Annotated in this window: 43 protein-coding genes and 1 other annotated feature; of the genes, 9 read left to right on the top strand and 34 right to left on the bottom strand. The window is 37.8% G+C overall.

Features of this window, described 5'->3' with window-relative positions; all coding sequences use genetic code 11:
• Nucleotides 1-1226: PucR family transcriptional regulator (locus ACZYT3_RS09790; protein ID WP_464088515.1), on the top strand; the 1226-nt coding region annotated here is incomplete at its 5' end.
• Nucleotides 1227-1421: 195 nt separating this feature from the next.
• Here ACZYT3_RS09790 and leuS read toward each other — a convergent pair.
• The 13 genes from leuS to ACZYT3_RS09725 all read right to left on the bottom strand — a co-directional run bounded on the left by leuS (nt 1422) and on the right by ACZYT3_RS09725 (nt 17766).
• The gene (leuS, locus tag ACZYT3_RS09785) at nt 1422-3818 is read right to left on the bottom strand and encodes a leucine--tRNA ligase (RefSeq protein ID WP_294562306.1); all 2397 of its coding nucleotides are present in this window, start codon (nt 3816-3818) and stop codon (nt 1422-1424) included.
• Between the two features lie 32 nt (nt 3819-3850).
• Nucleotides 3851-4022, bottom strand: a binding site (T-box leader).
• A gap of 107 nt (nt 4023-4129) precedes the next feature.
• Nucleotides 4130-4903 (bottom strand): DUF6612 family protein, encoded by a 774-nt coding sequence (locus ACZYT3_RS09780; protein ID WP_464088514.1) that lies wholly within the window; start codon nt 4901-4903, stop codon nt 4130-4132.
• 145 nt (nt 4904-5048) lie between these two features.
• Entirely contained in the window at nt 5049-6368 is a 1320-nt protein-coding gene (locus ACZYT3_RS09775; RefSeq protein ID WP_294562301.1) for an ArsB/NhaD family transporter, read from the bottom strand.
• A 139-nt stretch (nt 6369-6507) separates the two neighbouring features.
• Nucleotides 6508-8778 carry an InlB B-repeat-containing protein gene (locus ACZYT3_RS09770; protein WP_464088513.1) on the bottom strand — a complete coding sequence of 757 codons (2271 nt, stop codon included), beginning with the start codon at nt 8776-8778 and terminating at the stop codon, nt 6508-6510.
• A 487-nt stretch (nt 8779-9265) separates the two neighbouring features.
• Complete coding sequence (locus ACZYT3_RS09765; protein WP_464088512.1) at nt 9266-9799, bottom strand: flavodoxin family protein; 534 nt, start codon at nt 9797-9799, stop codon at nt 9266-9268.
• Between the two features lie 69 nt (nt 9800-9868).
• Nucleotides 9869-10405: a flavodoxin family protein gene (locus ACZYT3_RS09760; RefSeq protein WP_464088511.1), complete on the bottom strand. Its 537-nt coding sequence runs from the start codon at nt 10403-10405 to the stop codon at nt 9869-9871.
• 13 nt (nt 10406-10418) lie between these two features.
• Entirely contained in the window at nt 10419-11357 is a 939-nt protein-coding gene (locus ACZYT3_RS09755; RefSeq protein ID WP_464088510.1) for an aldo/keto reductase, read from the bottom strand.
• A 361-nt stretch (nt 11358-11718) separates the two neighbouring features.
• Complete coding sequence (locus tag ACZYT3_RS09750) at nt 11719-12612, bottom strand: LysR family transcriptional regulator (protein ID WP_464088509.1); 894 nt, start codon at nt 12610-12612, stop codon at nt 11719-11721.
• Between the two features lie 135 nt (nt 12613-12747).
• Complete coding sequence (dnaJ, locus tag ACZYT3_RS09745) at nt 12748-13851, bottom strand: molecular chaperone DnaJ (RefSeq protein ID WP_294562290.1); 1104 nt, start codon at nt 13849-13851, stop codon at nt 12748-12750.
• A 55-nt stretch (nt 13852-13906) separates the two neighbouring features.
• Complete coding sequence (gene dnaK, locus ACZYT3_RS09740) at nt 13907-15718, bottom strand: molecular chaperone DnaK (protein ID WP_294562289.1); 1812 nt, start codon at nt 15716-15718, stop codon at nt 13907-13909.
• A gap of 14 nt (nt 15719-15732) precedes the next feature.
• A complete protein-coding gene (gene grpE / locus ACZYT3_RS09735) occupies nt 15733-16293 on the bottom strand; it encodes a nucleotide exchange factor GrpE (protein WP_294562287.1) in 561 nt (186 codons plus the stop codon).
• Nucleotides 16286-17302 carry a heat-inducible transcriptional repressor HrcA gene (hrcA, locus tag ACZYT3_RS09730; protein WP_294562286.1) on the bottom strand — a complete coding sequence of 339 codons (1017 nt, stop codon included), beginning with the start codon at nt 17300-17302 and terminating at the stop codon, nt 16286-16288. The genes grpE and hrcA overlap by 8 nt, the downstream gene beginning before the upstream one ends.
• A gap of 131 nt (nt 17303-17433) precedes the next feature.
• Entirely contained in the window at nt 17434-17766 is a 333-nt protein-coding gene (locus tag ACZYT3_RS09725; RefSeq protein ID WP_464088508.1) for a winged helix-turn-helix transcriptional regulator, read from the bottom strand.
• Between the two features lie 111 nt (nt 17767-17877).
• On the opposite strand from ACZYT3_RS09725, the gene ACZYT3_RS09720 reads away from it, so the two are divergent.
• Complete coding sequence (locus tag ACZYT3_RS09720) at nt 17878-18450, top strand: flavin reductase family protein (RefSeq protein WP_464088507.1); 573 nt, start codon at nt 17878-17880, stop codon at nt 18448-18450.
• Nucleotides 18451-18495: 45 nt separating this feature from the next.
• On the opposite strand, the gene ACZYT3_RS09715 is transcribed toward ACZYT3_RS09720, so the two are convergent.
• From ACZYT3_RS09715 to ACZYT3_RS09695, 5 genes are all read right to left on the bottom strand, one after another.
• Nucleotides 18496-19614, bottom strand: coding sequence for a GNAT family N-acetyltransferase (locus ACZYT3_RS09715; protein ID WP_464088506.1), 1119 nt, complete (start codon nt 19612-19614; stop codon nt 18496-18498).
• A gap of 8 nt (nt 19615-19622) precedes the next feature.
• Nucleotides 19623-20576, bottom strand: coding sequence for a GNAT family N-acetyltransferase (locus ACZYT3_RS09710; protein WP_464088505.1), 954 nt, complete (start codon nt 20574-20576; stop codon nt 19623-19625).
• Between the two features lie 267 nt (nt 20577-20843).
• On the bottom strand, nt 20844-21833 hold the full coding sequence (locus ACZYT3_RS09705; RefSeq protein WP_464088504.1) for an alpha/beta hydrolase: 990 nt from the start codon (nt 21831-21833) through the stop codon (nt 20844-20846).
• Between the two features lies 1 nt (nt 21834).
• Nucleotides 21835-22284 (bottom strand): MerR family transcriptional regulator, encoded by a 450-nt coding sequence (locus tag ACZYT3_RS09700; protein WP_294560514.1) that lies wholly within the window; start codon nt 22282-22284, stop codon nt 21835-21837.
• Between the two features lie 85 nt (nt 22285-22369).
• Nucleotides 22370-22903 carry a GNAT family N-acetyltransferase gene (locus ACZYT3_RS09695; protein ID WP_294560516.1) on the bottom strand — a complete coding sequence of 178 codons (534 nt, stop codon included), beginning with the start codon at nt 22901-22903 and terminating at the stop codon, nt 22370-22372.
• A gap of 173 nt (nt 22904-23076) precedes the next feature.
• Here ACZYT3_RS09695 and pgeF point away from each other — a divergent pair, with 173 nt between their 5' ends.
• Nucleotides 23077-23847, top strand: a complete 771-nt coding sequence (pgeF, locus tag ACZYT3_RS09690) for a peptidoglycan editing factor PgeF (RefSeq protein ID WP_464088503.1) — start codon at nt 23077-23079, stop codon at nt 23845-23847.
• Nucleotides 23848-23851: 4 nt separating this feature from the next.
• A complete protein-coding gene (locus ACZYT3_RS09685; RefSeq protein WP_294560521.1) occupies nt 23852-24349 on the top strand; it encodes a flavin reductase family protein in 498 nt (165 codons plus the stop codon).
• A 243-nt stretch (nt 24350-24592) separates the two neighbouring features.
• Here the strand turns inward: ACZYT3_RS09685 and ACZYT3_RS09680 are convergent, their stop codons facing one another.
• The 5 genes from ACZYT3_RS09680 to ACZYT3_RS09660 form a co-directional block, all read right to left on the bottom strand.
• Complete coding sequence (locus ACZYT3_RS09680; protein ID WP_464088502.1) at nt 24593-26005, bottom strand: glycoside hydrolase family 1 protein; 1413 nt, start codon at nt 26003-26005, stop codon at nt 24593-24595.
• Nucleotides 25998-27434, bottom strand: a complete 1437-nt coding sequence (locus tag ACZYT3_RS09675; RefSeq protein ID WP_464088501.1) for a glycoside hydrolase family 1 protein — start codon at nt 27432-27434, stop codon at nt 25998-26000. The genes ACZYT3_RS09680 and ACZYT3_RS09675 overlap by 8 nt, the downstream gene beginning before the upstream one ends.
• Complete coding sequence (locus tag ACZYT3_RS09670; protein ID WP_464088500.1) at nt 27435-27926, bottom strand: PTS sugar transporter subunit IIA; 492 nt, start codon at nt 27924-27926, stop codon at nt 27435-27437.
• 72 nt (nt 27927-27998) lie between these two features.
• On the bottom strand, nt 27999-29387 hold the full coding sequence (locus tag ACZYT3_RS09665) for a PTS transporter subunit EIIC (protein WP_464088499.1): 1389 nt from the start codon (nt 29385-29387) through the stop codon (nt 27999-28001).
• Between the two features lie 14 nt (nt 29388-29401).
• Nucleotides 29402-30226 carry a PRD domain-containing protein gene (locus ACZYT3_RS09660; RefSeq protein ID WP_464088498.1) on the bottom strand — a complete coding sequence of 275 codons (825 nt, stop codon included), beginning with the start codon at nt 30224-30226 and terminating at the stop codon, nt 29402-29404.
• Nucleotides 30227-30631: 405 nt separating this feature from the next.
• Between ACZYT3_RS09660 and ACZYT3_RS09655 the strand changes: the two genes are divergently transcribed.
• Nucleotides 30632-31588, top strand: a complete 957-nt coding sequence (locus ACZYT3_RS09655) for a nuclease/transposase family protein (RefSeq protein WP_464088497.1) — start codon at nt 30632-30634, stop codon at nt 31586-31588.
• Nucleotides 31589-31871: 283 nt separating this feature from the next.
• On the opposite strand, the gene ACZYT3_RS09650 is transcribed toward ACZYT3_RS09655, so the two are convergent.
• Nucleotides 31872-32531 carry a DNA alkylation repair protein gene (locus tag ACZYT3_RS09650; protein ID WP_464088496.1) on the bottom strand — a complete coding sequence of 220 codons (660 nt, stop codon included), beginning with the start codon at nt 32529-32531 and terminating at the stop codon, nt 31872-31874.
• A gap of 104 nt (nt 32532-32635) precedes the next feature.
• Nucleotides 32636-33316, bottom strand: coding sequence for an ATP-binding protein (locus ACZYT3_RS09645; RefSeq protein ID WP_464088495.1), 681 nt, complete (start codon nt 33314-33316; stop codon nt 32636-32638).
• A gap of 74 nt (nt 33317-33390) precedes the next feature.
• Between ACZYT3_RS09645 and ACZYT3_RS09640 the strand changes: the two genes are divergently transcribed.
• Nucleotides 33391-34017, top strand: a complete 627-nt coding sequence (locus ACZYT3_RS09640) for a Crp/Fnr family transcriptional regulator (RefSeq protein WP_464088494.1) — start codon at nt 33391-33393, stop codon at nt 34015-34017.
• Here ACZYT3_RS09640 and deoD read toward each other — a convergent pair.
• Nucleotides 34014-34721 (bottom strand): purine-nucleoside phosphorylase, encoded by a 708-nt coding sequence (gene deoD, locus ACZYT3_RS09635; RefSeq protein ID WP_464088493.1) that lies wholly within the window; start codon nt 34719-34721, stop codon nt 34014-34016. The two genes, ACZYT3_RS09640 and deoD, sit on opposite strands and share 4 nt — an antisense overlap.
• A gap of 69 nt (nt 34722-34790) precedes the next feature.
• Between deoD and ACZYT3_RS09630 the strand changes: the two genes are divergently transcribed.
• Entirely contained in the window at nt 34791-35174 is a 384-nt protein-coding gene (locus tag ACZYT3_RS09630; RefSeq protein ID WP_464088492.1) for an HD domain-containing protein, read from the top strand.
• A 21-nt stretch (nt 35175-35195) separates the two neighbouring features.
• Here ACZYT3_RS09630 and ACZYT3_RS09625 read toward each other — a convergent pair whose 3' ends face one another.
• From ACZYT3_RS09625 to ACZYT3_RS09590, 8 genes are all read right to left on the bottom strand, one after another.
• The gene (locus tag ACZYT3_RS09625) at nt 35196-36308 is read right to left on the bottom strand and encodes an ATP-binding protein (RefSeq protein WP_464088491.1); all 1113 of its coding nucleotides are present in this window, start codon (nt 36306-36308) and stop codon (nt 35196-35198) included.
• A 19-nt stretch (nt 36309-36327) separates the two neighbouring features.
• Nucleotides 36328-37854: a Mur ligase family protein gene (locus ACZYT3_RS09620; protein WP_464088490.1), complete on the bottom strand. Its 1527-nt coding sequence runs from the start codon at nt 37852-37854 to the stop codon at nt 36328-36330.
• A complete protein-coding gene (locus ACZYT3_RS09615) occupies nt 37851-38534 on the bottom strand; it encodes an alpha/beta fold hydrolase (RefSeq protein WP_464088489.1) in 684 nt (227 codons plus the stop codon). The genes ACZYT3_RS09620 and ACZYT3_RS09615 overlap by 4 nt, the downstream gene beginning before the upstream one ends.
• Nucleotides 38535-38619: 85 nt before the next feature.
• A complete protein-coding gene (locus tag ACZYT3_RS09610; protein ID WP_464088488.1) occupies nt 38620-41259 on the bottom strand; it encodes a hypothetical protein in 2640 nt (879 codons plus the stop codon).
• A gap of 212 nt (nt 41260-41471) precedes the next feature.
• Complete coding sequence (locus tag ACZYT3_RS09605) at nt 41472-41834, bottom strand: heavy-metal-associated domain-containing protein (protein ID WP_071442214.1); 363 nt, start codon at nt 41832-41834, stop codon at nt 41472-41474.
• A gap of 294 nt (nt 41835-42128) precedes the next feature.
• A complete protein-coding gene (locus tag ACZYT3_RS09600; protein WP_464088487.1) occupies nt 42129-42608 on the bottom strand; it encodes a GNAT family N-acetyltransferase in 480 nt (159 codons plus the stop codon).
• A 57-nt stretch (nt 42609-42665) separates the two neighbouring features.
• Nucleotides 42666-43481 carry an aminoglycoside 6-adenylyltransferase gene (locus ACZYT3_RS09595; protein ID WP_464088486.1) on the bottom strand — a complete coding sequence of 272 codons (816 nt, stop codon included), beginning with the start codon at nt 43479-43481 and terminating at the stop codon, nt 42666-42668.
• Nucleotides 43478-44446 (bottom strand): P1 family peptidase, encoded by a 969-nt coding sequence (locus ACZYT3_RS09590; protein ID WP_464088485.1) that lies wholly within the window; start codon nt 44444-44446, stop codon nt 43478-43480. The genes ACZYT3_RS09595 and ACZYT3_RS09590 overlap by 4 nt, the downstream gene beginning before the upstream one ends.
• A gap of 170 nt (nt 44447-44616) precedes the next feature.
• Between ACZYT3_RS09590 and ACZYT3_RS09585 the strand changes: the two genes are divergently transcribed.
• Nucleotides 44617-45048 (top strand): MarR family winged helix-turn-helix transcriptional regulator, encoded by a 432-nt coding sequence (locus tag ACZYT3_RS09585; RefSeq protein ID WP_294561875.1) that lies wholly within the window; start codon nt 44617-44619, stop codon nt 45046-45048.
• A partial coding sequence (locus ACZYT3_RS09580; protein ID WP_464088484.1) for a DegV family protein occupies nt 45041-45876 on the top strand: 836 nt, incomplete at its 3' end. The genes ACZYT3_RS09585 and ACZYT3_RS09580, both read left to right, overlap by 8 nt.

The following is a 45876-nucleotide window of genomic DNA, read 5'->3' as shown; positions in this document are numbered from 1 at the left end:
AGTTTATGGAAAATAAATATTATTTTGAACTAATAAAAGCTTCGCTTACCGGAACTTCTTTCACTCACCTGGTCGAACTGGCAGCTGTTTATCTCAACAATCCCCTGCTAGTGATTGATAACAGTTTCAACATCATCGCTTATTCTGAAAATCTTAAATCAACAGATAACATTTGGTTAGATGCCGTTACACGCGGTTATATCACCATCGAATTTGGTGCCACCCTTAACAACTGGGATGTACTGGTTGGCCCGTCCAGACAATATTTCGATACCGATAAGATCAGCAGTAAAAACAGACGCTTTATTCGATTGAAGTATCAACATCAGATAATAGGTTACTTGGATATTTTAGAGGAAAAAACTCCTCTTGATACGCTTCAGGAAGAACAATATCTGTTTATAGCGGCCCTGCTGGCAAAAGAGCTTCTCTTTAATTTCCATCAGCTTGATCTGGGTGATTTTCCGGTTCGTGAAGAAGAGATCATGCTTGAGTTATTACAACATCGTTTTACAGATCGTGCCCAATTTAATTCACGCATTCAAGGGTGTCATCTGGAAAGCAATTCTTTTTATCATATCGGATGTATCGATTTCAGACATTACATTTCTTATAATGCACATCACAGTCAGATTCAAGAAAATCTGCGAGCTTATATTCCCGATAGTACCTCTGTTTTTTATGAAAAACAGCTTATTATCCTGATCAAAACCGACAGTAACTGCAACTATCAAATGCTCGATCAGTTTCTTCATTCCAGCTCATTAAGCATGGGAATCAGCGATCCTTTTAAAGATCTCTATCAATTTACCACTTATCTCAGCCAAGCACAGACCGCCTTGCGTCTACGGCAATTCGTATCACCCGATACATATGTTAGTTTCTATGAAAAATGCAAGCCTTACCATATGTTTGAATACTTCAAAACAGAAGAACTCCTTCAATTTTGCCACCAACGTGTCCTTAACCTTAACTATTACGATGAACAAAATAAAACAAATTATATCAATACGTTACGGACTTATCTCTACTTTCAAAAAAGCATCCAGCAAACTGCAAATCATCTCTATGTACATCGCAATACCATCAATTATCGGATCCAGAAAATCAAAGAAATCATGGAAATTGACTTTAACCATTATGAATTAGACACTTTAGACGCTCACATGCTATGGTCCTGCGAAATCATTCAGTTTATCAACTATCGAAATCAAATTTCTAATTAAATGAGCATCAATTTACATTTCACATTTCTTTCTCAATATCAAATATTTACACCAATCTCATTTTTCTAAAACTTTTTTCATGCTTACTCTGGCAAATACCCCTCAAATATACAGATCTATACAAAAAAAAAACGCTGTTTCCTTTTATATAGGTTTCAGCGTTTTTCATTTGACTGGTCAATACAGTCCTATTGTTTATGCAACGATATTTACGATCTTTCCTTTAATGATGATAAACTTACGAATCTCTTTGCCTTCGATCTGTGCCTGTACGGTTTTCAGTGCCAATGCATTTTCTTTGATCTCATCTTCATTGGCATCCTTTTTCACTGTGATCGTACCCCTCAATTTACCATTTACTTGAACCGCAATTTCTACACTTTCTTCAACAAGGAAAGATTCATCATAAGTTGGCCAGCTCTCATAGGCAAGACTTTCGTCATGTCCTAATTTCTCCCAGATTTCTTCTCCGAGATGAGGAGCAAAGCAAGAGAGGATCTTGACAAAGCCTTGTGCATATTCACGATACAGCGTATCTGCTTTATAAGCATCATTGATGAAGATCATCATTTGTGAAATCGCAGTATTCAGATTCAAACTTTCAATATCCTTCGTAACTTTCTTAACCATGAAGTGATAGCTCTTATCAAGAGCATGATCATTGGTATCTGTAACACGATCCATTTCTACGATCAGACGATATACACGATCCAGCCATCTTCTTGAACCTTCAACACCCTGTTCGCTCCAAGGTTTGCTGGCTTCCAAAGGTCCCATGAACATCTCATAGATTCTTAGAGTATCTGCACCGTATTTTTCTACGACATCATTTGGATTTACGACAAATTCAGGATAACGTTTTCCCATCTTGATACCATTGGCACCTAAGATATATCCTTGGTGTACCAATTTCTTGAAAGGCTCTTTGGTCGGTACCAACCCTTTATCATAAAGATAATTGTTCCACATTCTTGAATAAAGCAAATGTCCGACAGCATGCTCCGGACCTCCGATATACAGATCGACCGGCATCCAGTGCTTTAATAATTCATAGTTTGCAAATTCTGAATCATTATGCGGATCGATATAGCGCAAGTAGTACCAGCTGCTTCCGGCACTTCCCGGCATCGTACTCGTTTCACGTTTTCCCTTTACCCCATCAATTTCTACATTGACCCAGTCAGTTGCCTTTTCCAGCGGGCTTGCACCGCTTTTTCCTGGGGAATAATCTTCCAGCTCAGGAAGGATCAATGGCAATTCATCATCTCTTAACGCCACCATATTGCCATTTTCAAGATGGACGATAGGAATCGGCTCACCCCAGTAACGCTGACGGGCAAAGATCCACTCACGCAGACGATAATTGACATGCTTGCTTCCACAATGATGTTCTTCCAGCCAGGCAAGCATCTTATCAATGGCTTCCTGTTTATTCAAGCCATCCAAAAATTCTGAATTGATATGTAATCCGTCTTCTTCATAAGCGTGTTCACTGATATCTCCGCCATCCAGTACCTGAATGATTTCCAAGCCAAACTTTTTCGCAAAATCATAATCACGCTGATCATGAGCCGGAACTGCCATGATCGCACCTGTACCATAAGTTGCCAATACATAATCACTGATCCAGATCGGAATCTTCTTTCCGTTTACCGGATTCACTGCATAAGCACCTGTAAAGACACCTGTTTTTTCCTTATTCAATTCGGTTCTTTCCAGATCGGATTTACCGGCACATACCTTCTTATAAGCCTCTACATCCGCTTTGCAGTCATCCGTAGTAATCACGTCAATCAAGCGATGCTCCGGAGCCAAAACACAATAAGTAGCACCGAAAAGCGTATCACAGCGAGTCGTGAAAACCGTAAAGCTTTCATCATGACCATCTACCTTAAAATCTACATGAGCTCCGATTGATTTACCGATCCAGTTACGCTGCATCTCTTTGGTTGATTCAGGCCAGTCAATTTCATCCAAACCTTCCAGCAAGCGTTCTGCATACTGTACGATGTCAATGACCCATTGACGCATATTCTTACGAACAACCGGATAACCGCCTCTTTCACTCTTGCCATCTACGATTTCATCATTGGCTAATACAGTTCCCAATTCTTCACACCAGTTTACCGGCATCTCAACACACTTTGCCAATCCATCATTAAATAACTGTTTAAAGATCCACTGCGTCCACTTATAAAATGATGGATCACAAGTCGAAACCTCTTTTGTCCAGTCATAGCTGAAGCCAAGCATCTTTAACTGCTTCGTAAAAGTTGCGATATTTTTCTTTGTAAAGCCATCCGGATGATTTCCCGTCTGGATCGCATACTGTTCAGCAGGCAATCCAAAGCTGTCAAAACCCATTGGATGCAACACATTATATCCCTGCATACGCTTCATACGACTGACGATATCCGTCGCTGTATATCCTTCCGGATGTCCGGCATGCAAACCTACTCCTGATGGATAAGGAAACATATCCAAGGCATAAAATTTAGGCTTTGAAAAATCATGAACATCCGTATAAAATGTCTGATGATCTTCCCAGTATTTCTGCCATTTTGCTTCCATCTTCTTATGATCAAATCCCATAATCTTTCCTCCTAAAAATAAAAAAAGCACCCTCTAAGGACGCTTAGCGTGGTACCACCTTAGTTCACCAAAAGTGCACTCAATGTCCATAACGCTGGACTAGCCGGCTCCTTAGCGAGTTCACCCTTTATCATGACTGATTTCCACCACCCATCAGCTCTCTATCCATAACGCCGGACTACTACTCTAATTCATCGCCATTTACTTATTAAGAATAGCAATTTTCATGTTTCCTGTCAAGAACAACAAAAAGATTTGTCACAAAATTGACAAATCCTTTCTACATATAATCTTTATTAATACTATTATTTCTAATAATTCAACGCTTCATATTCACCAGGATCAACCATTTCTACCGTTGTAGAATCATATCCGCTCACCTTGATCTCAGCAGTAAATACAACCTTGATCCCTTCCTCTTCAGCCGAAAAACCAAATTTCTCATTTTCGATATAACCATCTTTATTGATCGTAATGACAAATGCATCAAATGTCAGCGAAGATAAAGCTGCCAGCGTTTCTTCATCCATCGTAGAACCCTCCAGGCTTCCCAATGTATCCATCAATTGAGTCAGCTCTTCTTTCGTCGGTTCGATCGTAACAATTGTCTTATCACCATCTTTAGAAGCTTTCATATTCTTAAACTCAGTACTCACTTCACCCACATTGGCCATCTGCCGGGCCTCTGAAACATCCATGGTCATCATTGTTTTCTGGCCATCAGTATTTGTATAAACGACACCATCATAATATGTCTGCTCAGTGGATATATTGGTACCAAACAACGATGCATCCACGATCGTATGATACATCAAATCACTTTGGATCCCTGCCATTTCCACCGTCATCTCTATAGGCATATCCAATGATAAATTTTCTGTCGCAGAATCAGAACTGCTCATTTCCATATTAACTGAAATATTCGCATTCATACTTAATGAGTCAAGCTCTTTCATTTTTTCACTGGCATTTTCCAACAATACTTTTGGATCCTCAGCAGGTTCAGAATTGTTGCAGGCTGCCAATGAGAACGACAGCATGATCGCTGCCGCAGCACATAACACTCTTTTCATTGTCTTTTTCATAGGTCCCTTTCCGCTCCTTACAATAGAGCTTTTTAGTGATTTCATTATATCATCGAATATTTACATCGACAAGATTTAAAGGACCAACTAACGATTCTGTAATAAAAGGCCGTTTAATCCTAAACGACCTTTATTTCAAACCTTTTTACATTCCCCATACCAGCCAGATATAAATATAACCGGCAAGTACGGCCGCAAGTGTAAACGGAACACCGATCCGCAAGAAATCACGTGTGCTGACAGATTCCCCATTCTTACGCAGGATACCAATGGCTGCGATATTTGCGGAAGCTCCGATAGGTGTTAAGTTACCACCTAATGTGGCTCCTGTAAGCAAGCCAAAATAGAATACATACGGTGCCATCCCTGCCCCGCCATTCATCAAAGCAGCAATCGATGAAACAACCGGCAGCATGGTCGCAACATATGGAATATTATCAATGAACGCCGATAAAATAACCGACGCAAAAACGATCAAAGTATAAAGAAGGAAAGCATTATCCCCGGAAACCTGATAGAAAAGATTGGCAACGGCATCAATCACGCCGGCTTTCGTAATACCTTCGATCACGATAAAGATACCAAACAATAATAAAAGCGTATCCTTATCCAAATCTCTGATGACCATCTTGACAGGTTCAATATCTCTCTTTTTGATACAGGCACGAATGACACCGATAATACATAATGCAAAACAGATCAATCCGCTTCTTAAGTTATAAAGGGTCACGAAGCCTGCATTTGCAGGTTCCTGCAAAAAAGAAGCACATATCAGCAACACAACGGTCGCAATCATCAAAAACGATGGAAAGTAATCAGTCACTTCAGTTTCTACCTTGGCACTGACCTTCTGATTTTCATCACGAAACAAATACAACAGAACAACGATGGATGCTAAAGCGCCTAACTCTACGCCCCAGAAAATTCCCGGTTTACCTAACATCCAAAAGAAATCAAGAAATGTCATACCGGCATATCCACCCAGAAGAATGCTCGTTGTATCTCCGACAAGCGTTGCAGCTCCTTGAAGATTACTAGATACCGCAATCGCAATCAATACCGGTACCGGTGATATTTTTAATTTTTTAGAAATTGCCAGACCGATCGGTGCTACCATCAAAACAGTTGCGACATTATCGACAAAAGCACTGATGACCCCTGCAAATAAAGCCAATGATGTTACTGCCCATTTCACATCCGGAACCTTTGAAATCAAAATCTCTGCCAGACGTGCAGGCATCTTGCTCTCGACAAATAATGTCACGGTACCCATCGTACCGCCAATCATTAAAAGCACATTATAGTCAACAGCCCCCAAAGCATCCAAAAGGCTCATATCATACATGCCTGCAATGCCAAGAATCACAAATACGGCCGCCGAAGTCAGTGCGATCCACGGGCGATATTTCTGAAAAGCCAGCATCAAGACATATGTAATAAGAAAAATAACTAATGCGAAAACCATATATCCTCCTCTTATATTAAACAAGTACCCCTATTATAACATTACCCTTTCCGGCTATTAATGTAATCTTTTAGAGTTTATTCACAATTATTTGCAAACAAAAACATGGGCCTTCATCAGAAAGCCCATGTCTTATCGTTTATTTTACTGATTCTTTTTTTCTCATAAAGAGAATGCCCATACCAGCCACAAGCATCATACCATAATAGAAATACATATTTATATCGCTTGTATTAGGAGTCTGAGGTGTTACAGGAGTTTCCGGATCTGTTGGCTTTTCAGGTTCAACAGGAACTTCATTCTTTTCGAATTTAGCCGTTAATTCCAGATCACTTGTTACCGGCGTATTGAAATCATATGCCTTATCGCCATCATACCAGCCGACAAAAGTATGACCTTCTTTCTTTGGATCCACTGGCTTCACTGCAGTTTTACCATGCTCGATCACCTGGCTTTCAACACCATCACTAAATGATACAGTATATTTCATAACTTCAAATTTAGCCGTCAATGTTACATCATCTGTCACCGGTGTATTGAAATCATACTCAGTATCTCCATGATACCAGCCTGCAAATGCATAACCTTCTTTTTTAGGATCAGCCGGTCTTACTGCCGTCTTTCCATAATCTACTTCTTGTGCCGGCGCATCATCACCAAAGGAAACAATAAAGGTAATCGGTTTCCACTGTGCATATAGATCAATGCGTACGCCACCATTTCCATTATCATTTAAAGCAATTGTTTCACCGGCTTTATAACCTTTACCACTTCCGTCAGCCTTTGTATTCCAGCCTTCAAAAGTATAACCTGTGCGCGTTGGCATTGAAGATGAAACTACGATTTCATTCGCATTTGTGAAATTATTCGTCGGTCCTCCTTCTCCGCCATTTGCATCATAATAAAGAGAATTCGCTGTCTTCATGATCTTAACTTTCTGACTGACACTTGCAGAAGCTGATTTTTCAGAAACAAGAACATCGCTTCCTTCTTTCTGAGTAGCTGTCACAGTAACGCTGTATTCACCGCTGTCACTTACATTACCCGCAAGCCGAAGTGTCTTGCCATTTTCACCTTCGATCTTTACACCGTCTTTAAACCATTCATACGTATAATCAAAATCACTGTATTCAGTTACCTCAGCTGTAAGGATACGTGTTGAATTTTTTGGATAATAGAACTGATAATTATCACCAATTTCCGCAGCTTCAGTTGTCACCTTCAGTTTCACAGAAGGAGCCAGCACCTTACGTGCCATGATCAAAGATAAAGAATCTTCTGCTTCAACAACCTTGCTCTTACCACCTTTTACATATAAATCACCCAGCTGACCATTATCATAAATATACCAGCCATCCTGACTATATCCACTTAATGGAGAAGATGGGAAGCTATAACGTTCACCATACTGAACAGTTACCGGATCAATCGTATCACCGCCATTGGAATTAAAAGTAATAGTGACATCATTCATTTTAAGCCACTGAGCAGTTAATACATCATCACCACTTAAAGCAGTACCATCTGTGCTTAGCTTATTATTCTGACTTGCCCAGCCATTAAACTTATATCCGATACGTATTGGATCATTTCCAAAAGCACTTACAGGGGCATGATCTTTTGCAGTTTCAACAATACTCAAATTTTTATCTGCAAAGACACTGCCATCAACACCATCTTTAAAAGTTACATCATAAGCACGATTAAAAATAAGCTGTGAACGCACACCACCTGGATAATATGTACTGTCTAAGATCCAGCCTCCAAAATCTGCTTGTAAATTACCTGAAGAAGAGCTTCCTTTATAATTTAATTTATTTACAAAATGAATCGTCAAATTTCCTTCAGGAGTTTTTTCACTATTGAAAACGTATGTATAACCGTATTTATCAGATACCTTTTTCTCATATGGCTTAATATCTGTAACAGTAACGGATGCCATCATACATCCTCTCTCTTCATTCCAAACAGTTTCGTTAACCGTAAAGGTATTTTCAATCAGTGTAAAATCACGTAAATCAAAACCACCATATTGACGGAATTCATCCGTTGCACGGATCTGGGCATGAATGGCTGTCGCTGCATCCAATGCACTTGACATCTTCGTCCAACGTGCACTAAATGTACGATTCTTTGTAACAGTTTCAGCTGTCTGATCACCGTTTTTATATGTAGCATTCCAAGTTGTGAAAATCCAGCCATCACGTGTTGGTGTCCCATCAAAAGCGGGAACAGGATCACCAGCATTTACCGTATAGACCTGATCCGGGAAATATTTCTCAGATGAGCTTCCATCCGTGTACGTCACCGTATATGTTTCTGCGGCACGTACTGTCGGTGCAAAACCGACAAACATAAAGCATGTAATGATTAAGACAAGTACTCTCTTTAAAAATTTACTGCAATCCATAAAATAACCTCCTTTTCTTTTACAGTTTCAGCATTTTAATACCTTGTCCTGCCTACCCCCATAGTAACATCTAACCGCTTACATTACAACCATAATTTCCCATGAATTTTTAAGTAACTTTTAAGTTCACTTTAATAATCTCCTTTATCTTTACATGTGTATCATAAATGATCCATGTAAAAGGATAAAAGCATATGGGTAAATTCAAGGTAATAATAAAACAAAAGGGTATTCTAAGGATAATATAAATAAATTAATCAATATGAATAAAAATAGGAGCAGCGAAAGATTTCCGTATGCTCCTATTTATTAATTCTGTAAGGCTTTTTGAAAATATTCCTTGATCGTGAATGACTTCTGATCAAGAATTTGTATTGATATAAAATTATTCCCGCAAAAAATATGCATCATATGGCACTAACTGCATCATTATATGCAACACATCATTATTTTACTCTAAACGCTGCGAAATAAGAATTTCATCCATTTAGACGGCAGTTATTTTTTTCCCGGTTAGATAGGCTTCTTCCATTGCTTTGGTTTTCAATACTTCACCTTTTTGCCAAACATGTTCTCCCCAGATGATTTGTTTTACCCTGTCACCTAAATTTTCCAGTATGACAGTCATATCTTCAGCACATCTCTTCAATCCCTGCTTTCCATCGTGACCTGTCACAATGACATAGGCATCTTTACCGCCTAATTCTTGCCACTTGGGCAGCAAACGATCAATAAATGTCTTCATCTGGCCGCTCATCGTGAGAAAATAGGTAGGTGAAGCCAGAACAAGTACATCTGCCTTTTCCATTTTATTTAAAATATCAGCCATATCATCTTTTTGGACACAAAAACCGGTCTTAAAACATGCATAGCATGCCCTGCAAGGATACACTTCTTTTTCTCGCAAAGAGATTTTCTCTACCTGATTTCCAGACTCTTTTGCACCGCGAATAAATTCATCGCATAGAAGATCTGAATTGCCCTTTGTACGGGGGCTGCCGTTAATAACTAAGACTTGCATAGCTTTTTGCCTCTCCACTTTCTGCATGAAATATCGTTCACTTAACTGTCAATGCTAATGACTATTTTCTTATTTTAGTTGGTTTCCAAGATTATATGCCTGCTGCAGAAAGCTGGAATGTCGGGTCATAGACGGTGTACCGCATCCATAGCCCAGAACCATCCCCATATCTGTAAGATTCAGATACCGCACCAGCGTCTTGTAGTGAGCCGCCAGTGCATCAAAGGTCCACTCATCACTGTTCCAAGCAACAGTGAGCAGGACGGACTTCATGTGCTTTTGCTGGATAGAACTGTTAAAGGCACAGAAACGATCGATCATGGTTTTTAGCTGAGCGGACATGCTATAGTAATACAAAGGTGTCGAGAAAACGATCATATCAGCAGCCAGGATCTTCTTACGGATATCCTCCACATCATCTTTCTGCACACAAGGGCCTTCATATCCGCAGTGGATACAGCCCGTGCAAGGATGAATATCCGCGTGAGCCACATCAATCATTTCTACGGAATGCCCTGCTTTCTCAGCCCCCTCTCGGAAATAATCAGCGAGAATATGGGTAGAACCATTTTTATTAGGGCTGCCCTCTAATACAACGATCTTCATCGATCATACCTCCTTACTTCATTTCTTTTTCCCAATAGCGGATGAGATTCAGGGACATGTCATTTGCAAGCTGTTCCATCGTTTTGATTTCTTCATCCGTCAAGTTTAAGGCAGCAGCCTTGAGTGCGTCCTCGACCTGATACACCTTGGTCACACCAATAATAGGCAATGTTCCTTTGGCAATGGCCCATGCGATCGGTACCTGGGCGACAGACACACCATGTTTATCTGCAATCTCTTTCAGTCCGGCTGTCAGCTTTTCTAACTGAGGCAGCATGGGATTGTACACCTTACCACGATCAGAGGTTGCAGGGAAAGGATGCTTCGTATCATACTTACCGGATAATGCCCCCTGCTCCAGTACCATATAAGAGAAGAAGGTGATGCCATTTTCCTTGCAGTAATCGAGAATTCCTGAAGTTTCAGAAGAGCGGTTCAGCAAACTGTAATGATTTTGAATAGCGGCAACTTTCAACCCATCAGCTTCCAAAATTGCAGCAGCTTCTTTGATTTCCGCCAAGTTATGATTGGAAAGACCGATACGTCCGATTTTATTAGCCTTGGCCAAAGGAATTAGCTTACGAATCCATTGAGGGGCCCCTATTGGATTGTGAATCCAATAAATATCCATGGTATCTACACCAAGAAGTTTGGCACTATTCTCAAACATGTCAATGACAGCATTTGCTGCGTTGGGATCAGCACACTGAGGCGTAAACTTATCTGAGATGAGATAACTGTCACGAGGATAGTTTTTTAAAAATCCACCCAGCACCTTTTCAGAAGCTCCCATGCCATAAGCAAAAGCAGTATCCCATAGGTTCAAAGAAGCATTCATTGCTGCATCAAATACAGGTTTCAGATCAGCAGCAGACAGGTCAGAGCCAAAAGTCCCATCATTGCCCCATGCCCATGCACCCAGTGCAATCTTAGGTAATTGTTTCAATTCCATATTTTTCCTCCTATTTCTTTTTAAACATTCATGTAATTCACTTTCTACAATTCTTATCAGATGCTTACCTGATTGGAAATATCCTTGCAGCGATATCTAAACAATCCCAGCTAAAGCAAAATAGCAGTCCGCTGCAAGAAAAGAATCAGAGCGATTGCTAAAAATTTTTTTACATTTTACATCCGCATACCATTCACATTTATTACGATTTATCGCTCATGATTACTTTTTTTCCGTTTTTTATTATAAAATGCTCCTGTTTTAATGTCTAATACCTATTGTTTATTATTTTCAATGCTTTTTTTGTATGGATATAAAAAAGACCTCCAAGCCATCAGGCCTTGAAAGTCCTTTATAATGATCATGCTTCTTCCATTTTAGCTCTAAGCATATTAATTTCTTGAATAAACAAGGAAGTTGCAGGAGAGAACAAACGATTTTTCTTCCAAACCAAAACACTGCGAGTAGTATGTTGTGGATAAATCGGAATAAAATGCAGGTGGGAACTGTTATGGATCGCCAGTGCTCCGTCCAGACAAAAGGCACATCCCAATCCCTCTTCCACAAGTAGCACCGCATTGGAAAGAAGCGTATAACTTAACGGTATATTCAAATCCTTTTCTTCATGTTTGAGCCAATTCAGAATCTCTGTGCGCACCCTTTCACGCAAAGGAAGGATCAACGGATATTCTGCTATTTCACTCGGTGTAATAGATGTTCTCTCAGCTAAAGGGTGATCGTCACGCATAAGCACGCCCCATGTTTCTTTTTGAGAAAGGCGGACAAAGTCATACTTCGAAGTATCAATCGGCTCCAACAACAGTCCGACATCGATCAGGCCTTTATCTATATGATCTTTTATGTAATCTGCCATCTCATTATACAAATGAAATTGCACAAGTGGATATTTCTCTGAAAACTGCTTAATAAGTTTTGCGAAAAGCCGACTTCCGATAGACTCGGTAGCACCAAGAGAAATGACTCCGCTGACCTCTGTATTCCGTTCCACAAATACCTGTTCCAAACGATCAGCCAGCTCAACAATTTCTTCAGCACGTTGTCGAAAATAAATACCATCATCCGTCAAGGTCAGCCCGTTTCTTCCCCGAAACATCAAGGTAGTACCTAATTCTTTTTCCAAATCCATCATCTGACGACTCAACGTTGGCTGGGTCACATGCAGAATAGCTGCTGCCTTCGTTATATTCTCTTCCTGTGCCACAGCTAAAAAATAGCGTAATGTGCGAAGCTCCATTCTGATCATCTCCTTTACTAATAGTATAATATATTCATACATGATCAGCAAATTCTTCTAAACATAAGCACTCAGATAAAAATTATTTTCTTAATTATTTCAAAATTAAAGAAAAAAACGCCTGAAACTCAGACGTTAATTCTTGAATGATTTTTTGAACTTATCGAAAGCAGACTCTCTTCCCTTGATATCACGCAGCTTTTCATATAACTTATGCTCTTCTCTTGAAAGCTTTGTCGGAATCTCAATACGTACTTCCACATACTGATCTCCTTGAGCACGAGGGCCTTTTACACCCTTGCCACGCAATCTGAATTGAGTACCATGCTGTGTACCTGCAGGAATCGTCAATTCCACATCTCCATAGACCGTCGGTACATCGACCTTGCAGCCCAATGTCGCATCAACCGCGCTGACCGGCACACTGATACGAATATCATTACCGTCACGGACAAAATTCGGATGACGGTTTACTAATATTTCGATATACAAATCGCCATTAGGTCCGCCATTGATACCTCTTTCACCCTTACCGGCAACTCGGATCTGCTGACCCGACTGAATACCGGCAGGAATCTTGATTTCCAGCTTTACACGTTTATGCTCATAGCCGCGTCCATGACATTTCGGACATTTATGCAGAATCTTCTTTCCACTGCCATTACATTCAGGACAAACACTCGTTGACATAAATACACCAAATGGCGTACGATTCTGTGACTGTACCTGTCCTGTTCCATTACATCTGGAACAGCTTTGGATATCGCTCTTGCTTCTTGCACCGCTTCCTAAGCATTCACTGCATTGCTCATCAACTTCAATCGTAATTTCCTCTGTTTTTCCAAAAATGGCTTCCATGAAGTCAATACGCATCTGCATAAAGCGGTCATTCCCTTTTCTAGGTCCATTAGATGAACGACGGTGCGTTGTTCCTCCAAAGAATGAACCGAAAATATCGTTGATATCACCAAAATCACTGAATCCTCCGGTGAAGCCTCCTCCTTGTCCGAAGGCTCCATCCATGCCGGCATGACCAAACTGATCATAATTGGCTTTCTTCTGAGGATCGCTCAATACTTCATAAGCTTCATTGATTTCCTTGAACTTTTCTTCTGCATCTGCTGCTTTATTCACATCGGGATGATATTTTTTCGCCATTTGACGATAAGCTTTCTTTATTTCTGCGTCTGTTGCTCCTTTTTGAAGCCCCAGAACCTCATAATAATCTCTTTTTGCCATACTTTCCCACCTTTCAGCAGTGAAATTCTAGCATAGCTAGAATTTCTTTTCAATATTAATTCTTTTCAGTGAAATCTGCATCTACGACATTGTCGTCATTGTTATTTGAAGACTGCTGGGCATTATTGCCGGCATCCTGCTGCTGATACATCTGTTCAGCGGCCATCTGCGCTGCTTTTTCCAAAGCATCCAACTTCGTCTTAACAGCTTCCATATCGTTTTCATCCAAAGCCTTCTGCAATTCATCACGAAGTCTTTGAGTTTCTTCCTTCTGTTTAGCATCGATCTTATCACCGGCATCTGCCAATGTAGAATCAATCTGATTGATGAACGATTCAGCCTTATTTCTCAATTCAGCTTCTTCACGACGTTTTTCATCTTCATTCTTGTGTTCTTCAGCTTCTTTTACCATTCGGTCGATCTCTTCTTCACTCAATCCTGAAGAGTTTGAAATCGTAATTGACTGTTTCTTGTTCGTACCCTTATCCAAAGCAGATACGTGTACGATACCGTTGACATCAATATCGAAAGTAACTTCGATCTGTGGGATACCTCTTCTTGCAGGAGCGATTCCATCCAGTTTGAATAAACCTAATGTCTTGTTATCAGCAGCCATTGGTCTTTCACCCTGTAATACATGGATATCTACTGCAGGCTGGTTATCAGCAGCCGTTGAGAAGATCTGTGATTTACTTGTAGGAATAGTCGTATTACGTGGAATCAAGACAGTCATGACACCACCCATTGTTTCAATACCTAATGACAATGGCGTAACATCCAGCAATAAGACATCTTTTACATCACCGGAGATGACACCACCCTGAATAGCAGCACCTACGGCAACAGCTTCATCCGGGTTCACAGACTTATTAGGTTCTTTGCCTAATTCGTTCTTAACAGCTTCCTGTACAGCCGGAATACGTGTTGATCCACCAACTAACAATACCTGATGAATATCGTTCTTTGTTAATCCGGCATCCTTCAAGGCATTACGTACCGGAGTGATCGTACGTTCAACTAATGACTTCGTCATTTCATCAAATTTAGCACGTGTCAATGTAGCTTCAAAGTGCAATGGTCCATTAGCACCGGCAGAGATGAATGGCAGTGAAATCTGAGTCTGAACAGTACCGCTCAAATCCTTCTTAGCTTTTTCAGCAGCTTCCTTCAAACGCTGCATAGCCATCTTATCGCTTGACAAATCAATGCCGTTTTCCTTCTTGAAGGTATCAATCATCCAGTTAACGATGATGTTATCGAAGTCATCGCCACCTAAGTGTGTATCACCTGAAGTTGACAATACTTCAAATGTACCATCGGCTAATTCAAGGATAGAAACATCGAATGTTCCTCCACCTAAGTCATAAACCAAAACCTTCTGCTCACGATCACTGCTCTTATCCAGACCATAAGCCAAAGCAGCTGCTGTCGGTTCGTTGATGATACGTTCTACTTCCAAACCGGCAATCTTACCGGCATCCTTTGTTGCCTGACGCTGAGCATCGTTGAAGTAAGCAGGAACGGTAATAACAGCCTTTGTTACCGGCTCACCCAAATAACTTTCAGCATATGACTTCAGATACTGAAGGATCATCGCACTGATTTCCTGTGGTGTATATTCTTTTCCTTCCAATGTTACTTTCTGATTTGTTCCCATCAAACGTTTGATAGATGAAACTGTATTTTTATTCGTTACGACCTGACGCTTAGCTGCATCACCAACGATTCTTTCACCATTCTTAAACGCTACGACTGATGGTGTCGTACGGTTTCCTTCAGGGTTTGTGATAACCTTGCAGTCACTGCCATCCATGACAGCAACACATGAGTTTGTTGTACCTAAATCAATTCCAATAATCTTTGACATATCTTTTCTCCTCCTTATTCACTAACCTTAACAAGCGCAGGACGTAAAATACGATCCTTTAACATATATCCTTTTTGAAGGACTTCGATGACGATACCGCTCTTTACGCCTTCCTTGGCTTCCTGCATGATCGCATGCTGGTAATTCGCATCAAATTCCTTATTCAAGCAGTCAATTTCAACAATTCCTTCTTTCCGCAAAATTTCTACAAGCTGTGCATAGATCATCTCAAATCCCTTTGCATAGTTTTTCAGCTCCTCAGAATCACTGTTGACCTGAAGGGCTCTTTCAAGATTATCAATGATCGGAAGCACTTCTTTTCCAAAATCCTGAAGCTTATATTTATTGCTCTTTTCAAACTCGCTCTGAAGTCGTTTCTTGGTATTCTCCGTATCGGCATAAGCCTTATAGAAAGCATTTTTGCTTTCAGCCAATTCCGCTTTCAGCCTTTCGATTTCTTCCTTCAGCTTATCTGTTTCACTTTCCTTCTTTTCATTTTCCTCAACAGCTTCAGCTACGATTTCTTCCTTTTCATTTTTTTCTTTTTCTTCTTTTTTCTTTTTCTTATCAGTCATCATTAAACATCTCCTCGATTCGTCTGCTGATATATTCCATCAGCGCCACCACCTCATTGTACGGCATACGAGTTGGTCCTACGATCATCAGCTGACCTTCCTCATCACCATGAATTTTGAATTTGCTGGCAACTACACTTACATCATCCGTATCCAAAAGCTTGACATTGTCCTTTCCGATACGAACAACAGTACCCGTATTTTCCTCAGCTATCTGACGCCATAGGGAACTGTCCTCAAGCATACTCATCATTTTCTTTAACTTTTCAATGTCCGCAAATTCCGGCTGATACAGCATATTGCTTTGTCCACTGAAATAAACCTGATCACTGGCAAACTTCACAAATGCATTGACAAAAGCTTCAAACAGCATTTCATGCCGCTGTACCTTTGCCGCCAGCAGAGGCTGAAGTTCAACCATCCGATCAACCACCTCATTCAACGGTACACCCACCAAATTCTCATTCAACAGATTACAGCAGGTCGTCAGATCATTCATGCTGACACTCTCTGAGAATTGAAAAGTCTTATTCTCAGTATGTCCGTGATTGGTAACGAAAATCGCCACCGCACTTTTTTCATTCAATGGTATCAATGTGATATGCTGCAGCGACTGATATCTTGCATCCGGCCCTAAGGCAACAGATGTCAGGTTGGTCATCTGCGAAAGAATATCACAGCTTTGACGAACTACTTCCTCCATGCTTGAATTACGGGCATCAAAAATCGTCTGTAAAGCATTCATCATCTTTGGTTCAATATGTTTCACCATCAGATGATCGACATAATAACGATAACCCTTCGATGACGGTATACGTCCACTGGAAGTATGTGTTTTCTCAAGCAAGCCCATTTCCTCTAGAGCAGCCATTTCATTTCTAAGAGTTGCCGAAGAAACATGAAAGTCCAGTAAATTCATCAGCGTGTGACTTCCCACTGGTTCAGCTGTTCGAGTGAACTCTTCTACAATGGTCTTAAACACTTTAGTTTGACGTTCAGTAAGTTCCATAAGCCACTCCTTTCTAGCACTCTAAATCTCTTGCTGCTAATAGAATAGCACAATGGATTAGCACTGTCAACCCTTTAGTGCTAAAAAATAAAAATTTTTCATCTTTTCTTCACAAAAAAACCGCGTTCTTATTATACACGGTTATTTTCACCCCATACACACATCTCATCCAATACGCTCATCAACGATCTTCCCCTCTCACTCAAAAAATATTCTACCTTTGGAGGAATCTGTGAATAAACTTTTCGACATACCAGACCATCTTTCTCCAGCTCTTTTAGATTCTGGCTCAATGTCTTATCCGATATCTTTTTCAAATACCGCTGCAATTCATTAAAACGCACCGGCTGAAATTCCATAAGACAATATAAAATCACCATCTTATATTTTCCACTGATCAAAGATAAAGTATAACTAAATCCCGTATCTTCAAAATTCGCATCTTCAATATATTTTTTGATCATACTTACCTTAACGATAGTACCTAACCAAAAAGTAGGTACTTGTCTTTCCTTCCACTCTGATTATAATGAAATTATAGTTCATTGTCCAGAGGACAAAAGGAGGAAAAAAACATGTTGAAAGATTTAGGTGTCAAACCTTATTTATTTCCAATGCCGGTATTGATGATTGCTACTTATTCAGAAAATGATAAAGTCAACGTCATGAACATGGCATGGGGTGGTATCTGTGCAGAGAATATGGTCGCTTTAAATATTGATGAAGATCATAAGACAGCAGAAAACATTAAAAATCGCAATGCCTTTACATTAAGCATTGCTGATATTGATCATCTGAAAGAAGCCGATTTCTTTGACATTGCCACAGGTAACAAGATGGCCGATAAATTTGAAAGATCCGGTTTAAATGCTGTAAAAAGCAGCCGTGTCGATGCTCCGATCGTAACTGATTTCCCATTGACGCTTGAATGCAAGGTCGTTGAATGTCAGCACACCGCTTATGGATTCCGAGTTTTAGGTGAAATCGTCAATGTATTAGCTGACGAAAAAGTATTAGATGAAAAAGGCAAGGTAGATCCTGCAAAGCTCAATGCCTTCGTATTTGATCAATTCCAAAGCGGATATTACGCCATCGGTGAAAAGGTGGGTCAGGCCTGGCAGTCAGGTGTACCATTCATGAAAAAATAAAGGCTGCAAAGAAACCTAATGAATTAATAGGAGGCTTGCAGCCTTTTATTTTTTTATATTTTTCTCTAACTCCTTTTCCATAACGATATAACTTGAAAAATCATTCGGTATTTCCAAACCTGTTTTTATAAAACCATTCTTTATCCAAAATGCTTCACTCTGCGGATTACCTTTCGCATAAGCTAACCGGACTCTTTCAAACCCTTTTTCCATCAAATAAGCAAATGCTTCCTCAATGATCTGCGTACCGATTCCTTTTCCCTGATAATGTTTATTCATCATGAAAAATCCAATAAAAGCCGTCTTTGCCTTCGGATAATCCAAGATCAGATCCATGAATGCCACTAAATGTTCACCTTCAAAAAAACCGATATAATATTTATCCTTATATTCCTTATGCGGCGGCAATGCCTTTATATCATCTGCAATGCTTTCTTTGGTGACAAAGGGCGGATGATATTCATAAAATAAAGGATTCTCCTTACATAGATCATAAATCTGATCGATATTTTCATTTTCAAGCCTTCTTACTTCATAATGATTCGATAATCTTTGGATATCCAACTGAATCATCTTTTGTGCCCATATGGGATAAGCTTCAAAGCTATATGTCTTTCCTTCGTAAGGAAAAGAAAGCCGGCATGAGAAAAGCATAGGTGAAACAGCCTTGGCCTTTGAACCATATTTATGATCGCCGACAAGAGGAAAGCCTCGGCTTGCAAACTGCACGCGGATCTGATGACTTCTTCCTGTATGCAGACGAACTCTTACAAGAGAGGTATCATTTTCTATTCCTAACCGTTTATATTCCAGTTTTGCCTGCTTTACCCCTTTGCGCATCTTCTTCACGGCAAAAACTTTATTCTTCCGGGAATCTTTAAAAAGATAATCTTCCCAGACTTCACATTCAGGCACGACACCATGAACCATGGCCACATATTCCTTGATCATTTCATGATCTTGAATCATTTTCGAAAATAAAGCCGCACTTCTTGAATGACGGGCATACACCATGACCCCACCCACATTCATATCCAAGCGATGCAGCGGATAGATTTCTCCTTTCAGCTGCTCTTGAAGAATTTCTACGACCTGCTTTTCTGAATCAAGCCCTACTGGCTTGATACAAACGACCATATTTTTATCGCTATACAACACTTCCATAACTTCTCCTAAATGATTTTCTCCATGACATAATTGGTCAATAAGATCCCTTTTCTTTCAACTTGCTGTTCCTTTTTGACACGATAGCCTCTTTTCTCAAAAAAAGGTCTTGCGGTAATAGAGGCATGAACAACAATTTTAGGGACATGCACCGAACATTCAAGACGCTGACACAGCATAGTTGCTATCCCTTGATGCTGATGATCCTTATGAACATATAAGCGATCTAAATATCCACCCGGATCGATATCGCCAAACCCTACGATTTCTCCTTCTTTTTCAGCCACATAGCTGATATGTTCCATCAAAGAGCGATGCCACTTTTCCGCATCGATTTGGCCATCGGCCCAAGCATCCAGCTGCTTCTGTGTATAATCCTTTGCATTCACCGTATGTACACACTCATAAAACAGCTTTGCAAGAACAGCAAGGTCTTCTTTACGATATGGGCGCAGCTTTATATCATTTGTATTTTGAATTACCTCATCGGCGATCATCGCCATCGTTTTATGACTTGTATCAATCTTTATCGTATCAAGCTTTTCATATAAAGGAAGCCTTCCAAGACTTCTTTCAAGCACATCTGCACTCCTTTTACCCTCATCAATATCTTTTTTCAATCGCTCTTTTAAAGTTTCTTCATCTGCTGTCAATGAATAAACAAAAAGATCACAATGTGACACATCTAATCTTTCAACGATCGCATCAATGATCGGCTGTTCATGCATGACCCAACAAAATATGATATGCTCATAAGCAGAACAATGAATAAAATTATTTAATAGATATACGATATTATCAATGACCATGGTCTTTGTTTCTTCATTTACAATAAAAGGAAAGCTGTCCCAACACCAGTCCCCATCAAGAAAAACACTATTCGACAATTCCTTTTTTAAATACTGACATACCGATGTTTTACCGACACCCATGGTACCGCCAATAAGATATACTTTTTTCATGAAAATATTATATCACAGGTAAATAATATAAAACTATATGGAAAAGCGTACAATCAAAGATTTGTTATCTGGATCATATACAAATAAGTGACTCCTTATCTTCATTACCCACTTAAGAAGCTTTCTTATAGACACGCTCTAAAGACATTTCTGTCCTTATAAAAATAATGATATAAATTATCATAATATATCACTATTTTTCTCTTACATTCTCTTATTAATCAAAAATGAAATTTCCTGATGTGTAAAAAAAGGGAGATTGACTCCCTATTTCAAATATTCTTTAAAAAACTTTTCAATCTTATCAAATGGAATGATATCCACTTGATCATATAAATCTGTATGTACGGCATTTGGAATGATCATCAGTTCTTTATTATCCGTATAAGGATTATCTTTGATCATATTGGCATAGGCATCTTTACTAAAGTAGCAGGAGTGTGCCTTTTCACCATGGATCAGTAAGACGGCATTACGGATTTCATTAATGTATTGGAGGATCGGCTGGTTTAAAAAGGACATGCAGCCAATCACGTTCCAGCCTTTGTTTGAATTAAGAGAACGTGGATGATAACCTCTTTCTGTCTTATAGTAGGCATGATAATCTTTCACGAAGAAAGGTGCATCCTCCGGCAATGGATCAACGACACCACCGCCCAGAGCATAACTGCCGTTTTTATAATCGACGATTCTTTGGGCATTTAATGCCTTCTTTTTTTCATAGCGGGCATCCGGTGTATTTTCAGCGTCAAAATATCCCCGAGCATTGACACGGCTCATATCATACATCGTAGAAGCAACCGTTGCTTTGATACGTGTATCAAGTGCTGCCGTATTCAAGGCCATGCCGCCCCAACCGCAGATACCAACGATTCCGATCTTTTCCGGATCCACATTTTCCTGAACGGAAAGAAAATCTACCGCAGCCTGGAAGTCTTCCGTATTGATATCCGGAGAAGCCATATAACGCGGCAAGCCACCACTTTCACCTGTAAAGGACGGATCAAAAGCAAGAGTCACAAAACCTCTTTCTGCCAAGGTCTGAGCATACAAGCCGCTTGCCTGCTCCTTAACGGCACCAAAAGGTCCGCATACCGCAATTGCACTCATCTTTCCCTGCAAATCCTTAGGTTCATACATATCAGCTGCTAATGTGATGCCATAGCGGTTATGAAACGTCACCTTATGGTGATTGACCTTATTACTTTTCGGGAATGTCTTATCCCATTCCATCGTTAAATTTAATTGCTCACTCATTTTAAAATCCTCCTTTTCCATAATTTTCAGGTATCTGATCAATTTCCAGCGTCGGTGCTTCCAGCGCTATATTTTCTACTGCCTTTTCAGTTCCGGCAGCAAGTGCTGTCTTATAATACCATTCTTTATATTCAAATTCCTTGTAGCAATTCTGCAGTTCTTTGATCTGATCCTCGATATTCTTTTTTTGTTCTAAGATCATATCATATCTTTTCTGTAGCGTTGCATCCCCTTGTTGAGCCAGTGCCACATATTCCCTGATCTTTTTCACGGGCATATGGATATTCTTCATACAGTTCAGCACGCGCAGCCACTTAAAATCTTTATCTTCAAAAACTCGTTTGCCATTGACACGTTTGATATCCGGAAGCAAACCTTCCGCATCATAATACCTCAATGTAGATGCATTGACATTCATCATATCGGCAACTTCCTGAATCGAATAGGACATATAACCTCCTCCTTTGTCAGTATTATATAAGTTAAAGTTTACTTTAAGTCAAGCATAAAATAAAAATAAATCAGCCTGCACTGATTTACTTATAATTTTCTTTTAATAGCTCCATGAGAATGATATCATGATATTCGCCTAAATGATAAAGGGCTTTATGCCAGCGTCCACATTCTACAAAGCCTGCTTTCTTATACGCCTTAACAGCATGTTCATTAAAACCGAAGACCTCTAAATGAATGGCATTGAAACGCTGGGTATCAAAGATATAATCACATAATAATTTAATGGCTTCACTGCCATAACCTTTATGACGATATTCTTTTCCAAGATAGATGCCCATGGTCACATGAAGCTCATGAGATGCGATATTGAATAAAGAAATATGTCCCATGAAGGCATTATCTTCCAATGAAACGATTGAGAAAACAAAAGGCCCTTCATTCCATCGGCTCATCATATCACGAATCTTATCTTCTCCCATAAGACTTCCATAGAAACCATTGAAATAAGCAATATCCTGATCCTCATTTAACCATTTGGTCATAATATCCGCTTCATTCTCAATATCCATCGGTGAAAGATACAGATGCTCGCCTACAAGCTTTTTATAATACATAAAATACCTCCTGAATCATCACTATTATAACATGTTTACATGGGCGCTTGCGTATCTTTTTCAATCAACATGATTGCTTTTTCAAATAAATCACGTATAATATTGGTATTAGATGTTTTAGACATCATTTGGTACTATTTCCATGTAATAATAGATAATGAAAGGTGAGTTTTATGAAAAAATATATTATTGTCAGAGATAATGCGCAGTATATCGCAGGAACAACATTAAAGGTGGCTTCACAGCCGGAAGCTTTTAATATGGCTTTACATGTCTGTAAATCAAAAGAAGCTGTCATGATCAACCGAAATCGTTTTGCGAAAGATCTGGGTATTGATTTAAATCGATGTGCCTTTTCCAAGCAGACACATTCCGATCATATCAAAGAAGTAACAAAAGAGGATTTGGGCAAGGGTGTTTTTGACTATGAAAGCGCCATTGATGATACCGATGCGTTATATACCAAAGAAAAAGGTGTATGCATAGGTGTTTTTCATGCCGATTGCGTGCCCGTATTGATTGCGGATCCAATCAAGGAGATCGTTTGTGCGATCCATGCCGGATGGCAGGGGACGGTCAAGGAAATTACCGCTAAGTCGATCGCTTATTTAAAGGAGCATGAAGGTGTGAATCCCGAAAATCTTAAGGTTTATATCGGTGCCAGCATTACCCAGAGCAATTTTGAAGTAGGGTTGGATGTGATTGAAAAGGTAAAGGCCATGAGCTTTGATACCTCGTCTACTTATTATTTCAATGAAACAACGCAAAAGGGTTTTGTTGATAACAAAGAATTAAATCGTTTACAATGTCTGAATGAAGGCGTACCTATGAAGAATATTACAGTTGATAAGAACTGTACATATTCAAATGCGGAAAATTTCTTCTCATTCAGAAGAGATAAGGATTGTGGCCGCCATATGTCATTTATTATGTTGAAAGGATAAGAAAATGAAAGAAATCAATGCTTCTGAAATCAGTAAAAATGTGATTCAAATGATCAAAAAGGATTGGATGTTAGTAGGAGCCGGTGAAGATAAGTTTAATATGATGACAGCTTCCTGGGGCATGATGGGACATCTGTGGAATAAGGATGTCATGAATGTCTATGTACGTCCTCAGCGCTATACCTATGAGTTTATGGAAAACAATGATACTTTTAGCTGTTCGTTCTTTGATGAAAGTTATCGGGATGCCTTAAAATTATGTGGCAGCAAATCCGGAAGAGATATCAATAAAGCTGAGGCATGCGGCTTTACAACAAGGTTTATCGAACATGCACCGGTATTTGATCAGGCAGCGTGCACGATCATCTGTCGTAAGATTGCCGTCTATGATATCGATCCAAGCCAGTTCACAGATTCGAGCGTTGATAAAAACAATTATCCTTTAAAAGATTATCATCGTGTCTATACCGGTGAGATCATAAAAGTATTGGTGAAAGATTAACAGCGATTATCGTCGCTGTTTTTTTATGAGAGAAAGAACCTGTAATCTTTGCAGCAATGCATTTTCTTAGAAATCAGACCAGTTGAAAAATATAAATTGATCTGATTCGAATTAGTCGAACGGAATAGAGCAAGGAGAAGACATTTATCATTACCTAAAAAGTAATATAAAAGGTAACGATTTTATTTCGTTACCTGCCGATGTCATGTTTTATCATAATGGGTAGGAACAATCTTCGCTTTTTTATTTTAGACTTTCTCCATTATTAGAAATTACATTTTTATACCACTCAAAAGAGTCTTTTTTATATCGTTCACCTGTACCATTGCCATCATCATCTAAATCAACATAAATGATTCCATAACGTTTTGACATTTGACCTGTTCCATTAGATACAATATCAATTGGTCCCCACATTGTATAGCCAAACAAATAGACACCCTCTTCAATTGCTTCCTTCATAGCTTGAATATGTTTTCTCATATAATCGATTCGATAACTATCGTGAACTTTAAAATCTGCCGTCAATTCATCCGTAGCACCCAGCCCATTTTCTGAAACAAATAACGGTTTCTGATAACGATCCCACAAGTCTTTTAAAGCTAATTTTAATCCTAAAGGATCGATAGACCATCCCCATGCTGTTTTAGGAAGATATGGATTTGTCAAACCTTCTAAAGTATTAGTAGTGATTTCTGATGGTTCTTCTTCCGATGCCCTGACAACTCTGCTTCGATAATAACTGAAAGTAATAAAATCCACTGGATAAGCAGCTATAATTTCCTCATCACCTATCTGCATTTCAATATTGATATGATGATCTTCAAAATATTTCCAAATATAGCTTGGATAATATCCTCTTACTTGTACATCTGAGAAGAAATATTCTTTTCTTTTTGCATTTTCTGCTGCTTCAACATCTTTTGGGTCACAAGTATATGGATAAACCGTCTTATATGCAATCATAGCTCCTACTTTTGACAAAGGTGCATTTTCATGTATATATTTAACAGCTAATGCACTAGCTACAAATTGATGATGAGCGGCCTGATACATTCTTTGTAGAAGGTTTTTACTTTCAGGGTCTATGCCTGCGGCATCCCAACATATTGGTTTAACAGCAGCATTGCCAATTTCATTAAAAGTAAGCCAATAGTCAACATCATCTTTCAGTTCATCAACGATTGTCTTTACAAACTTCATATAAAATTCAATAAATTTACGATTATCCCATCCACCATAATGATCCACCAAATATAAAGGAGTTTCATAATGAGAAATTGTTACCATTACTTTCATACCAAGCGAATGACAATAACCAAACATTTCCTTATAGTATTTTATTCCTTTTTCATTTGGATGTTCTTCTAATCCAGTAGGATAGATTCTTGTCCAATTGATTGAAGTACGGAATATATTAAATTTGGCTTCGGCAAATAACTTTAGATCACATTTATATTTATGATAAAAATCTATTGCCTTATGTGTTGGATAATAGTCAGCATCTCTTCGTATCCCGCCAAAAAAACCTCTTGCTTTAATATCAGCTGTTGACATTTGTTTTCCATCTTCCAAATATGCACCTTCTGCTTGATTTGCAGCTATTGCACCACCCCATAAAAAGTTTTTAGGGAATCCTTTTTTTACCTTATTCATCTAGTAATTCTCCTTTTGATTTAATTATTTTTTCATACCAATATGATGAATCTTTTCGATATCTTTTACACTCTTTGATATCTTGATTTGTTCTGTCGACATAAATCAAACCATATCTTTTTTCATATCCATTTGTTGTAGAAAGAACATCAAATGCAGACCACGGACAATATCCAAGAACCTCTACTCCATAATCTATAGCATTACGAATATGTCGGATATGTTCTCTCATATAATCAATACGATAATCATCGTGAATCTTAAAGTCATCCGTAAGAATATCTCTGGCTCCTATACCATTTTCAGTAATGATTAAAGGTATTTGATACCGTGTATATATATCTCTTAATAAATATTCTAAACCTGTTGGATCAATTGCCCAATCCCATTGTGTAGTTTCCAATTTATCATTTTTGCACATTTTATAAAAACCCGGATGTGTTTCATAACCATCAATTTTACCTTTTTCACCAGTTAGGTTGATTCCCATAAATCGTAATTGATCGGTATCTTGTGACGCACATGCACAATCACTTCGATAATAATTAATAGCAAGAAAATCTGATTTGCTTTTTTGGATTAATTCCATATCACCCTCTTTAATTTTCGGAGCAAGGCCTTGTTTTTCTAAATAAGTCATCGCAGCTTTGTGATATTGACCCTTAAACCAAATATCTAAATAAAAAGTATTACGTAAATCGTGTGCATTCATAGCAGCTAACACATCTTCTGGCCGGTTAGAGGCAGGATAAACAGGTGAGTAACCTGTTACAGGGCCTACCAGACCTCCCGGTACTAATTCATGTACAAGATTGCAAGCAATTGCGTGAGCTAAATTCATATGATGGTTGATTTGATATCTTAATTGATCATTCTTTTGATCTTTTTCATCTATCAAACATTTCTTCGTCCAAAATTGAACAATAATACCCTGTTCATTTATAGTCGTCCAATATTTTACTTTGTCCTTGAATGCATGGATAACTAATCGACAATATTCTTCAAAGTCATAAATGATTTGACGATTCAGCCAGCCACCATATTTCTTTACAAGTTCATACGGACAATCATAATGATATAAAGTTACGATAGGCTCTATCTTATTCCTGATTAATTCATCTATTAAATCATTATAAAACTGAAGTCCTTTTTCATTTACCTTACCAGTACCATCGGGAAGAACTCGTGGCCAGGAAATGGAAAAACGATAAGCATTTAAACCCATCTCTTTCATCAATTTCACATCTTCTTTAAAGTGATGATAATGATCACTGGTTATCTCAGCATTTGCGAAACCATACTTTTCTTCATTTAATTTATTAATAATATCCTGTTGTGAAGATTTCTTCCCATCCAGATGTGCCGCTCCTTCAAACTGATATGCGGAAGTTGAGGCACCCCACATAAAATTATTTGGAAATCGATTCATTCATTCACTCCTCTCATAAACCGCAATGATATCTTTACCACCTTTTACTTCACCTGTATTAAAATAGTTTATCTTGTAATGATTGGTTTTCACAAATATCAGCAATGAAGTGGTATCGTATCCTTTTTTTTCAATATAATTTCGATCAATTTTAATAATTGGTTTCCCCTTTTTTACTCTTTCACCACATTCTGCCATCTTTGTAAACCCATGTCCTTTTAATGAAACAGTATCCAATCCAATATGAATCAACAACTCAATACCATTATCTAATTTCATCCCAAATGCATGCATGGTTGGAAACATCATTGATATGATGCCATCTGAAGGTGCTTGAATAATATCTGATTTCAATTTCAAAGCCAATCCATCACCCATTACCTTTTTTGAAAAAACTTCATCATTTACATTCTCAATAGGTGTTAATGATCCATCAGCAAATGAATAGATACAATTTTTCTTTTGTTTTCTTTTTGCAAATATATTCAACATCTTTTATCATTACTCCCATATATTTTGAGGCAGAAGGCTCAAACAAACTTTCTGCCTCAGCTCTTATAATCCTTAATTTTTAAACTTAGATTCATCAACTCCTAAAACAAATGAAATCACAGCGGATACAACAATCGATACAATAATGCCTATTGTGATCGCAAGCATCGTACTTTCGAAAATTGGAATTGCTAAAACACTAGAATATCCCATTGAAAATGCTTTTGCTCCCATAAAACCTGCAATACTGCCACCTACTAATGCCCCAGCCATTACTCCAATTAACGGTCTTCTAAATGGAATCATAATACCATATATAGATGGTTCAGATACACCAGAGATAATTGCTCCAATGGCAGCTGATAATGCAGCTGATTTCAAATCTTTATTTTTCGCTCTTAAGAAAACTCCCAAGCAAGCTCCTCCTTCAGCGACGTTATGGATGATATATCCCGGTCTGAAGAAATTATCATAGCCCATACGAGTAAACAATTCTGTCATTGGCGCAACAGTGAGCATATTCACACCCATCATTACAAGGAACGGGAATAAAGCCGCAAAAATTCCTACACCTAAGCCACCAAAAGTTGCTTCGATCCAAACAAATGCTGATACTACGTATCCACCTACGATATTTCCAATTGGACCAAGGATGCACATTACAATTGGAAATGCCACTGCAAGTGTACAAAGTGGTGCAAATACAGATTTTAAGACACCTGGAATTACTTTATAAAAGAATTTTTCCAAATATGCTAACAAAATGGCTGAGAAAATAGCAGGAAGCAATGTACTTGAATAAGTAATAAGAGTTACAGGTATTCCAAATATGTTTACAGGATCCCCTGCAGAAACCATAGATTCCCAACTCGGATAAACAAGCATAGCAGCCATTGTAATGGCAAAGGCTGGATTTGATTTTAATGTCCTAGCTGCGCCATAAGCTACTAAAATCGGCATAAAATAGAAAGGTACTTGTGCTAAATGATTATATAGAATATAAGTTGAGCTATTTGCAATATCCGGCCAGAAATAAACAGCTAGACTTGTAATAACTCTAAGCATACCTGCACCAAACAATACTGTAATAAATGGTGCTAATGAAGAAGAAAGAAATTGAGATACCTGAAGTACATAATATTTAAAATTTTTTTCTTCTGTTGATTTTAAATCTTCTTCATGAAATTCATCGACAATGTCATCTTTTTCGATATCATAATTATTTGATACTTCTTCAAAAACTGAAAAAAGATTTTCTCCTAATATGACTTGATATTGTCCAGATTGATCTGCAACACCTAAGACCCCCTTCAAAGCTTTTATCTTATCTGTTTCTGCTAATGCCTTATTTTTCAGATTAAAGCGCATACGCGTCGTACAATGTGTAATCGAAGTAATATTATCGACTCCACCAACTAGTTCAACTAATTGAGCAGCAAGTTCTTTTGCATTTACTGACATTTTATCCTCCTTAATTAATTCTCTAAAATCCTTAATAAATGAATGGTCAAATAGATTCGATCTTCTTGCGTCAAATTATACCCAAATATCTTTTTTGTATATTGATCAATATTATTTAAACAATGTCTGATATCAGGATTTGTTTCCGACAGCAATTTGATAAGAAATTCATTTTTTGTATTATTATTTGCTACATTATGCGTTAAAACACCTTTTAGGAAAAATTTTAAATGTATTACAAAACGTGAATACCCTAAACTATCTTGATCAAGCTCTACTTTTAAATTATCCTTAACAATACCTACAATATCTCGTACTCCAATAATTATTTTTCTTGTTTCGATATTGTTCATCGTATCAGAAGCATTTATGATATGAAAAGCAATCGCAGTAGCTTCATCCTCATCTAATTTAATATGATAATAATCATTGATTAAATGTACAGCCTCTACACCAATCGAATATTCAAGCTGATAAAAACGCTTAATTTCTTCATTCATCAGATTAGGCACCGTTACAGCTTCGCGGTATCTTTTTACTGTAAAATTGATATGATCCGCTAAGTTGATCAAGAGTGATTTATTTAAACTCTTATTTAACTTTTTTTCAGCTAGTTTAATAATTTCATCTGTAATCTCAATGCAATCTAAAGGCACTTCATCTAAAATCGTTAATAACTTCTTTTTATTTTCATCATCAAAGTTTACAAATATTTTAGATGCGATGTCCGATGAAATATAATCACCTTTACGATGAGAAAAACCTATTCCATTTCCGCAAACAATTACTTCATTACCGTTTTCGTCCAAAGCTATCACTGCATTGTTATTCAAAATCATTTTTACGAAAAAAGAATTGGGTTTATTAATAGTAACACCCCCTTTTGTTTATTTGTTGTATTATTATGTCCGGACAAAAAAAGGCAATACAACAAATAAAAATTATTTGTGGTATTGCCTTAAAGAAATCTCTAAGTAACAAGCCTACTTAAATTATAAGTAATCGCTTACATTTTGTCAATTGTATTTTTAAAATTTTTGATTCTTATCTCTATAAATAAAAAAGCAACAATTTAGCAATCATCATCTTTATAAAGATGTAGTAGAAATAAGATATATTGATAATCACACAAGATTTATATGGAATCCAGCCATCTATCTGATACATTAATTTTTTTTGAAAATATTTTTATAATTTTTGGGAATTTTGACGGTTTGATGGATATATAAGAGTAGGAGGAATTTATGAGAAACATCAATTATCAGTATGATACGTTTTGTAAACAGGTTATCGCCCGCCCCATCTTCCTCGCACATATCCTCAAAAAATGTGTCAGTGAATTTAAATCCTTCGATGTCTCCCTCATTGCTAAGGATTGTATCCGTGATATCTATGTCAATCAGAAAAACATCCATCGCTTCTCCCCTTTTCTTTCCCAGTTTGAAGATGATTCCCTAAAAGAAGGTAAAGCTGTTTTCGACATCTTCTTTGTCGCACGTCTTCCAGACAGTATCCATGATATTGATTTCTATATCAATATCGAAATTCAGGATGACTTCTATCCCGGCTATCCCTTATCGGCAAGGGGTGTCTATTATGGTGGAAGAATGCTTTCCATGCAGTATGAGGATCAGATCAGACATTCCAATTATGGGAACCTAAAAAAAGTCTATTCGATCTGGATCTGTTTGAATGCGCCAAAGGAAGAAAGAGGAAGCATTACGGAAATCTCACTGGACAAAAAGGTACATGTCGGATACAATAGGATTAGAAAAGAAGACTACGACAAACTATCCGTGATCCTGCTTTATCTGGGAAAAGAAAGCGAGGAAGAGATCTTAGGGTTACTGCAGACCTTGCTGGATGAAACGATCCAAAGTGAAAGAAAGCTGGCGATCCTTGAGGAAGAGTATGGCATCGTCATGGACGATGAAACAAGAAAGGAGATCAGAGATATGTGCAACTTAGGCGATTATGTGGAAAACAAAGGCATTGAAAAAGGTATGGCTGAAGGAATGGCAAAAGGGATGACAGAAGGAATAACAAAAGGTATCGAAGAAACAACGTTAAAATTTATAGGATTTATTCAAAACATGATGAAGAATAACAATATGAGTGCAGAAGAAGTATTCGATATGATGCAGATACCAGCAAAAGAGAGGGAAGAGTATCTTACATATCTCAATCATACTTCAAAGTAAAGAATACAAAAACAAAGTATCTACATTAGACGCTTTGTTTTTTTTTAGAAAAATATTAAAATTCTGAATTGATCAAAAAAAAGCGCTTTTTATTTCTTTTCTAAAAACCATAATTAAGGAAAATACAATCATTTTTTTCATCAATTAATACCGTAATATCTTTTATATCAGATACCATTTTGATATTATATTATTCAAAACTGGTACTTAGGAGCCAATTTCTAAAACACACTTTATTTCACCAAAAAATAATCAATTTTAGATTATGAATCATACAACATATTTAGATATACTTACTTGCTTCTTTAATACTTAATTTATCCATTTGATCCTTATATTTATCAATAAATGCTCTTACCCAATCAGGATTTATTTTAGAATAATCTCTTAAAGCCCAGCCAATAGCTTTGTTGATAAAAAATTCGTCACTGCCAAAATTATTCACTAGGATCTTTTCTAATAACTCTGCGTGCGTCTTTTCTTTTCTACATAACTGATGATCGATCGCAATTCTTCTTATCCAAAAATCATCGTCTTGTGACCATTCTATCATCAAAGTATCCACTCTCTGATCTCTTAATCCGATTTCCCCGATCACGCGATCCAAACAATCAATCGTATCCCACCATTGTTTTGTTTGCGCATATTTTTTGATTTTTGGAATATCCTCGTATGTCAAAAAATCATTCATCGCAATTAAATAGTCACAGACAACATACTGAAATTCTCTATGTTCATCTTCATAACATTGATCAAGAAACTCCCAGTCAATTTTTTTCTGTTTCTTTTCTTCTTTGATAATATCTTTATATAGAGCCTTTCGTTTTGGCGTAGGTAATCCATAGAAGGTAAATAGATTTCTCATATATTTAGACATCGAACTTGCATTTTCTTTATCTTCCATTGATTCAAATCTTTGTTTTATCTCACCATATTTATTCATGATACACCTCTATAACTTTTCCTTATTATACCATGACCCTGTCACCTTGTCTTTTTTATTCGAAATATGAAACAATAAAAAAGGCCAGGAATGGATCCTAACCCTTATTCTATAATTTCTCCATCTGTCGATATCGTTACGACCTGCCATGGAATCATCTTGCCGCTGTTTTTTAAAGCTTCGATCACTGCATGTTCAATCCCACCGCAGCATGGCACTTCCATACGTACCACTGTTACGCTTTTGATATCATTATTTTGAATGATGGCCGTTAATTTTTTTGAATAATCAACATCATCTAATTTTGGACAACCGATGAGCGTGATATGATTTCTCATGAACTTCTGATGAAAATTGCCATAGGCATAAGCTGAACAATCGGCCGCTACTAAAAGGCGGGCATCTTTGAAATAAGGAGCATTGATCGGTGCCAGTTTGATCTGAACCGGCCAGTTTCTTAATTCTCCTATGATTTCTTCATGGTCGACAGATGGTGCTTTGTGAACCGGTCCACGATGAATGGCTTTTGGCTGCGATCCCGGACAGGAGCATTGTTTTGATGCCAATACTGCTGCTTCATTATATGCCGGAGCTTCACGCATTTCAAAGCTGATCGCATTCTGTGGACAGGCCGGTAAGCAATCACCCAGACCATCACAATAGTCTTCACGCATCAGTCTTGCTTTCCCATCAACTAAATCAATAGCTCCCTCGTGACAGGCTTCTACACATAGACCGCAGCCGTCACACTTTTCTTCATCAATCTTGATAATCTTTCTTAGCATATCATTACCTCCATGATCATTTTATATGATATGATGATGAAAATATGTTGTAATTACAACAAAAGGGAGTTTTTATGAATTTAAATGAATGTCTGTTATTTAAAGATCTGTCTGTCCAACAGATCACAACCCTTCTTCATGATCTTCATGCCTATGAAAGATCCTATTCAAAAAATCATATCCTTGCCCATCCTCTTGATCATACCGATAAATTCGGTGTCGTATTAAAAGGAAAGCTGCATCTTATCCGCACCGATCATAACGGCAACCAGATCCTTTTAAGTGAAATCAATGAAAATGAACTCTTTATGGAAACCTTTGCCCTTGCCCATGAGCCTCTTCATGTCAGTGTCATCACCCAAAGTGAATGTAAGATCTTATGGATCCCGATCCGCCATCTCTTTTCAAATCAGATCGATAAAAGCTTCTTGATCCATCTTACAAATATCATGGCTCAGAAAAATTTGTTTTTGTCGCAAAGAGTCAATCACTTATCCAAAAGAAAAGCCGAAGAAAAAATCCTTTCTTTTCTTCATGACTATCAATTAAAAAATCAATCTTCTTCTTTTACAATTCCTTTTACACGTCAACAGATGGCCGATTATTTAGGTATGGATCGCAGTGCGCTTTCCTTTGTCCTGACAAAGCTGAAAAAGAAAAAGATTCTTGATTTTCACAAGAATCATTTTATCTTATATTAGCTGATGGCTGCTTCGAGCGCGATCTTCATCATGCTCGTAAAGCTTGTCTGTCTTTCTTCAGCTGTTGTTTCCTTATGAGTCACAAAAGAATCGCTGACCGTGATCAGACAAGCTGCATGCTTGCCTAATACCTTCGCATTGTGGAAAAGCGCAAAGCTTTCCATTTCCACGACATCACAGCCATGGTTTTTATAGAAATCATCCGTACTGTCATCTTCATGATAGAAAACATCGCTTGAATGAATTCTTCCTAAAACCAAAGGAATATCCAGTTTCTTTGCGGCATCAATGATCTTCTGATTCAACTGCGGACTTGGTGTCTGAATATCGGATTCATCGCCGTTCTGCACCTTGGCATACGTCGTTTCGCTCCAGCAGTCTTTTGCCAGAACAGTGTCAAATAAATCTAATTTTGGTGAATAAGCACCTGCTGTACCGATACGGATAATATTCTCAACATCATAGAATTTATATAATTCATAAGAATAAATACCGATGCTTGGCATACCCATACCACTGCCCATAACAGATACTTTATGACCCTTATATGTACCCGTATAACCAAACATATTGCGTACAGAGTTAAACTGCACAGGATTTTCTAAAAAGTTTTCCGCAATAAATTTAGCCCTCAGCGGATCTCCGGGCATCAGAACTGTTTTCGCAATTTCACCTGGTTTTGCGCTAATGTGTGGTGTTGACATTGTTTGTCCTCCTCCTTAAATACCATCTTCATTATACCTTTTTTTTATAAAAAATGATATACTTGAAGCATGAAAAGATTAGAAAGAATCAAAGAAGATATTTTCAAGCTTTATGATACGATTGAAAATGACATGAATCGACAATTATGCCGCAATCATCATTTACATGTTTATCATGAAATGGAAAAGCTCAGTAATGATGAATGTCTTTATATTGCTGCCCTGCTCCATGATATCGGCACCTATTTAGGATTCAGAGGGAAACATGCCTTGACGAGTGCGAAGTTTGCGAAAGAGTTTTTGGAAAAGTATGATTGTTTCAGCACAGAAGAATTAGATCTGATCTATGAGGTGATCGCTTTACACAGCAATAAGGATCAGGTTGATTTTTATGAAGCTGAGCTTTTGAAACAAGCGGATATGAAAGCTCATCACTTAGAAGATTTCTTTTGATATGTATGACAGCAAAAGCTGTCATTTTTTTAAGAGATCAAAGTCCCATTTTCCTTTAAATACAAAAGAATCGATTTCCCTGATTTCTTTCATTTTCTTTACATGCTTTTCTTTCGCACACTTTTTCATGATCTCGATCATTTCCTCAGGAGTAATGATTCCTTTAAACAGATAGATTGAATAAGAACCCGGAATGATATTGATCTCATTCATCATCAAATGATCGCTATATAGAAAATCAAAGCGAACGACCCCACTGCATTCAAAATCAATAAAGCTTTTTCTCGCAAGCTTTTGAATCTCTTGAACAAGTTCTTCTTCTATTTCGGCAGGACAACTACGTGTTGCCGGTTTTTGTTTCACAAGTGAACCGCCATATTTATCACTATAAGAATAATAATCATGATCGATATGAATTTCTTCAATGTTTGAAAGAATCTGTTCATGTTCATTACCAATGACCGCAATATTAAATTCCCTTACATTCTCCAGTTTTTTCTCAACGACCAGCTTATGATCAAAAGCAAAGGATTCACAAATCAAGCGGTCCATTCTCTCATCATCATAGACACAATTAATACCGATCGAGCTGCCGCCTTTTGCCGGTTTCACGATCCACGGCTTCACTAGCGGAATCTCTTTTAAAAGACCTAAATTATTTAAGATCGTATCTTTATGGATCACAACTCCCTCATTATGAGGTACGTGAAATACCTGAAACATTCTTCGCATGAGATCTTTATCCATAAAAACAGCACATGCAGCTAATGAGCTTTGCGCATACGGAAGATCTAAAAGTTCGAATAATCCTTGAATGCTTCCGTCTTCACCACTCACCCCATGCATCAAAGGAAATGCCATATCAATGCCAATCTTTTTGTTCCAAGCCTTTTTTACCTTTAAATAAACATCCTGATGTTTCTTCTCAAAGGTTACTTCCTTACATAAACGCAGATTTACATTGGCATAGAAATCGAAATCATACAGACATTCTCCGATATAAAAACGATTTTCCTTACTTGTATAAACTAAAATAACCTCATCTTCTTTAAAATATTTGACCATCTGTAAAGCAGAAAGAATCGAAATTTCATGTTCTGTCGAGCTTCCGCCATAAACAAGTGCAATCTTCATAGAAACCTCCTACAATAACCTATGCCTTTTTTTCTGAAGCGTTCATCAAAACTTCAGGTATATCATTCTCAATGAGCATCGTATCCCCTTCCTCGATCATCGTCCTCATCAAGATCAAGGCATCCCTCATCGTTGCACAATAAGCCACATTTTCCATATCATAGCCGGCTTCCTTTAAACCGGTAACGATATCACTGCATTCACCAACAAGCACGATTTTCTCACAAAATGCCATCTGTGTGCCAAATACCTGGCTGTAATAGCCATGAAGCTCGCCCAGATCAATAAAGCCCGGCGTCACAAGCAAATGCCTTCCCGGCATCATTTTAAGCACCTCAAGCGAAATACGGGCACTTTCAGGATTTGAATTATAAGCATTATCAATACACATCCCCTTATAAAAAGGTTTGAGTTCCATACGATGTTCAACCGGCTTGGCACAAGCGATCGCCATCTGAATCAAAACAGGATCCACTTTCAAATAATACCCTACACCAATCGCAAACAAACAATTCAGGATATTGTGTTCACCTAAAAGTATTGTTGAAAAATGAACAAGATGATCCCCTAACATCACATCAAACTGACTCCCTAAATGATCACAGACAAGATGGATGGCCTTAAGCTGGGCAGCACTATGAAGTCCCACACGGGTCACTTCACATGCCAGATTCATCTCCTGTTCATGAAGATAAAAGTTATCAAAATTAAAAAAGCCCATTCCCTGCTCCGGCAAAGACTCCAGCAGCTTCATCTTTTCATGAAGGATATTCTCGATCGATTTAAAAGTAGAAAGATGCTGAGGCCCTACAGCTGATACGATACCGATCACAGGCTCTACAAAAGTACATAGATCCTCAATTTCATGCATATGATCTGCACCCATTTCACAAATAAAAACCTCTTGATCACTCATTTCTTCCAATATCGTCTTCGTAATACCCATCTCATTATTATAAGAAGCCTTTGTCTTTAAACATAAATATTTCATCGACAACACATCATAAACAAGATTCTTGATACTAGTTTTCCCATAACTGCCCGTAATACCAATCTTGATTCCCTCAAACCGGTCACATTTTTTCTTTGCCTTCAATACATAACTTTTTCGAATTGAAGTTTCAATCGGATCTGTGATCCAAATATACAGATAAAAGACAAAATGATGAAAGATCATCATAAACAGCATCAACAACTGATTCAATATCTCCCAAAGCACCAAAGATAAACAAAAAAAGGTGATATCCAAAATAATGATCAACGCAAATAAACGCATGATCCTTTTCGTAATCTTTAACTTTTCCTGATATACCTTCGTATTTTTAATGGCTGCAGGCAACATCATCAAGATCACCAAATAATACAGTATGGCAATATCATACGCTTCAAGCAAGATAACGATACCCGACAATAGAATCATTCCTATCAGATCCTTGATTGTCAGATCCATCGTATCTAAATAACGATCCTTCTGATAATGAATCTTTTGAAAAAAACAGATATCATCAATACTTAACAAATTCCAATAAATAAGAACCGCTATCATTGATCAAGTCCCTCCAAAAACTGCTTCACGATGAAACAAAAACGCGCATACTCCTGATAATAAGCAAAATGATCGCCACCCTTAAATACGATAAGAGTACTCTGTGACATCAGCTCATGCATCCTCTTTCCCATCCATAAAGGTGTTTCCTTATCGTATTCACCCCATATAAGCAAAACAGGCACCATGATTTCCTTCATGACCTCACTCAGATCCTGATTCACCGCATCTACCAAAACTTTCCTTAAAAAGACAGATCCCTTTTCATAATCATAACTGCCTTTCATATGAAATCCCTTATGATGAAGAAAAATACGAAGTTTTCTTTTTAGCGATAAGGGGGCACGGATGCCTGCTGCCCCTGTCAGAACCATCGCTTTAACAGGATACTTGGATGCATAAGCGATCGCTACTCTGGCACCAAAAGAATGTGCGATAAAAATCGGATCATAAACATCCTTTGATATAAGAAACGTATGCAATGCATCGACATAATCTTCAAATTGATGATAATCCTCAATTTCATCACTTTTCCCAAAACCAAATAAATCTAAATTAATACATTTATAATCATGTGACAGTAAAGCTGCATGCGGATTCATCAGCTGCATAGAAGCTCCCCAGCCATGAAGAAATACAAGGGGCTGTTGATGGCCCGTAATAAGTGAATTGATATTCAATAGATCCCTCCACTATCATGATATGAAAAAAAGAGAAATTCATTTCTGAACTTCTCTTTTTTGTCATTTCTTCATCTGAATACAATTATTTAGATAAAGCTCTCTTTTTGTTTAAAACAACAAGAATTGCAAGACTCAGAAGAGCCATCATGCCATAGCATCCAATTAAGCTCATATCTGAAGTATTAGGCGTTTCTGTTGGCTTATCTTCACTGCCTGTGTCAGGGTCAGTTGGAGTTTCAGGATTTGTTGGAACATTGCTGCCAGCCTTAACAACTGTAACTTTGATTTCTCTGGTTACACCGTTAGCATCAGCTACGATCACTGTTTCTCCTTCTTTAACAGCAGTAATCACACCATCTTTAACAGTTGCGACACTTTCATCCTGAGATGTCCATGTTACTGGTACCGGATTACCCTCATGATCTTTAGCTGTTACGTTTACTGTTAAAGTAGCACCTTCTTGTAATTCAACCTCAAGACTGTCAAGCTCAAATACATTTGTATCTGTATTCTTATCAGTCCTATCAGCTGATACATAGTAAGTATCTAAAGTGTATTCAAAATCTTCACTTTCATTTGCGATAACTGATTCAATATCAGTTGTACCCCAATAGTTATCAGAAAGATTCGCTTCACCACTTACACCATCTTCATAGAAGCGTACTGCATAGCTTCCGAATGAAGTATCATCAGGACGTGAAACAAAGGCATTTTCACTTAAATCAGCAATTGTTGATCCATAAGCAAAACGAACACCATTTGCTTTCGTGAATGTATTATCTGTTACGGTAACATTTTCAGTACCACCGAAATAAATACCGCTTAAAATATTTTCAAAGCTATTGCCAACATAAGAAATATCGTTTGATGCGGAAACTGTTGGATTTGCCCAATCAGGATTATGATAAGCACTCATCGTATAATTCTTAATGACATTATTTTCAACAAGCATACCATTAATACCTGCACCTGTAGTAATAGCTACTGTATAAGGAGCATTTCCTAATGTTTCTTCAAGAATCAATTCATTGTCCTTGATAACAACATCTTTATATTTACCCTGAAGATAAATTGTAGAAGCATTTGTGTCAAGAGATACTAAATTTGAAGCACCATAGAAATGAATATTTTCAATTGTCAAGCCTTCAAGTTCTTCATCTGTTGTGTTGACAGCTACGACACCAAATAATTCAGCGCCTTCTTCACCAACTAACTTAATGGCCTTATTTAAAATCTTAACTTCTTCTTCATGTCTGCCGCTAGCAACTACAACTGTTTCACCATCTTTAGCAGCATCAACAGCAAGCTGAACACTTGAATACTTATTTTCACCAATTGTAGCAGCTACTTCACCATAAACACCGTTACCTAAATCTTCAAGACCAGTAACTGTTGAAGTTCCTGTACTATTGCTAACAAAAACAGGTAATTTTGTTGTATCACCACCGAATGTTACAACAGCGTTATCATCTACATTCAATGAAGCTTCCTGATCTCTTGCGTCAACATTGACAGCATACCAAGAATTAGCACCCGTAACAAATTCAACGTCACCTTTTAATGTCACATCACTCTGATTTACGATCAAAGGTGCACCACTTTGTGCTGTTGTATGATCCAAAGTAACATTTTCAATAGTTAATGTCGTATCATAAACATCTAATACATGTTTTGCCAATTCATTAGTCTCTAAAGTAACATTCTCTAAAACAGCATTTTCTACCTTATCAAATTTCACAAGATTATTCTGTCCATATGAATTTGTATGGAATGTATCTGAAGCTGTAATTGTGTGTCCATTACCATTGATCGTCAGATTTTCTACAGGATTATCATCTTCTCCAACAAAATATAATCCTTCGTCTAATGTAATATCACTGGCTAATTCAATCGTAGTGTTATCTCTTACATCTTTTGCAATTTGTTGAGGAAGATTTGTTTTGTCATCAACCTTGATTGTCATGCTTTCAACATTGACATTACTTCCGCTAACTCCCGGATTCCAAGCATATCCATAAGTATCAGAATAATATCCAGCATAAGCATTATCGGTAAAATCAATCGTCAGATTTTTAACCGTTACATTACCTTCAGTAACTGTACCAGCACTTACCCATGCACTAAGAGTGACATTCTCCAAAACCGTATTTCCAGCATCTTTAGTATTAATATAAATAGAGCCACCAAATTTACCAGATTCGGATTCTAATGTTACTGTATCAACATCCTTAAGTGTCAGATCTTTTGCATTTACCAATTCAACAACCTTATTTGTACCATCATAATATGTGTTATAATTTGCCTTTAAGGTTACATTTTCAATGGTAACGCCGTTTCCACCAATTGTGACAAAATTCTGTCCGTTCCAATTACCTGTATTTGGATCATAATCACTTGTGATTGTTACATCACCTTCACCAACAATAGTAAGATTATTAGCTGTGATTGGGAATACAAAACCTGTTGCATTATTAATCTTAAGACTAGAATAAGTGTCTATCATGCCTTTTGTAAGAACATACTCTCCAGCTGAAAGCACCCAAGTCTGTCCATCTGCCCCGCCATCAGCCTGGCTAGCAATTGCTGCAGCAAGCTCTGTAGCATTACTGATCTCTACAACATTCTCATTTGTCGTAGTTGCCGTAACATTGGTAACATTCACAGTAGGAACACATACAGATGCTGCCAATGCTAAAGCTAAAAATAATTTAAGCCTTCTCATTTTTATCTCCTTTCCTATGCTTAATTGATCTAAAATGAAACTTTTACGTTCTCTAGTTTTATAATGGAAATGATTGGAAATGTAGCAATTTTCATCATAAAATCATAAATATTTGATTGATAGAAAATTTCTAGGTTTCCAGTCAAATTCTTACCATTTTTTTACATTTTTCGAAAAATGAAAAAAGCATCTGTATCATTTAATACAAATGCTTAATTAAAAGAAATCTTCTGAACCTGATAGCCGGCATCTTTGACTGCTTGACTTAAAGTATCTTCAGATATTTTATTTTTCATATGCACCTCCGCCATTCCATTATCAAGATGTACCTTTGCATATACGCCTTCTAAGGCATTTAAAGCATTTTCTACACGTACTTTACAATGCGAACAGGTCATACCATATATTTTTATTTTTGCTTCGAACGGATAGTGAGAGAGATTCTTATCTTTTATGCGTACTTTTTTAATCGGTTCACTTTCACCTCCGCAGCATCCGCTTTGTAGTTTTTTCATATAGCTCTTGATCGAATAAATACATATCATGATAATAATTAATATCAGAAAAACTTCCATGATGACTCCTCCTGAGTTAGTTTTAACTAACTTTATTATAATCCTACTTCCCTTCCTGTCAAGTCATTTTTATAAAGAAAAAGCTCTTCATAAGAAGAACTTTCATTTAATCGCAGTTATTGAATCTGTTCACTTAAATGCCTGGGTGTCCTTATCAATGCTGTTTCAAAAACACCCTTTTGGAGCGGATGATCCCCTATCAAAATCCTCAATCCAGATCAAGAACATATAAACGAACTTCTTCCATTCGATCACAATAGTCTGATAATTCTTTTCTGCGTGAACATTCTGTCTTTATGACCAACTCATCCACTCCATATATCTTCCCGGCATGTTGATGATCCAAAAAATGATCCGCCTTTCGAGATTCAATATAACAACGCAACCAATTATACTCTTCAATATTTTTAAATCCTTGTGATTGATACCAGCGATTGCCGCTTCATCCTGCTGAGTCCATACCTCACAATAATGAATACCTTTCTCTAAAAGCTTCTTCCTTGCTTCTTTCCATAAATCTAAAGCTATATGTCTGCGTCTGTATTGCGGCAATACCGCTAAATTCCAAATGACTGCCCCTCTATGAGATGAGGCAACGCATAATGTTTTTGGTTTCTTTTCAATCTCCACATCAATCAATCCAACGATCTTCTCATCTTCGCTTGCTACTAAACAAATCGCGTCATTTTCATACTTGACCCGTTTTGTCATCACATCATCATGATACGAGGTATCTAAAAAAGAGTACACGGCAAGCAAGCCACTTTTTTTCATCATCTTCTCGATATGCACGTATGACCATCATCGTCCTCCAAACACAATAAACAAATCTTACTTTTTACTTAATTTCTTAGAAATATATCTCTCGACCCTGTCTACTTCCTTTGGCATCGTCCATCCTGATCGTGAAAAAGCATCCTTGGCATAAGATTTAAATAGATACATACATGATAATAAAGCTTCGCTCATTTCTAAGTTACTGGCCGTATGAAACCACTTTTCCATTAATTCATGGTCATGTTCATCGATATATTCAAAGATCCTTTTATAACATTTTCCAAGCTTTATTTTTTCATGATGATGAAGCTGGATATCAAAGCTCATCATTTTCAGACATTCTTCCATACAGATATGTGTAAAGTAATAATTCGCATATAAAAGATCATGACGTAAGATACCCTTTAAGACATAAAGGGCAATCCAGTAAAATTCATTGATACATGCCAAGGCTTCTGAATGAGAAAGCATCTCGATTTCATAGGTGTGATTAAGATAGTCTTTTTTCGTGCAAAGATTTCTTTTGTCTATGATCACATGAACATTCTCTTCCCGCAAATATTCCTGAAGATCACTAAGAGGAGCTATTTTTAGATCAATGCGATTTCCATCCTGAAACATCATGAGATAGGTGCGGGCATGTTTCAGACATGGCATTGCTTCCGGTTTTTGTAAGATCATGATATCTCCAAAATCTCGAATGAACGTGTCATCAAAATCATTCACATCTTCCACAAAATAAGTAATATCATAGTCACTGAAAACATCCGCTTCATCCGTATTGCGGCTGCTCTCCTGTGTGATAAGCAGGATCCGCTCATCTTTGGCTTTAGAAAGGATCAGCTCCATCATTTCCGACTGACTTCTCATAAAAAGCTCCTTGCCGCTTTATAGCCATACTTTTCTTCAGTTTCTAATACCGCACGATTCACAGCCTTTCCTAAAACATAGGACGCTATCGTGCCTACAACATCAGGACTTGATTTTATTTTACCGGTTGCCAACGCATAGATCGAATCCCCATCCATGGAAGTATTGAGCGGACGTATCGTACGAGCAAGTCCATTGTTTGCCATGGCTGCCACCTTGTTCATTTCTGTTTTATTTAAAGCGGCATTTGTGACGATGGCACCGATCGTCGTATTGAAAGAAAATTTACTGGCGATTTGAAGCAGCTTGACGGCTTCCTGTTCACTGCTCATCATGCCATCCTTTTTCGCATTCAGAAGACCTGCTAACTGATGATTGGAATCCAGCTCATATACATCGCCAATAGCATTGACGACAACGATAGCCCCCACTTGCAAACGGCCTGTCTGCACGGCATAGCATCCTAACCCTGATTTCATCGCAAACTCATCACCGCGTATCTTTCCTACCGTTGCTCCCATACCGGCTCCGACATTGCCATTACGTTCCAGATGTTTTTCACTGTCCACACAAGCTGCATAACCCATTGCTGCATCCGGGCGAACACGATCATCCACACAGCCTAAATCAAAGATACAGGAACCAACGACGATCGGTACTAATGACTTTCCAACCTTTAAGCCGATCTTATGTTCTTCCAAATATTTCATGACACCACCGGCAGCATCCAAACCATAGGCACTGCCCCCGCTTAACAGCAATCCGTGAATACCATCATTACTGGCCGTGGGCTTCAACAGCTCCGTTTCTCTGGAGGCAGGCCCGCCGCCACGCACATCAACTCCACATACAGCCTTCTTTTCACAAAGAATCACACTGCATCCGGTCGCATGCTCTTCATCCTGTGCGTGTCCAATGCGAATCCCTTTGATATCATGTAAACTGATAGGTTTCCATTCACTCATTTTTCCACCTGCTTTCTTATTCATCTATCGATAAATCTATTCTAACATAAAACAAGATGAAAAAAAGATAATTTCATAAAAGCATATTACCATTGACATTTATTGGAAAAAGCCTATAATATACTTAAAATATTTTATTTAAAATATTTTAAGTAATTAAGGAGGAGATCATGCTAGCAGAAGAATTCCAGAAAGTCTATGACATTTTCAAAATGAACTTCTATGCATCTTTATGCCGTAATACGAAAGATTTAAATATGCAGGAAGCTTTCAGCCTAGATATCATATATATGCTGAAGGAACCCACGATCCTTGAATATGCCAGCTATATGGGAATCTCACAGCCCAATGCTACCTATAAGATCAATCAGATGATCGAAAAAGGCTATCTGACTAAAGTGCCAAGCAAAGAAGATAAGCGTGCTTCACATTTAAAGGTCACACAGAAATTTATTGACTGTTATCGGGAAAATGATTTATATATCGCAAAAACGCTCAATCATATTGAAAAGATCTTTGACCCTGAAGAAGTGGCCCTTCTTGAAAAAATGCTTATTAAGATTGATGACGAAATGAAAAAAGGAGAACATACAAATGATTAAAATTATTACCGATTCTACATCCGATATTTCTTTAGAGCTTGCGAAAGAAATGAATATCGAAATCGTACCTCTGATCGTACGTGTTGATGGACATGAATATAAAGACCGAGTTGAACTGTCACCGGAAGAATTTTATAAGCGACTGGAAGAAAAAGATCTGACCCCTTCGACTTCCCAGCCGTCACCTCAAGACTTTTTAAAAGTCTATGAAAAAGCAAAAGAAGCCGGTGATGAGATCTTGGTGATCACACTATCCGCTGAAGTCAGCGGCACTTATCAAAGCGCCATGATTGCGAAAGATCTTCTTGAATATGATAAGATCCAGGTCATCAACAGTGCCAATGCCACTTTTGGATTAAGGATCATCATTGAAAAAGCTCTCCAGTTAAGAAATGAAGGCAAGACGCTTGAAGAAATAGTTTCGATCTTAGAGAAATATAAAGAAAAGGTTCATATCTTTGCCTTAGTAGATACTTTAGAATATTTCTATAAAGGCGGTCGTCTTTCTAAGACCAGTGCAACGGTAGGAACGCTATTAAAATTCAAACCTGTCGTCGGTATCAAAGAAGGAAAGCTTGAATTGTTTGCGAATTGCCGCGGTACCCGTAAAAGCATTTCTAAGATCATCGAGCTTATCCATGAAACAGGTGATATCGATCTGCAGGAACCCGTATGCATCGGCTATACCGGAAATGATGAAGGCTTGGATAAATTTGAAGATCTTTTAAAAGAAGAATTTCATTTTGATAAAGCCATTCATGGCATCGTAGGTCCGGTCATCGGCTCTCATGCAGGGCCGGGCGGGCGAATCATTGCCTTTGTAAGAAA

The organism is Traorella sp. mt218 (genome assembly GCF_055420025.1).
Note: the sequence above shows the minus strand (reverse complement) of the source record. Positions and strands in the feature narration are given on the sequence as shown.

What these genes read in the sequence shown, in the direction of transcription:
- ACZYT3_RS09760 (WP_464088511.1), bottom strand. Translation starts at nt 10,405, where the DNA reads ATGAAGATCGTTGTATTAGAGGGCAGCCCTAATAAAAATGGTTCTACC.
- ACZYT3_RS09650 (WP_464088496.1), bottom strand. Translation starts at nt 32,531, where the DNA reads ATGAATAAATATGGTGAGATAAAACAAAGATTTGAATCAATGGAAGAT.
- ACZYT3_RS09715 (WP_464088506.1), bottom strand. Translation starts at nt 19,614, where the DNA reads ATGGAAGTGTTGTATAGCGATAAAAATATGGTCGTTTGTATCAAGCCA.
- ACZYT3_RS09655 (WP_464088497.1), top strand. Translation starts at nt 30,632, where the DNA reads ATGAGAAACATCAATTATCAGTATGATACGTTTTGTAAACAGGTTATC.
- ACZYT3_RS09605 (WP_071442214.1), bottom strand. Translation starts at nt 41,834, where the DNA reads ATGGAAGTTTTTCTGATATTAATTATTATCATGATATGTATTTATTCG.
- ACZYT3_RS09680 (WP_464088502.1), bottom strand. Translation starts at nt 26,005, where the DNA reads ATGAATAAGGTAAAAAAAGGATTCCCTAAAAACTTTTTATGGGGTGGT.
- dnaJ (WP_294562290.1), bottom strand. Translation starts at nt 13,851, where the DNA reads ATGGCAAAAAGAGATTATTATGAGGTTCTGGGGCTTCAAAAAGGAGCA.
- ACZYT3_RS09610 (WP_464088488.1), bottom strand. Translation starts at nt 41,259, where the DNA reads ATGAGAAGGCTTAAATTATTTTTAGCTTTAGCATTGGCAGCATCTGTA.
- ACZYT3_RS09705 (WP_464088504.1), bottom strand. Translation starts at nt 21,833, where the DNA reads ATGAGTGAGCAATTAAATTTAACGATGGAATGGGATAAGACATTCCCG.
- ACZYT3_RS09670 (WP_464088500.1), bottom strand. Translation starts at nt 27,926, where the DNA reads ATGTTGAATATATTTGCAAAAAGAAAACAAAAGAAAAATTGTATCTAT.
- ACZYT3_RS09625 (WP_464088491.1), bottom strand. Translation starts at nt 36,308, where the DNA reads ATGAAGATTGCACTTGTTTATGGCGGAAGCTCGACAGAACATGAAATT.
- ACZYT3_RS09710 (WP_464088505.1), bottom strand. Translation starts at nt 20,576, where the DNA reads ATGAAAAAAGTATATCTTATTGGCGGTACCATGGGTGTCGGTAAAACA.
- ACZYT3_RS09585 (WP_294561875.1), top strand. Translation starts at nt 44,617, where the DNA reads ATGCTAGCAGAAGAATTCCAGAAAGTCTATGACATTTTCAAAATGAAC.
- ACZYT3_RS09695 (WP_294560516.1), bottom strand. Translation starts at nt 22,903, where the DNA reads ATGTATTATAAAAAGCTTGTAGGCGAGCATCTGTATCTTTCACCGATG.
- ACZYT3_RS09750 (WP_464088509.1), bottom strand. Translation starts at nt 12,612, where the DNA reads ATGGAGCTTCGCACATTACGCTATTTTTTAGCTGTGGCACAGGAAGAG.
- leuS (WP_294562306.1), bottom strand. Translation starts at nt 3,818, where the DNA reads ATGGGATTTGATCATAAGAAGATGGAAGCAAAATGGCAGAAATACTGG.
- ACZYT3_RS09620 (WP_464088490.1), bottom strand. Translation starts at nt 37,854, where the DNA reads ATGATAGCGGTTCTTATTTATTGGAATTTGTTAAGTATTGATGATATC.
- ACZYT3_RS09720 (WP_464088507.1), top strand. Translation starts at nt 17,878, where the DNA reads ATGTTGAAAGATTTAGGTGTCAAACCTTATTTATTTCCAATGCCGGTA.
- ACZYT3_RS09765 (WP_464088512.1), bottom strand. Translation starts at nt 9,799, where the DNA reads ATGCAAGTCTTAGTTATTAACGGCAGCCCCCGTACAAAGGGCAATTCA.
- dnaK (WP_294562289.1), bottom strand. Translation starts at nt 15,718, where the DNA reads ATGTCAAAGATTATTGGAATTGATTTAGGTACAACAAACTCATGTGTT.
- ACZYT3_RS09675 (WP_464088501.1), bottom strand. Translation starts at nt 27,434, where the DNA reads ATGAATCGATTTCCAAATAATTTTATGTGGGGTGCCTCAACTTCCGCA.
- ACZYT3_RS09700 (WP_294560514.1), bottom strand. Translation starts at nt 22,284, where the DNA reads ATGTCCTATTCGATTCAGGAAGTTGCCGATATGATGAATGTCAATGCA.
- ACZYT3_RS09780 (WP_464088514.1), bottom strand. Translation starts at nt 4,903, where the DNA reads ATGAAAAAGACAATGAAAAGAGTGTTATGTGCTGCGGCAGCGATCATG.
- ACZYT3_RS09665 (WP_464088499.1), bottom strand. Translation starts at nt 29,387, where the DNA reads ATGTCAGTAAATGCAAAAGAACTTGCTGCTCAATTAGTTGAACTAGTT.
- ACZYT3_RS09600 (WP_464088487.1), bottom strand. Translation starts at nt 42,608, where the DNA reads ATGAAAAAAAGTGGCTTGCTTGCCGTGTACTCTTTTTTAGATACCTCG.
- ACZYT3_RS09640 (WP_464088494.1), top strand. Translation starts at nt 33,391, where the DNA reads ATGAATTTAAATGAATGTCTGTTATTTAAAGATCTGTCTGTCCAACAG.
- ACZYT3_RS09645 (WP_464088495.1), bottom strand. Translation starts at nt 33,316, where the DNA reads ATGCTAAGAAAGATTATCAAGATTGATGAAGAAAAGTGTGACGGCTGC.
- ACZYT3_RS09755 (WP_464088510.1), bottom strand. Translation starts at nt 11,357, where the DNA reads ATGGAATTGAAACAATTACCTAAGATTGCACTGGGTGCATGGGCATGG.
- ACZYT3_RS09775 (WP_294562301.1), bottom strand. Translation starts at nt 6,368, where the DNA reads ATGGTTTTCGCATTAGTTATTTTTCTTATTACATATGTCTTGATGCTG.
- ACZYT3_RS09595 (WP_464088486.1), bottom strand. Translation starts at nt 43,481, where the DNA reads ATGAGAAGTCAGTCGGAAATGATGGAGCTGATCCTTTCTAAAGCCAAA.
- pgeF (WP_464088503.1), top strand. Translation starts at nt 23,077, where the DNA reads ATGAAAAAATATATTATTGTCAGAGATAATGCGCAGTATATCGCAGGA.
- ACZYT3_RS09630 (WP_464088492.1), top strand. Translation starts at nt 34,791, where the DNA reads ATGAAAAGATTAGAAAGAATCAAAGAAGATATTTTCAAGCTTTATGAT.
- ACZYT3_RS09770 (WP_464088513.1), bottom strand. Translation starts at nt 8,778, where the DNA reads ATGGATTGCAGTAAATTTTTAAAGAGAGTACTTGTCTTAATCATTACA.
- ACZYT3_RS09660 (WP_464088498.1), bottom strand. Translation starts at nt 30,226, where the DNA reads ATGATTTTGAATAACAATGCAGTGATAGCTTTGGACGAAAACGGTAAT.
- grpE (WP_294562287.1), bottom strand. Translation starts at nt 16,293, where the DNA reads ATGACTGATAAGAAAAAGAAAAAAGAAGAAAAAGAAAAAAATGAAAAG.
- ACZYT3_RS09590 (WP_464088485.1), bottom strand. Translation starts at nt 44,446, where the DNA reads ATGAGTGAATGGAAACCTATCAGTTTACATGATATCAAAGGGATTCGC.
- ACZYT3_RS09685 (WP_294560521.1), top strand. Translation starts at nt 23,852, where the DNA reads ATGAAAGAAATCAATGCTTCTGAAATCAGTAAAAATGTGATTCAAATG.
- ACZYT3_RS09725 (WP_464088508.1), bottom strand. Translation starts at nt 17,766, where the DNA reads ATGATCAAAAAATATATTGAAGATGCGAATTTTGAAGATACGGGATTT.
- hrcA (WP_294562286.1), bottom strand. Translation starts at nt 17,302, where the DNA reads ATGGAACTTACTGAACGTCAAACTAAAGTGTTTAAGACCATTGTAGAA.
- deoD (WP_464088493.1), bottom strand. Translation starts at nt 34,721, where the DNA reads ATGTCAACACCACACATTAGCGCAAAACCAGGTGAAATTGCGAAAACA.